General features: G+C 70.7%; 47 protein-coding genes and 1 tRNA gene (2 of these 48 only partly in view). 24 read left to right on the forward strand and 24 right to left on the reverse strand.

Features of this window, described 5'->3' with window-relative positions:
* The 5 genes from K8640_RS00895 to K8640_RS00915 all read right to left on the reverse strand — a co-directional run.
* Nucleotides 1-644, reverse strand: the beginning of a protein-coding gene (locus tag K8640_RS00895; protein WP_223745350.1) for an MFS transporter. It extends 673 nt beyond the left edge of the window; 644 of the gene's 1,317 nt are visible here — the first part of the coding sequence; it begins with the start codon at nucleotides 642-644; the stop codon falls past the left edge of the window.
* Between the two features lie 166 nt (nucleotides 645-810).
* Nucleotides 811-1,407: a TetR/AcrR family transcriptional regulator gene (locus K8640_RS00900; RefSeq protein WP_223745351.1), complete on the reverse strand. Its 597-nt coding sequence runs from the start codon at nucleotides 1,405-1,407 to the stop codon at nucleotides 811-813.
* Between the two features lie 82 nt (nucleotides 1,408-1,489).
* The gene (locus K8640_RS00905; protein WP_223745352.1) at nucleotides 1,490-2,326 is read right to left on the reverse strand and encodes an alpha/beta fold hydrolase; all 837 of its coding nucleotides are present in this window, start codon (nucleotides 2,324-2,326) and stop codon (nucleotides 1,490-1,492) included.
* A gap of 105 nt (nucleotides 2,327-2,431) precedes the next feature.
* Entirely contained in the window at nucleotides 2,432-2,986 is a 555-nt protein-coding gene (locus K8640_RS00910) for an adenine phosphoribosyltransferase (protein ID WP_223745353.1), read from the reverse strand.
* A complete protein-coding gene (locus K8640_RS00915; RefSeq protein ID WP_223745354.1) occupies nucleotides 2,983-3,969 on the reverse strand; it encodes a D-glycerate dehydrogenase in 987 nt (328 codons plus the stop codon). Before K8640_RS00915 ends, K8640_RS00910 begins: the two co-directional genes overlap by 4 nt.
* 134 nt (nucleotides 3,970-4,103) lie before the next feature.
* Between K8640_RS00915 and K8640_RS00920 the strand changes: the two genes are divergently transcribed.
* The 4 genes from K8640_RS00920 to K8640_RS00935 all read left to right on the forward strand — a co-directional run bounded on the left by K8640_RS00920 (nucleotide 4,104) and on the right by K8640_RS00935 (nucleotide 11,250).
* Nucleotides 4,104-7,376: an SNF2-related protein gene (locus K8640_RS00920; RefSeq protein ID WP_223745355.1), complete on the forward strand. Its 3,273-nt coding sequence runs from the start codon at nucleotides 4,104-4,106 to the stop codon at nucleotides 7,374-7,376.
* Between the two features lie 145 nt (nucleotides 7,377-7,521).
* Nucleotides 7,522-9,261, forward strand: a complete 1,740-nt coding sequence (recN, locus tag K8640_RS00925) for a DNA repair protein RecN (protein WP_223745356.1) — start codon at nucleotides 7,522-7,524, stop codon at nucleotides 9,259-9,261.
* Nucleotides 9,262-9,321: 60 nt separating this feature from the next.
* The gene (locus K8640_RS00930) at nucleotides 9,322-10,119 is read left to right on the forward strand and encodes a Stp1/IreP family PP2C-type Ser/Thr phosphatase (protein ID WP_046715334.1); all 798 of its coding nucleotides are present in this window, start codon (nucleotides 9,322-9,324) and stop codon (nucleotides 10,117-10,119) included.
* Between the two features lie 219 nt (nucleotides 10,120-10,338).
* Entirely contained in the window at nucleotides 10,339-11,250 is a 912-nt protein-coding gene (locus K8640_RS00935) for a M23 family metallopeptidase (RefSeq protein ID WP_223745357.1), read from the forward strand.
* Nucleotides 11,251-11,615: 365 nt separating this feature from the next.
* On the opposite strand, the gene K8640_RS00940 is transcribed toward K8640_RS00935, so the two are convergent.
* Nucleotides 11,616-12,323, reverse strand: a complete 708-nt coding sequence (locus K8640_RS00940; protein ID WP_223745358.1) for a GGDEF domain-containing protein — start codon at nucleotides 12,321-12,323, stop codon at nucleotides 11,616-11,618.
* A gap of 57 nt (nucleotides 12,324-12,380) precedes the next feature.
* Nucleotides 12,381-13,403 (reverse strand): SAM-dependent methyltransferase, encoded by a 1,023-nt coding sequence (locus K8640_RS00945; RefSeq protein WP_223745359.1) that lies wholly within the window; start codon nucleotides 13,401-13,403, stop codon nucleotides 12,381-12,383.
* 343 nt (nucleotides 13,404-13,746) lie between these two features.
* Here K8640_RS00945 and secA point away from each other — a divergent pair, with 343 nt between their 5' ends.
* The 6 genes from secA (at nucleotide 13,747) to K8640_RS00975 (ending at nucleotide 21,290) form a co-directional block, all read left to right on the forward strand.
* Complete coding sequence (gene secA, locus K8640_RS00950) at nucleotides 13,747-16,596, forward strand: preprotein translocase subunit SecA (protein ID WP_223745360.1); 2,850 nt, start codon at nucleotides 13,747-13,749, stop codon at nucleotides 16,594-16,596.
* Nucleotides 16,597-16,962: 366 nt separating this feature from the next.
* Nucleotides 16,963-17,940: a 30S ribosomal protein S2 gene (rpsB, locus tag K8640_RS00955; RefSeq protein WP_370640295.1), complete on the forward strand. Its 978-nt coding sequence runs from the start codon at nucleotides 16,963-16,965 to the stop codon at nucleotides 17,938-17,940.
* A gap of 159 nt (nucleotides 17,941-18,099) precedes the next feature.
* Nucleotides 18,100-18,753, forward strand: coding sequence for a translation elongation factor Ts (tsf, locus tag K8640_RS00960; RefSeq protein ID WP_223745361.1), 654 nt, complete (start codon nucleotides 18,100-18,102; stop codon nucleotides 18,751-18,753).
* Between the two features lie 214 nt (nucleotides 18,754-18,967).
* Nucleotides 18,968-19,720: a UMP kinase gene (gene pyrH, locus K8640_RS00965; RefSeq protein WP_223745362.1), complete on the forward strand. Its 753-nt coding sequence runs from the start codon at nucleotides 18,968-18,970 to the stop codon at nucleotides 19,718-19,720.
* A 44-nt stretch (nucleotides 19,721-19,764) separates the two neighbouring features.
* Nucleotides 19,765-20,322: a ribosome recycling factor gene (gene frr / locus K8640_RS00970; protein ID WP_141328206.1), complete on the forward strand. Its 558-nt coding sequence runs from the start codon at nucleotides 19,765-19,767 to the stop codon at nucleotides 20,320-20,322.
* Nucleotides 20,322-21,290, forward strand: a complete 969-nt coding sequence (locus K8640_RS00975) for a diguanylate cyclase (RefSeq protein ID WP_223745363.1) — start codon at nucleotides 20,322-20,324, stop codon at nucleotides 21,288-21,290. The genes frr and K8640_RS00975 overlap by 1 nt, the downstream gene beginning before the upstream one ends.
* On the opposite strand, the gene cyaY is transcribed toward K8640_RS00975, so the two are convergent.
* A complete protein-coding gene (cyaY, locus tag K8640_RS00980; protein ID WP_223745364.1) occupies nucleotides 21,278-21,610 on the reverse strand; it encodes an iron donor protein CyaY in 333 nt (110 codons plus the stop codon). The genes K8640_RS00975 and cyaY overlap by 13 nt on opposite strands.
* Nucleotides 21,611-21,626: 16 nt before the next feature.
* Nucleotides 21,627-22,121 carry a histidine phosphatase family protein gene (locus tag K8640_RS00985; RefSeq protein WP_141328200.1) on the reverse strand — a complete coding sequence of 165 codons (495 nt, stop codon included), beginning with the start codon at nucleotides 22,119-22,121 and terminating at the stop codon, nucleotides 21,627-21,629.
* Nucleotides 22,122-22,316: 195 nt separating this feature from the next.
* On the opposite strand from K8640_RS00985, the gene K8640_RS00990 reads away from it, so the two are divergent.
* A complete protein-coding gene (locus tag K8640_RS00990; protein ID WP_223745365.1) occupies nucleotides 22,317-22,988 on the forward strand; it encodes a hypothetical protein in 672 nt (223 codons plus the stop codon).
* 16 nt (nucleotides 22,989-23,004) lie between these two features.
* On the opposite strand, the gene K8640_RS00995 is transcribed toward K8640_RS00990, so the two are convergent.
* The 4 genes from K8640_RS00995 to K8640_RS01010 form a co-directional block, all read right to left on the reverse strand.
* The gene (locus K8640_RS00995) at nucleotides 23,005-26,784 is read right to left on the reverse strand and encodes an FAD-dependent oxidoreductase (RefSeq protein ID WP_223745366.1); all 3,780 of its coding nucleotides are present in this window, start codon (nucleotides 26,782-26,784) and stop codon (nucleotides 23,005-23,007) included.
* Nucleotides 26,785-27,190: 406 nt separating this feature from the next.
* On the reverse strand, nucleotides 27,191-28,021 hold the full coding sequence (locus tag K8640_RS01000; protein ID WP_223745367.1) for a glycosyltransferase: 831 nt from the start codon (nucleotides 28,019-28,021) through the stop codon (nucleotides 27,191-27,193).
* A gap of 409 nt (nucleotides 28,022-28,430) precedes the next feature.
* Entirely contained in the window at nucleotides 28,431-29,267 is an 837-nt protein-coding gene (locus tag K8640_RS01005) for a hypothetical protein (protein ID WP_223745368.1), read from the reverse strand.
* A complete protein-coding gene (locus K8640_RS01010) occupies nucleotides 29,264-31,498 on the reverse strand; it encodes a glycosyltransferase family 4 protein (protein WP_223745369.1) in 2,235 nt (744 codons plus the stop codon). The genes K8640_RS01005 and K8640_RS01010 overlap by 4 nt, the downstream gene beginning before the upstream one ends.
* Before the next feature lie 29 nt (nucleotides 31,499-31,527).
* Between K8640_RS01010 and K8640_RS01015 the strand changes: the two genes are divergently transcribed.
* The 3 genes from K8640_RS01015 to K8640_RS01025 all read left to right on the forward strand — a co-directional run bounded on the left by K8640_RS01015 (nucleotide 31,528) and on the right by K8640_RS01025 (nucleotide 33,988).
* Nucleotides 31,528-32,631, forward strand: coding sequence for a glycosyltransferase family 1 protein (locus K8640_RS01015; RefSeq protein ID WP_223745370.1), 1,104 nt, complete (start codon nucleotides 31,528-31,530; stop codon nucleotides 32,629-32,631).
* 69 nt (nucleotides 32,632-32,700) lie between these two features.
* Nucleotides 32,701-33,228, forward strand: a complete 528-nt coding sequence (locus K8640_RS01020) for a hypothetical protein (protein ID WP_223745371.1) — start codon at nucleotides 32,701-32,703, stop codon at nucleotides 33,226-33,228.
* Nucleotides 33,229-33,262: 34 nt separating this feature from the next.
* On the forward strand, nucleotides 33,263-33,988 hold the full coding sequence (locus tag K8640_RS01025) for a hypothetical protein (protein WP_223745372.1): 726 nt from the start codon (nucleotides 33,263-33,265) through the stop codon (nucleotides 33,986-33,988).
* Here the strand turns inward: K8640_RS01025 and K8640_RS01030 are convergent.
* From K8640_RS01030 to gmd, 3 genes are all read right to left on the reverse strand, one after another.
* Entirely contained in the window at nucleotides 33,985-34,494 is a 510-nt protein-coding gene (locus K8640_RS01030) for an NADAR family protein (RefSeq protein ID WP_223745373.1), read from the reverse strand. The genes K8640_RS01025 and K8640_RS01030 overlap by 4 nt on opposite strands.
* Nucleotides 34,495-34,571: 77 nt before the next feature.
* Complete coding sequence (locus K8640_RS01035; RefSeq protein WP_223745374.1) at nucleotides 34,572-35,504, reverse strand: GDP-mannose 4,6-dehydratase; 933 nt, start codon at nucleotides 35,502-35,504, stop codon at nucleotides 34,572-34,574.
* Entirely contained in the window at nucleotides 35,505-36,479 is a 975-nt protein-coding gene (gmd, locus tag K8640_RS01040; protein ID WP_223745375.1) for a GDP-mannose 4,6-dehydratase, read from the reverse strand.
* Between the two features lie 139 nt (nucleotides 36,480-36,618).
* Here gmd and K8640_RS01045 point away from each other — a divergent pair, with 139 nt between their 5' ends.
* The 3 genes from K8640_RS01045 (at nucleotide 36,619) to K8640_RS01055 (ending at nucleotide 40,365) form a co-directional block, all read left to right on the forward strand.
* Nucleotides 36,619-37,908, forward strand: a complete 1,290-nt coding sequence (locus K8640_RS01045; RefSeq protein ID WP_223745376.1) for a myxosortase-dependent phytase-like phosphatase — start codon at nucleotides 36,619-36,621, stop codon at nucleotides 37,906-37,908.
* 46 nt (nucleotides 37,909-37,954) lie between these two features.
* A complete protein-coding gene (locus K8640_RS01050) occupies nucleotides 37,955-39,748 on the forward strand; it encodes a bifunctional UDP-sugar hydrolase/5'-nucleotidase (protein WP_223745377.1) in 1,794 nt (597 codons plus the stop codon).
* Nucleotides 39,749-39,972: 224 nt separating this feature from the next.
* Nucleotides 39,973-40,365 (forward strand): hypothetical protein, encoded by a 393-nt coding sequence (locus K8640_RS01055; RefSeq protein ID WP_141332656.1) that lies wholly within the window; start codon nucleotides 39,973-39,975, stop codon nucleotides 40,363-40,365.
* A gap of 115 nt (nucleotides 40,366-40,480) precedes the next feature.
* Here the strand turns inward: K8640_RS01055 and K8640_RS01060 are convergent, their stop codons facing one another.
* The 4 genes from K8640_RS01060 to K8640_RS01075 all read right to left on the reverse strand — a co-directional run bounded on the left by K8640_RS01060 (nucleotide 40,481) and on the right by K8640_RS01075 (nucleotide 45,998).
* The gene (locus K8640_RS01060) at nucleotides 40,481-43,258 is read right to left on the reverse strand and encodes an Hsp70 family protein (RefSeq protein ID WP_223745378.1); all 2,778 of its coding nucleotides are present in this window, start codon (nucleotides 43,256-43,258) and stop codon (nucleotides 40,481-40,483) included.
* A gap of 25 nt (nucleotides 43,259-43,283) precedes the next feature.
* Nucleotides 43,284-45,146: an Hsp70 family protein gene (locus K8640_RS01065; protein WP_223745379.1), complete on the reverse strand. Its 1,863-nt coding sequence runs from the start codon at nucleotides 45,144-45,146 to the stop codon at nucleotides 43,284-43,286.
* Between the two features lie 61 nt (nucleotides 45,147-45,207).
* A complete protein-coding gene (locus K8640_RS01070; RefSeq protein ID WP_223745380.1) occupies nucleotides 45,208-45,816 on the reverse strand; it encodes a DUF2760 domain-containing protein in 609 nt (202 codons plus the stop codon).
* 106 nt (nucleotides 45,817-45,922) lie between these two features.
* Nucleotides 45,923-45,998 (reverse strand) — tRNA-Ala (locus K8640_RS01075).
* Nucleotides 45,999-46,191: 193 nt separating this feature from the next.
* Between K8640_RS01075 and K8640_RS01080 the strand changes: the two genes are divergently transcribed.
* The 5 genes from K8640_RS01080 to K8640_RS01100 all read left to right on the forward strand — a co-directional run bounded on the left by K8640_RS01080 (nucleotide 46,192) and on the right by K8640_RS01100 (nucleotide 52,526).
* On the forward strand, nucleotides 46,192-48,555 hold the full coding sequence (locus tag K8640_RS01080; protein WP_223745381.1) for a tetratricopeptide repeat protein: 2,364 nt from the start codon (nucleotides 46,192-46,194) through the stop codon (nucleotides 48,553-48,555).
* A 288-nt stretch (nucleotides 48,556-48,843) separates the two neighbouring features.
* Complete coding sequence (gene cyoE, locus K8640_RS01085; protein WP_223745382.1) at nucleotides 48,844-49,728, forward strand: heme o synthase; 885 nt, start codon at nucleotides 48,844-48,846, stop codon at nucleotides 49,726-49,728.
* A gap of 31 nt (nucleotides 49,729-49,759) precedes the next feature.
* Nucleotides 49,760-50,749: an ABC transporter ATP-binding protein gene (locus K8640_RS01090; RefSeq protein WP_223745383.1), complete on the forward strand. Its 990-nt coding sequence runs from the start codon at nucleotides 49,760-49,762 to the stop codon at nucleotides 50,747-50,749.
* The gene (locus K8640_RS01095) at nucleotides 50,746-51,603 is read left to right on the forward strand and encodes an ABC transporter permease (RefSeq protein ID WP_223745384.1); all 858 of its coding nucleotides are present in this window, start codon (nucleotides 50,746-50,748) and stop codon (nucleotides 51,601-51,603) included. The genes K8640_RS01090 and K8640_RS01095 overlap by 4 nt, the downstream gene beginning before the upstream one ends.
* Before the next feature lie 83 nt (nucleotides 51,604-51,686).
* Entirely contained in the window at nucleotides 51,687-52,526 is an 840-nt protein-coding gene (locus K8640_RS01100; protein ID WP_223745385.1) for a carboxypeptidase regulatory-like domain-containing protein, read from the forward strand.
* 117 nt (nucleotides 52,527-52,643) lie between these two features.
* On the opposite strand, the gene K8640_RS01105 is transcribed toward K8640_RS01100, so the two are convergent.
* From K8640_RS01105 to K8640_RS01120, 4 genes are read right to left on the reverse strand one after another with little or no spacing between them, the layout of a single operon-like run.
* Nucleotides 52,644-54,239, reverse strand: coding sequence for an ATP-binding protein (locus K8640_RS01105; protein WP_305070632.1), 1,596 nt, complete (start codon nucleotides 54,237-54,239; stop codon nucleotides 52,644-52,646).
* The gene (locus K8640_RS01110) at nucleotides 54,239-54,919 is read right to left on the reverse strand and encodes a response regulator transcription factor (RefSeq protein ID WP_046715302.1); all 681 of its coding nucleotides are present in this window, start codon (nucleotides 54,917-54,919) and stop codon (nucleotides 54,239-54,241) included. Before K8640_RS01110 ends, K8640_RS01105 begins: the two co-directional genes overlap by 1 nt.
* Nucleotides 54,920-54,933: 14 nt before the next feature.
* Nucleotides 54,934-55,176 (reverse strand): hypothetical protein, encoded by a 243-nt coding sequence (locus K8640_RS01115; RefSeq protein WP_141328574.1) that lies wholly within the window; start codon nucleotides 55,174-55,176, stop codon nucleotides 54,934-54,936.
* Between the two features lie 36 nt (nucleotides 55,177-55,212).
* Nucleotides 55,213-55,728, reverse strand: a complete 516-nt coding sequence (locus K8640_RS01120; RefSeq protein ID WP_223745386.1) for a periplasmic heavy metal sensor — start codon at nucleotides 55,726-55,728, stop codon at nucleotides 55,213-55,215.
* Between the two features lie 351 nt (nucleotides 55,729-56,079).
* Between K8640_RS01120 and K8640_RS01125 the strand changes: the two genes are divergently transcribed.
* The gene (locus tag K8640_RS01125) at nucleotides 56,080-56,283 is read left to right on the forward strand and encodes a cold-shock protein (RefSeq protein WP_046715299.1); all 204 of its coding nucleotides are present in this window, start codon (nucleotides 56,080-56,082) and stop codon (nucleotides 56,281-56,283) included.
* A 203-nt stretch (nucleotides 56,284-56,486) separates the two neighbouring features.
* A protein-coding gene (locus tag K8640_RS01130; protein ID WP_223745387.1) for a cupin domain-containing protein crosses the window boundary here: on the forward strand, nucleotides 56,487-56,761 show its 5' portion. 94 nt of this gene lie beyond the right edge of the window; the window shows 275 of its 369 coding nt (coding positions 1-275); it begins with the start codon at nucleotides 56,487-56,489; its stop codon lies beyond the right edge, outside the window.

Here is a 56,761-nt window from a genome sequence, read left to right on the forward strand (position 1 = left end):
ATGGTGGCGACGAGCAGCATGAGGCCGAGGGCCACGAGGGTGGGGCGCCAGCCCGCGGCATCGAAGACCGCGAGCATCACGCCGCCGCCCAGGATCATGCCCACGCGGTAGGCGGCCACCTGCACGCCGTTGCCCCAGCCGCGCTCGGAAGGGGAGAGCAGCGTCACCGCGAGTCCATCGGTCGCCACGTCCTGCGTGGCCGCGAGCAGGTTGACGCCGAGCACCGCGGCGAACAGGACCTGCGTGCTCACGGTGGTGTCGGGCAGCGCGAGCGAGAGCAGCAGGCCCGCGCTCAGGCACTGGAGCGGGAGGATGTAGCCGCGCCTGAGGCCCCAGTGCGCCGAGCCGTGCCGGTCCATGTACGGCGCCCACAGGAACTTCAGCGCCCATGGGAGCGCGAGCAGGTGCGACAGGCCGATGGCGGGCAGCGACAGGCCCTGGTGGCGCAGCAGCACCGGGAGCGCCTGGGTGAAGAAGCCGAAGGGCAGGCCCTGCGAGAGGTAGAGGCTCGACAGGAGCCCGAGCTTCGTCACCGTGCCCAGGTCGGGGCTCGCGACGAGGCTCGCTCCAGGGAGCATCGTCGAAGGGGTGAGCGTGTCTTCGCGTTGTCCGCGCCCGCTGGGCGGGGTTGGGAGGGCGCTCATGCGGGCCTCCGCGCGGACATGGCATCGCGCGACGTCGTGTCGCGGCAGCCTGTCGCCGCGATGCGCCGAGCGAGGGCCGCGACGGGCGTGGGCCCCGTGGCATGGGTGTCGTCGCATCGCGCAACGCCGGGTTCCCGGCCACCGGTCCAGTGTGGGAGGAGCGGGCTCATGCCTCCTCCCCATCCAGCACACCCGCGGCCATGCGCTTCACGGTGTTCGCGGCCGTACCCGCGGGCACCAGGCCCGGCGCGCTCGCCGAGAGCACGAAGTAGCCCTGCACCGCCGCGAAGAGCCCCGCCGCCAGGGCCCGCGCCTTGCGCTTGCCCACGCTCGCCGCGACCAGCGACTCCAACTGCTCCAGGTCCGCGCGCACCACCTGCTCATAGGCCGCGCGGACCTCGGGCTGACGGATGGCCTCCGCGCTGATGGTGACCCAGCCCGCGACCGCGCTCGTGTCCGCGTCGGGCCCCAGCGAGAGGAACGCGTCCACGAACGCGTCCACGCGGCCCCGGGTGTCCTCGGGCGCGAGCTTCGCGAGCTTCGCGGCCACCCGCGCACGGCCCCGCGCCGCGAGCTGCTCCACCAGGACGAGCAGAATCTCCTGCTTGTCGCTGAAGTGGTAGTGCACCAGCCCCGGGCTCAGCCCCGCCGCCTTCGCGATTTCGTTGACCGAGGCCCGCTCGTAGCCCCGCTCGGACATCACGCGCAAAAGGCCGGCGACGATTTGCTGGCGGCGCTCCTCGGTGTTGGACGGACGGGGCATGGTGGCCTTGTTTATTGGTTGTGTGACCAACTTATAAACAGGCGAGCGGAAGTCGTCAACCCGTCCTCGGGATGGAGTGGGCTCACCGTGGGGTGGAGAGGTCCCCCGTCTGGACCGCGGTGTGTCGCCCCGAGACGAGGGCCTGGATTCCCGTCGCCACCAGCGCCGGCACCTCCAGCGAGGGCAGGTGGCTGACGGCGGGGAGCTTCATGACGTGGAACCAGGGGTGCCGCACTGCGAAGGCCACCTGCGTCTCCAGGTAGTCGTGCGCGTCCGGTTGCGCGTACAGGTGCAACGTGGGCGTGGGCGGATTCAGTCCCGCGAGCGCGCGCAGGGGCGAGCCCTCCCGGGCATAGGCCGCCGCGATTTCGCGCGCCGCGCGGGCCCACATCTCCTCGGAGAACTCGAGCATGTCCTCGTGGATGACGCGCAGCACGTCCTCGTGCTCCACGCCGCGCGTCCACTCCTTGAACAGCGCGTCGCGCGTGCGTCCCCAGCGCTCCGACATGAGGCCGCGCAGCGTCGCGAGGAAGGGCGGTGGCGGCTCGGTGACAATCCAGTCCAGCAGGACGAGCTGGGGAACCCGCTCCGCGCCCAGCTCCCGGCGCAGCTCCAGTCCGAAGAAGCCCGCGTGGGACACCGTCACCGGCACCACCTGCTTCGCGCCGCTGGCCTCCACCACGGCCTTCAGGTCCTCGATCACCGTGCCGCTGTCGAAGTCGCCCTCGCCTTGCTCGGAGTCGCCGTGGCCCCGCAGGTCGACACAGAGGATGCGGTGTCGCGCGGAGCAAAGGGGGACCAGGGGCGCGAAGAGCTCCCGGCGCGTGCACCAGCCGGGGATGAAGAGCAGCGTGGGCTCGCCCTCGCCGACGTCGTCGAAGCGGATGCGGGCATCGCCGGTGGAGCGCACCTCGGGCATGTCTCCCCCCTGTGGAACGAGGCTTCTCGTCAGAGGGTGGACACCTGAACGGAGCGTCGCAGCAGGCGAGCGGGGAAGGGGCGGGGGCCCGGGTCGGCCCTTGCCTCAGAACGTCAGCAGGCTCGTCACGGGCGTCGGCGCCAGGCGTTTGCCACCGTCGAGGAAGCCCAGGTGGATGAGGAAGCTGAAGCCGACCAGCTCTCCACCCAGCCGCTTCACGAGCCGCCCCGTGGCCTCCGCCGTGCCGCCCGTGGCGAGGACGTCATCCACCACCAGCACGCGCTCACCCGGGGCCAGGGCGTCCTCGTGTATCTCCAGGCCGTCCGCGCCGTACTCCAGCGAGTAGCGCTCGACGACGGAGCGATAGGGCAGCTTGCCCGGCTTGCGCGCGGGGACGAAGCCCGCGCCCAGCGCGAGGGCCATGGGCGCGCCCAGCAGGAAGCCCCGCGCCTCGACGCCCACCACCTTGGAGATGTGCTGTCCCCGGAAGGGCGCGGACATGGCGTTGATGACGCGGCTGAACAGCCTCGGGTCGGCCAGCACGGGGGTGATGTCCTTGAAGACGATGCCGGGCTTGGGGAAGTCCGGTACGTCGCGCAGACGGGCCTTCAGGTCATCGACGAGGGTGGTGTCGGCGAGGCTCGCGGCGGGCAGGGTCATGGGAAGAGCTCGGGGTTGACGCAGTGAGGAGGCCGCTGTCCGTCCAGCGCGGCCAACAGGTTGTCCACCGCCATGGAGGCCATGCGCCCCCGGGTGGCGTGTGTGGCGCTGGCGATGTGGGGCGCCAGCAGGACGTTGGGCAGGCCCAGCAGCGGACTGTCCTGGGGCAGCGGCTCGGGGTCCGTCACGTCCAGGGCCGCGCCGCCCAGGCGGCCCTCGCGCAGGGCCTCGACGAGCGCGTCCGGGTCCACCACGCCGCCACGCGCGGTGTTGACGAGCAGCGCCCCGGGCTTCATCGCCGCCAGCTCCGCGCGCCCCACCCAGTGCCGCGTCTGGGGCGTCAGCGGCACGTGCAGGGTGAGGATGTCCGCTTCGGAGAGCAGCGTGGCCTTGTCCACCCGCCGGGCCCCCGTCTCCCGCTCCAGCGCGGGCCTGGGGTCGCGGCCCACATAGAGGATGCGCATCCCGAAGCCCCTCGCGCGCCGGGCCACCGCCGAGCCGATGGCGCCGGGCCCGACGATGCCCAGCGTGGCGCCGTACACGTCCGTCCCCAGCAGGAGGGTGGGGCTCCAGGTGCGCCAGTGGCCCGCCCGGACATGGGCGTCCGCCTCCGCCACGCGCCGGGCGAGGCCCAGAATCAGCGCGAAGGCGAAGTCCGCGGACGTCTCCGTGAGGGCGCCGGGGGTGTTACCCACCACCACCCGCCGTTGCGTACAGGCCGGTACATCGATGTTGTCGTGGCCGACCGCCACGTTGCTGACCGCCCGCAGGCCCGGGGCCTGGGCAAGCAGGCGAGCGTCCACCTGGTCCGTCAGCAGGGTGACGAGCCCCTCGGAGCGTGCCGCCTCGGCGAGCAGGGTGTCACGGGAGGGTGGCAGCTCCTCGGGCCAGACGTGGAGGTCCACGAGCCTGCCCAGTCGCCCGAGGGCCTCCCCGGGGAGCTGGCGGGTCACGAAGACACGGGGGCGGACGGTCCGGGCCATGGCGAACGTTGATGCTCTCATAGCCTGATGCCGGTGGCTGCTTCCGCTGGCGGACTCATCCACATTTCCCGCGAGCGGGAGCCCCCTTGCTGTGCTAGTGGCAGGGGTTCCCCGGCGCTAGGAGCCTGGGGCCTGTGCCAGCCGTGCAATCCACCGCCGACATCCGAGACGCCCTCCCTCCTCAGGACACCCAGTGGCTCAGGGCCCTGAAGGCCGAAGTCCAACCCACCATCTTCAAGAAGGGCCGGGAGGTGGCGGAGTCACGCCGCGTCTTCGGGCTCCAGCGCGAAGGGGACCACATCCGCGCGCAGGTCGCCGGTTCCACCGGCGAGCGCTATGAAGTCGTGATTGCGCTGGGGGACGGCAAGGCCACGTCCACCTGCACCTGTCAGTCGTGGAACGCGGATGGCCCCCACTGCAAGCACGTCGTCGCCGCGGCGCTCATCTATGCCGCGCGCTTCCGTCCTCCGCCTCGCCCGCAGCCGGTGGCGCCCCAGCCCGTGGAGCAGCAGCCACAGGCCACCGCGTCCGGCGCCAGCAACGAGGTGGTGGACAACGAGGTCCCCATCGAGCCGGACTCGCCTCCGGTGGACGCCGCGAACCTGCCGGCGCTCGCCAAGGTGGAGAGCTGGCTGGGCCTGTCCTCGCAGCCGGACTACGAGTTCTTCTACCGGCTGACGGCGGCGAACACGAACGCCGGTACCCGTCAGTGGGTGGTGGACGTGCGTCGTCAGGACGCGCAGACCAAGGGCCCCATCCACGTCAAGCGCACGCTGCAGACGGGCGGGCGGCTGTCCCCGGCCGACGAGCGCGTCTTCATGGCGCTCTCCCGCCACGAGCACCGCTACGACTCGCGCCTGGTGCTCTCCGACGAGGACCTGAGCGAGGTGATGGACATCCTGCGCCAGCGCCGGGTCATCTACCGGGGCACCGCGCTCATCAACACGGAGACACCCGTGCGCCCGCAGATCCGGCTGGAGTCCCGGCCGGACGGCGCCACGGCGCGCATCGAGCTGCTGTTCCCGGACGGGGGCAGCTTCTCGCTCAAGGACGTCATCATCCTGTCGGGGCGGCGCACCTGGGTCATCCAGGCGCAGAACCTCCACCCGGTGGAGCCGGACTTCCCGCCGCGCCTTTTGCGCAAGTGGCTGCTCGAGCCCAACATGTCCTTCCCCTCGGGACAGCTGGACCGGGTGCTGACCTTCTTCGCCGCGCACCTGCCGCGCTTCCGCATGTCGCTGAAGGCGGACGACATCGAGGTCGACGAGGCGGTCGAGCCGCACTTCGTGCTGACGCTCGAGGGCAACCCGGAGAAGGTGAAGGTGCAGCTGGCCGCGCGCTACGGGCAGACCACGGCGCCGGTGTCCCCCACGGCCACGCACCTGGGCTACGCCAGCGGCGTGGGCGGGGACAGCCGCAAGCTGTACCGCCGCCGCGAGGACCTGGAGCGCGCCGCGGGCAAGCAGTTGCTCGATTTGGGCCTGCGCTTCGAGCAGCAGTCGCAGGCGTTCGACGCGACGGGTGACGTGGCGCTGGAGTTCTGGGCGCGGGGCCTGGCGTCCTTGCCGGCGGAGTGGGAGCGCTTCGGCGTGCAGGCGCCCAAGGTGCGGCTGCGTCCCAAGCTCAAGCCGCGCATCCGCGTGGGCATGAGCGGCGTGCAGTGGTTCGACCTGGACGCGGAGTTCGTCACCGACGACCAGGCGGTGGACCTGGGCGCGGTGCGCATGTGGCTGGACTCGGGGCGGCGCTTCGTGCCGCTCAAGGACGGCACCTTCGCGGAGGCGGACGCCGTCGAGCTCAAGCGCGTGGCGGACCTCCTGGAGGAGGCGGGCGCCATGCCGGGCCGCTCGCGCACGCGGCTGCCGCTGCACCAGGCGGTGGCGTTGGACCTGCTCGCGGACCTGGGGGAGTTCACCGAGGTGGAGGCGAAGGCGCGCCAGGCGATGCTGGAACTGCGCGAGACGGCGGGCGTGCCGAAGGTGGCGGTGCCCGACGGGCTGCAGGCGACGCTGCGTCACTACCAGGAGGCGGGCCTGTCCTGGCTCTGGTTCCTGCGCCGCCACGGCCTGTCCGGCATCCTCGCGGACGACATGGGTCTGGGAAAGACGGTCCAGTCGCTCAGCCTCTTGCAGAAGATGGCCAACGAGGAGGGCCGCAAGCCGTCGCTCGTGGTGGCCCCCACCAGCGTGCTCGCCAACTGGGAGCGCGAGGCGGAGCGCTTCACGCCGGGCCTCAAGGCCATGGTGTGGCACGGGCAGGACCGCAAGGAGCGCGCCGAGGACCTCAAGGGCATGGACCTGGTGCTCACGTCCTACGCGCTGGTGCGACGCGACTTGGACCAGCTGTCCCAGGTGGGCTTCCGCTTCGTCATCCTGGACGAGGCGCAGAACATCAAGAACGCGGACAGCGCCACGGCGCAGGCGTGCAAGTCGCTGCCGAGCGACACGCGCCTGGCGCTCACCGGTACGCCGCTGGAGAACCGGCTGTCGGAGCTGTGGAGCATCTTCGACTTCCTGATGCCGGGCTTCTTGGGCAGCGCGGACAGCTTCGGAGACCGCTACGAGCAGCCCATCCAGGTGGCCAACGACGCGTCGGCCCGGGACAGGCTGCGCCGCCGCATCCAGCCCTTCATCCTGCGCCGCTTGAAGACGGAGGTGGCCAAGGACCTGCCGCCGAAGACGGAGAGCGTCGCGTGGTGCGAGATGGAGCCCGGCCAGGCCGCGCTCTACCGGGAGGTGATGGAGGAGAGCAAACGCAAGGTCAGCGAGAGCATCGAGAAGGTCGGCTTCAAGCGCAGCCGCGTGTCGATTCTGGCCGCGCTGATGCGCCTGCGGCAGGTGTGTTGTGATCCACGCCTGCTCAAGCTGCCTCCCGGGACGCTCTTGCCGCCCAGCGCGAAGGTGGAGCGCTTCCTGGAGCTGGTGGAGGACCTGGTGGCGGAAGGTCACCGCGCCCTGGTGTTCAGCCAGTTCACGGAGATGCTGGAGCTGCTCAAGCAGGAGGCGGACAAGAAGGGTCTGCGCTACCTCTACCTGGACGGTCGCACCAAGGACCGCATGGGCAAGGTGGACGAGTACAACCGCCCGGACGGACCGCCCCTGTTCTTCATCTCGCTGAAGGCGGGCGGCACCGGCCTCAACCTCACGGCGGCCGACTACGTCATCCACTTCGACCCGTGGTGGAACCCCGCCGTCGAGGACCAGGCCACGGACCGTACGCACCGCATCGGCCAGACGCGCGCGGTCATCAGCTACAAGCTGATTACCCGCGGCACGGTGGAGGAGAAGATCCTCTCCCTGCAGCGTCGCAAGCGCGACCTCGCCGCGGGCGTCCTCGGTGGGGAGGGCGACGAGATGGCCCGCACGCTCACCGAGCAGGACATCCAGGAGCTCTTCACCGAGACCTGAGTCGGAACAAAGGGTTGGGGCTCCAACGGGCCCCGCCCTCACCCGCCCGCCGTCCGTCCGGTTGGGCTGAATGCCTGTGCAGTGTCAGGGGGACCTGTTAGGGTGTTCAGTGCCAGAGCCGTCGTACGGACATTGGAGGGCGCGCGTGCTGCTGGGTCTGCGGATTTCGAACGTGGCGGTGATCGAGGAGGTGGAGGTGGCGTTCGGAGCCGGCCTCACCGTCCTCACGGGTGAGACAGGTGCGGGCAAGTCCATCCTCGTGGATTCATTGGGCTTGCTGCTGGGAGGGCGGGCGGACGCGGATGTCATCCGCGCCGGCTGCGAGGAGGCGTCCGTGGAGGGCGTCTTCGCGCGGACGCCAGTCCTGGGCACACGCCTGGAGGAGCTGGGCCTGCCGGACCTCGGGGACGAGGTGCTGGTGCGCCGGGTGCTGGGGCGCACCGGAAGGGGCAAGGTCTACGTCAACGGCGCGCTGGTGACGGTGGGCGTGCTCGGGAAGCTGACGCGGGGGGCGGTGGACCTCGCCGGACAGCACGAGCACGTGAGCCTCTTCGACTCCGGCCTGCACCGGGTGCTCCTGGACAGGTACGGGGAGATGGAGGCGCCGCTGGCGACCTACTTCGGGGAGTACCAGGCGCTGCGGGAGGTGGACGCGCGCATGGAGGCCCTGGGCGGGGACGAGGCGAAGGTGCGCGAGCGCGCGGAGTTCCTGCGCTTCCAGCTCGATGAAATCTCGCGTCTGGACCCGGAGGCGGGCGAGGACACGCGGCTGGACGCCGAGCGCAAGCGCCTGTCGAGCGCGGAGAAGCTCAAGCGCCACGGGGCGGAGGCGGAGCTGCTGGTGGCCGGCGACGAGTCCTCGGCGCTGGAGACGGTGGGCCGCGCGCTGGGGCTGGTGCACGACGCGGTGAAGTGCGACGCGACGCTTGCGCCCGTGGCGCAGTCGTTGAGCACGGCGCTGTCGGAGCTGGAGGAGGCGCAGCGGCGGCTCAACCGGTACGTGGAGGGCCTGGAGTCGGACCCGTCGCGCCTGCGGGACGTGGAGGAGCGGCTGGATGGCCTGAAGCGGCTGTGCCGCAAGCACGGCGCCACGCTGGACGGCGTGCTCAAGAAGCGCGGCGAAATCGAGGCCGAGCTGGGCACGCTGGAGAACCGCCAGGAGGTGCTGGAGGAGCTGGCCTCGGAGCGCCGCAAGGTGGAGGAGCGCGCGCGCAAGGCGGCCCTGGCGCTGTCGCGGGCCCGCACGAAGAGCGCGGTGGAGTTCTCCGCGCAGGTGCGCGAGGGCCTGGGGCACCTGGCCATGGGCAAGGCGGCCTTCGAGGTGCGCGTGACGCCTGGCGAGGTGCTGCGTCCGGACGGCCTGGACGACGTGGAGTTCTTCTTCAGCGCCAACCCCGGTGAGCCCGCCCGGCCCCTGGCGAAGGTGGCCTCGGGCGGCGAGGCGAGCCGGCTGCTCCTGGCCCTGAAGCGGGCCCTGGCGGACAGCGACGCGTGCGGCTCGTACGTGCTGGACGAGGCGGACGCGGGCGTCAGCGGCGCGATTGCGGACGTGGTGGGGCGGATGATCAAGGAGGTGAGCGGCCACCGTCAGGTGCTCTGCATCACCCACCTGCCGCAGGTGGCGGCCTACGCGGACGCGCACCTGCTCATCCGCAAGGCGGTGAAGGGCGAGCGGACCGTCTCCCAGGTGACGGTCCTGGCGGCGGGCAGCGAACGGACGCGGGAGCTGGCCCGGATGATGTCCGGCGTGGAGGTGACGCGCGAGGCGCTGGGGGCGGCGGAGGCCCTGGTGCGCTCGGCCCACCGTTCCCTGGGGGCGCCCAGGACCCGCCGGGAGTCCGGACCCGAGGGAGGACCCCGGGGACGCCTCAGGCGGACGGCTTGACGCGCTGCAAGGTCATCCGTGTCCTTGCCCCATCCTTGGGTCTCACATAGCATCCTTGGTGTGTCCAACACCGCAGGGCAGACCGCGGCCTCCCGCCTCAAAGTCGTTTCCGCTGGCCTGACGGACGTCGGGCGGAAGCGTAACCACAACGAGGACAGCTTCCTCATCGACGATGAGCTCCAGCTCTACGTCGTGGCGGACGGCATGGGCGGTCACGCGGGAGGTGGTACCGCGTCGCGCATCGCCGTCGAGACCATCGACAAGGAGCTGCGCCGGGCACGGGAAGGAAAGGACAACCCCTTCCTCTCCGTGCCTCACCTCCAGGACTCACCGATTCCGGAGGCGCTGCGCACGGCCGTGGAGAAGGCGTGTCTGGCCATCTACACGGCGGCGCAGGAGGACCCACGCCTGTCCGGCATGGGCACCACCGTCATCTCCCTGGTGGTCCGCGAGGAGCACGCCTTCTTCGCGCACGTGGGAGACAGCCGCGCCTACCTCATCCGGGGCGACCTCATCCAGCAGATCTCCGAGGACCACTCGCTGGTCAACGAGCAGATCAAGGCCGGGATGATCACGCCGGAGGAGGCCAAGCACTCCCGCTACAAGAACATCATCACCCGCTCCGTCGGCTTCGAGGAGGAGGTGCAGGTGGACGTCATGGGGCTCGTCTCCGAGCCCAACGACGTGTTCCTGCTGTGTTCGGACGGGTTGGCCAACATGCTCGAGGACAAGGAGATCCACGAGGTGGTGGCCCAGGCGAAGTCCTTCGAGGACATCCCCAAGCGCCTCATCGACTTCGCCAACGAGCGCGGCGGCGACGACAACATCACCGTCATCCTGGTGCGGGTCGCCGCCTGACGGCGACTCACGAAGTGGTGGCCGGCAAACACCTCGTCAGGTCACTGTTGACCTTGACACTCTTGGAAGCTGAATGGTAGCTGCCCAAACGTTTCCAATCCTGACAGACGCCGTCAGGTGACGGAGCTGGAGGGGTGTGGCGGTGGGGGGAGGTGTTGAGCGCCGGGGAGCGACTTAGCTTCTGGCGCCGGATGTCCCACGCAAGCAGGGAGCTGTCCCGTGGCGAAAAAGTCCTTCACGTTGATGGTGATCCCGGACCACGACGCGCCGGTGAAGCGGTACACCATCCAGCGCTCGTTCCTCATGCAGGTGGGGATGGGGCTGATGTTGGTCGTGGGACTGGGCGCGGGCGCGGGCATCCACTACTTCCAGGTCGCCGCGGACGCCTCGGAGAACCGCATCCTCCGGGATGAGAACCTGACGTTGCGCTCGCAGCTCAAGTCGGTGCGTGAGCGCATCGAGCACATCGGTTCGACGCTGGACCGGGTGGAGCGCTTCGACCAGAAGCTGCGCGCGATGACGCTGCTGTCGGACCCGCAGCGCAACCTGGCGATGGGCCCCACGGAGCCCGAAGCGCGGGTGCCGACGACGGACACCCAGTTCACCCAGCTGACGACGACGGAGACGCCCAAGCTGCTGATGGGCCGGCTGGACAAGCTGAGCGCGGAGGCCACCCGGCAGGAGCAGAGCCTCCAGGAGCTGCAGGCGTACTTCCAGGACCAGAAGTCGCTGCTTGCCTCCACGCCGTCGGTGTGGCCGGCGCGCGGTTGGGTGACGAGCGACTTCGGTCAGCGCGTGGACCCGTACACGGCGGACCGGGTGATGCACTCGGGCCTCGACATCGCGGCCCCGCACGGCAAGGAAGTGTACGCGCCGTCGGACGGCACGGTGGTGTTCGCGGGCCTGGAGGGTGGCTACGGCAACGTCATCGTCGTGGACCACGGCTACGGCATCAAGACGCGCTACGGCCACCTGGCGAAGATGCTGGTGAAGGCCGGTGACCGGGTGAAGCGCGGCGCGCTCATCGCCGCGGTCGGCAACACGGGCCGCTCCACCGGACCGCACCTGCACTACGAGGTCCGTGTCAATGGCATCCCGCAGAACCCGCGCAAGTTCATCCTCGAGGAGTAGCCCGAGGCGCGCAGGGCCCCGGGCGGCTTGTTCGGGGCAGGTGGTTGGCGGAGCACATGACACCCAGGGACGCCGGACCCTGGCAGGTCCGCCCCGGTGACAGGTGCTCCTGAAGCGCGGTCCTCGGAAGGCGGGCTCACGAGAGTCCCCTTGAGACCGCGAAGCCCGGTGGAGGCACCGGGCCGCTCCATCCTCCAGATTCGACTCGGAGCCCGTATGCCGGATGGGAATGCGGCGCCAGAAGCGACGCGTCCGTCCCGTGAGCGGCAGGTGGCCTCTCTGGGGATGGACGCGTCCAGACGAGTTCGACTCCGAGGCCGTGCTCCCGATGTGCGGCGTGGCGCCGCAGCGACGCGTCCCTCCCGTCAGAGGAACGTCGCCTGCCCGGGGATGGAGGCGTCCAGGCGCAGCCGGCGACGCTGGAGCCCCTCGGCCCGACCGCTGCGCTGCATGACGTGCGCGCGCTCCAGCTCGGCCCAGATGAGGGGCCCGAGCACCTGCCAGTGCGAGGGCGCGTCCACCGTCACCTCCAGCAGGCTCACCGTCCACTCCGGCACCTCGGCGTCGGGCGTGCCCTCGGGCAGCACGCGGCGGACATCTCGCACGAGACGCTCGTGGGTGGGGCCCGCGAGGTCCTCCTTCACGGTGAGCTGCGAGGTGGGGACGAGGAGCGCCGCGAAGGCATCCGGGTGCAGGCGAATCACCTTGGCGCCCGGGTACTGCGCACCGAGCGACTCCACGGTGGTGCGCAGAATCGCGTCACCGACGCCGAAGCCGAAGCGCGCGTTGTGCGAAATCATGCCTTTCACGTCGGCGATGACGGCCCCCACGCGCCAGCCGTCGTGGTGGGCGTGGGTGGACAAGTCATACTCTTCCTTCAGGAGACTGCCCTGGGTGAGGGCGGGCACCTGGAGCGCGCCCGTCTTCGCGTCGGGGTGGCCGCGCCGGGCCTGCTCGGCCTGGAGCAGCGCCTCGACGGCGGCCTGCACGGGGGCCTGGGGCGAGCGGGTCAGCACCCAGGGGTACAGGGCGATGAGGGCGGTGGCGGTGGCGTCGTCGAGCGGATAGGGCATCTCAGGCGCTTCTCTAGCGCGTCGCGCGCCCTCGCGCAGGCGCTTCCCGCTCGACTGTCAGCGAAGGCGGTGGGCTGTCACCGTGACCTCGTCCCGGTCATGGTAGAGCTGGCGGACGGTGAGGCCCTCCCAGCCGCCCTCCTCGACGAGCGTGTGCCGCACGCGCACGAGGACCGGGTTCTTGTCCTTCATGGGCAGCTTGATGTTGGCCACCAGATGGCTCGCCCAGCCCCGGCGCCCCCACTTGGCGAGCAGCTGCGCCACCTCCAGCGGGCGCCAGGCCATGTCGCAGAAGAGCCAGTCGGCGGGCTCCTCGGGCGCGTAGGCGAAGGCGCTCTCCTGCACGTGCTTCACCCGGCCATGGGACGCCAGCTCCGGCATCAGCTTCGCCGGGTCCACCGCCACCACCCGAGCGCCACGGGCCAGCAGTCGCTGCGTCCACCCACCCGGCGCCGCGCCCAGGTCCACGCAGACGTCGCCGCGCCCGGGCTCGAAGGCCAGCCCATCCAGCGCCTCCTCCAGCTTCATGGCCGCCCGGGAGGGGGACTCGACCTCGCGGCGCATGCGCCGGCGTCCACCCGGGGCCAGCGACAAGGCCTCCCGCGCGAAGACGCTGCCCACCACCGTCACACCATCCGGGGCGACGCAGAGCGAGACGAGCCGCGCGCCCGCCTCCTTCGCCCGGGCCCCATCCTCGAGCAGCCGCTCCGAGGGGAGCCGCGCCTTCACCGCCGCCTCCAGCGCCTCCGCCGTCGTCGCCAGGGGATTGCCCCGAGGGCTGTCGGGCGTGAAGGACTGGAGAAGCCACGGCCCCGTCCCAGGCAGGGCGCCGATGGACCGGGCCGCCGCCTCCGCCAGGACCTCGGGCGCGCCAGGGGGCAGGGAGGCGACCACCTGGTAGCCCGCCCGCGCGAAGGCCGGAGGAGGGCTCGGGCTCCGCTCGCTCTCCACCAGGGCATCTCCGAGCAGCCGGGGCGCCGCTCCCGCCCAGGCGAGCTCCTCGAAGAGGTGCGACTCGAAGCCCGCCCGGCACGTCCACAGCCAGCGCCCGGCCACCGGCGGCTGCGTCTGTGCGGGCATGGAGGGAATCCGCGCCCTCGGTGGGGCGGGGGGCGGCGTGGGGCGCGCTGGGGCGGCCTGGGCCTTCGAGGGGGAGGGCTTCCTGGAGGGCGGAGGGCCGGGGCGGCGCGCGGGGGGCTTGGAGGAAGCGCCCCGGACAGGCCGGCGGCGGGGATTTCGTGAAGGGGACATTGCGTGGGCTCGGTTCCGCTTTACTCTGAACCGATGCGCGCTGGGCAACCGGCCGAGAGGAAGTTTACGGAGGCGCGCGTGGTTTCCCACCAGCCCTCCCTTACATCTCCAGGGATTTCCCTTCACTCGCCGCCGTCCTTCGAGGATTCTCCGGCCGCGAGAGAGTCAACGAATGATCGAATGGACGCTGAAGAAGCTCATCGGGACCAAGAATGAGCGCGAGCTCAAGAAGGCCCGCGAGAAGGTCATCCGCATCAACGAGCTGGAAAGCCGGATGCGGGCCCTCAAGGACGAGGACTTTCCTGCCGAGACGGCTCGGCTGAAGCAGGAGATCCAGAACGGACGGCCGCTCGACAGCATGCTGTTCGAGGCCTTCGCGCTCATCCGCGAGGGCTCGCGCCGGGTCATCGGCCAGCGCCACTACGACGTGCAGCTCATCGGCGGCATGTTCCTCCACGAGGGGTGCATCGCGGAGATGCGCACCGGTGAAGGCAAGACGCTGACGGCCACGCTGCCCAGCTACCTCAACGCCCTGTCCGGGCGCGGGGTGCACGTGGTGACGGTGAACGACTACCTCGCCCGCCGCGACGCGGAGTGGATGGGGCGGGTCTACAAGTTCATGGGCATGACGACCGGCTGCGTGCTCCACGAGCTGTCCGACAAGCAGCGCCAGGAGGCGTACCGCTCGGACATCACGTACGGGCAGAACAACGAGTTCGGCTTCGACTACCTGCGCGACAACATGAAGTTCCGCTTGCAGGACTACGTCCAGCGCGAGCTGAACTACGCCATCGTCGACGAGGTGGACTCCATCCTCATCGACGAGGCCCGCACGCCGCTCATCATCTCCGGTCCCACCGAGGACAGCACGGACAAGTACTACCGGGTGGACCAGGTCATCCCCGGCCTCGTCCCGGACCAGGACTTCACCCTGGACGAGAAGCACCGCTCCGTGTCGCTGACGGACGACGGCATCGACAAGCTCCAGAAGCGCCTGGGCGTCTCCAACCTGTACGACCCGGGGGAGATTGAGACGCTCCACCACGTCGAGCAGGGCCTGCGCGCGCACACGCTCTACAAGCGCGACAAGGACTACGTGGTGAAGGACGGCGAGGTCGTCATCGTCGACGAGTTCACCGGCCGCCAGATGCCGGGCCGCCGCTGGTCCGACGGCCTCCACCAGGCGATCGAGGCCAAGGAGGGCGTGAAGATCGAGAACGAGAACCAGACGCTGGCGACCGTCTCGTTCCAGAACTACTTCCGCATGTACTCCAAGCTGTCCGGCATGACGGGCACCGCGGACACGGAGGCGGAGGAGTTCGCGAAGATCTACAGCCTGGACGTGCGCGTCATCCCCACCAACCGCGCCAACATCCGCAAGGACCAGCAGGACGTGGTCTACAAGACGGAGCGCGAGAAGTTCGAGGCGGTGGCCGCGCAGATTGAAGAGCTGCACAAGGTGGGGCAGCCGGTGCTGGTGGGCACGGTCTCCATCGCGAAGAGCGAGGTGGTGTCCAACTTCCTGAAGAAGCGGGGCGTCCCCCACAACGTGCTCAACGCCAAGCAGCACCAGCGCGAGGCGGACATCGTTGCGCAGGCGGGTCGCAAGGGCGCGGTCACCATCTCCACCAACATGGCCGGCCGCGGCACGGACATCCTCCTGGGCGGCAACGCGGAGGTGCTGGCGAAGGCGGCCGTGGGCCCCCCGCCGGAGGCCCCTCCGCCCGTGGCCCCGCAGGCCCCCGTCGAGGGCGCGGTCGCCCAGCCGGACCCGCAGGCCGCGTATCAGCAGGCCCTGGCCGAGTGGGAGCAGAAGCTCGCCGACACCCAGGCGAAGCTGGAGGCGGAGACCAAGAAGGAGCGCGAGGAGGTGATGGCGGCCGGCGGCCTGTTCATCATCGGCACCGAGCGTCACGAGTCGCGCCGCGTGGACAACCAGCTGCGTGGCCGCGCCGGTCGTCAGGGTGACCCGGGTGGCAGCCGGTTCTTCCTCTCCCTCGAGGATGACCTGATGCGCATCTTCGGCTCCGAGCGCATCCAGGGGCTGATGGAGCGGCTGGGCATGGAGGAGGGCGAGGTCATCGAGCACATCTGGCTCACCCGCGCCATCGAGGGGGCCCAGAAGCGCGTCGAGGGACACAACTTCGACATCCGCAAGAACCTGCTCGAGTACGACGACGTGATGAACCAGCAGCGGCGCACCATCTACAAGCTGCGTCGTCAGGTGCTGGCCGCGGGCGCGGGCCTGCCGCTCGTCGAGTTCACCGAGGACCCCAAGACGCGGGTGAAGAGCCGCTCCGAGCGGATGGTGAGCTGGGCGGACTTCAAGGAGATGGTGCTGGACGCGGTGGAGGACGTCATCGTCTCCACGGTGGACACGTACGCGCCGACGAAGAGCTCGGACGGGTGGGACCTGGACTCCCTCACCAGGACGGTGAAGGAGACGTTCGACCTGGACATGAACTTCGACAACGTCGGCAACCGCGACGAGCTCCAGGACCACATCTACCGGGCGGCGGAGAAGGTCTTCCGCCAGCGCGACGAGGAGTTCGGCGAGAACTTCCTGCGCTTCCTCCAGTACAACTACCTGGCGACCATCGACCGGCTCTGGAAGGAGCACCTGCTGGGCATGGACCACCTGCGCCAGGGCATCGGCCTGCGTGGCTACGGCCAGAAGGACCCGAAGCAGGAGTACAAGCGCGAGGGCTACCAGGGCTTCATCCAGACCCTGGCCTCCATCAAGGCGCAGTTCGTCTCCCAGCTCATGCGCGTGCAGCCGCGCTCGGCCACCAGCGCCGAGGAAGAGGCCGTCCGCATCCAGCGGCAGCTGGCCCAGCAGCAGCGCAAGGCGGTGGAGGGGCGCGGCACGGCGGAGGGCAAGCTGGACGAGGCCTCCGTCGCCCAGGCGGCCCGTCCTCCGGCGGCCCAGCAGGGCCCCCGCGTGGGCCGCAATGATCCCTGCCCCTGCGGCAGCGGCCGCAAGTACAAGAAGTGCCACGGCGCGGCGGAGGCCAACGTCTAGGCCGCCTGTCGCTCCCACGGTGTCCCACGCGCCGGCGCGGCGCCGCCCCGAGGTCCGGGCGGTGGTCCGCGCCGGTGGTGTTTCAGGGACACGGAGGGCGCCTGGAGGGCAGGGGAGGGGGCTTTCCGCCTGCTTCCCGGCACGGACGGTGAGGCGAAGCTTGCGCCGCCCGGAAGGGTTCTGTTAAGGACGCCCCGCCTCGTAGTCTGGGGTGGGGGTATCTACCCCGAGTCGTACCCACTTCACACACGCCCGTGCCGGTCGCCGGTGCAACCGTGGGTGAGCCCCTCCGAAAAGGAGCGGCCCCTCCCGGATGTCACGGCCGGAGCTTCGCATCGGGTGTGGCGGATGAACCGGAGAAACAACATGTCGATCGACACGCAGGAAACGCAGAACCAGCAGCAGGCCATGGCCGCCGCCGGCGGCATCACGATGCGGCAGCTCCTGGAGGCCGGCGTCCACTTCGGCCACCAGACCAAGCGCTGGAACCCGAAGATGAAGCCGTACATCTTCGGTGCCCGCAACGGCATCTACATCATCGACCTCCAGAAGACCGTCACCATGGCCCGCTCGGCCTTCCGCTTCGTGGCGGACGTGACGGCCCGCGGTGGCTCGGTGCTCTTCGTCGGCACCAAGAAGCAGGCGCAGGACGTCATCCGCGAGGAGGCCTCGCGCGCCGGTCAGTTCTTCGTCACCAGCCGCTGGCTGGGTGGCACGCTGACCAACTTCAAGACCATCAAGCAGGGCATCGACCGGCTCAAGACGCTGGAGAAGATGGCCGAGGACGGCACCTTCGAGCGCCTGCCCAAGAAGGAAGTCGCGTCGCTGGAGCGCGAGCGCGAGAAGCTCGAGAAGAACCTGGGCGGCGTGAAGGAGATGTCCAAGCTGCCCCGCTGCGTCTTCATCATCGACCCGAAGAAGGAGCACATCGCCATCCACGAGGCGACCCGCCTGGGCATCCCCGTGATTGGCCTGGTCGACACGAACTGCGATCCGGACGGCATCGACTTCGTGATTCCCGGCAACGACGACGCCATCCGCTCCATCAAGCTCTTCACGTCGAAGATCGCCGAGGCCTGCATCGAGGGCGCGGCCCGCTACCGTGCCTCGGGCGCGGCGGAGCGCGACGAGCAGGAGGAGCGCGAGGGCCGTGACGACCGCCGTGAGCGTGATGACCGCCGTGGCCCGCGCCGCAATGACCGCGGCGGCGACCGCCGTGGTGGCGACCGTGACCGTGGCGGCGAGCGCCGTGGCCCCCTCGTCGAGATGAAGGGCGCGCCGGCCGTCGCCGAGCAGCCCGCGACCGAGGGCGGCGAGGCCGCGGGCGAGACGGCGGCGGAGTAATCCCCCCGTTTCACTCCAGTGTCTTCGTGGCGGCCGGGTGGCGGAGCAGAACGCCTGTCACCCGGCCGTCCGTGTTTCCCGTCGTACGCCGTACCCCTTGAACATCAATGCTCCGCCCGGCGCATGGCGCCCACGTGGTGGCGGAGGCAGGAGAAGAACATGGCCGAAGTGACCGCCCAGATGGTGAAGGACCTCCGCGAGCGGACCGGCGCGGGCCTGATGGACTGCAAGAAGGCGCTGGCCGAGTCCGGCGGCGACTTCACGAAGGCCGAGGAGTGGCTGCGCAAGAAGGGCATCTCCCGCGCCGCCGGCAAGGAAGGCCGCGTCGCCGCCGAAGGTCTGGTGGGCACCTACGTGCACGGCGGTCGCATCGGCGTGCTGGTGGAGGTCAACTGTGAGACCGACTTCGTCGCGCGCAACCCGGACTTCCAGGACCTGGTGAAGGAGGTGGCCATGCAGATCGCCGCCGCCAACCCCAAGTTCGTCCGCCGCGAGGAAGTGCCCTCCGAGAACCTCGAGAAGGAGCGCGAGATCGAGCGCGAGCTGCTCAAGCAGCAGGGCAAGCCCGAGGCGATGCTCGAGAAGATCCTCGTCGGGAAGATGGAGAAGTACTACACGCAGGTCTGCCTCGTGGACCAGCTGTGGGTGAAGGACGACAAGAAGAAGGTCGGCGAGATGATCACCGAGCGCGCCGCGAAGATTGGCGAGAAGGTCTCCGTGCGCCGCTTCGTCCGCTTCGAGGTGGGTGAGGGCATCGAGAAGAAGAAGGACGACCTCGCCGCCGAAGTGGCCAAGACGCTGGGCCAGGGCTGATTCCCCAGGGCCTCGCTCGGAGGTCCTCCTGGTTGGCCCCGAGGGCCGCGACCCTTCCGACTCCCTGCTGGGGAGCCGGGGGACGCGGCCCTCCTCTTTTCGGGCCCCGGGAGGGCTTCCCAGGGCCCTTGGGGCGTTGGCCGTGGACGGTGTGGCCGCCTTGTCCGACTCGGGCGTTGATATGCCGCAATCCGGGGGATAGAAGCGGACGCGCATGTCCTCCGACACGACCCAACCGCTCCGATACAAGCGCATTCTCCTCAAGCTCTCGGGCGAGGCCCTGATGGGAGAGGGGAAGTACGGCATCCACCCACCCACACTCAGCGCCATCGCCGATGAGGTCATCGAGCTGGCGCAAGCGGGCGTGGAGGTGGCCCTGGTGATTGGCGGAGGCAACATCTTCCGCGGCGTCGCCGGGGCGACGGAGGGCATGGACCGGGCCAGCGCGGACTACATGGGCATGCTGGCCACGTGCATCAACTCCATGGCCATGCAGGACGCGCTGGAGAAGAAGGGTCTGCACACGCGCGTGCTGTCCGCCATCAAGATGGAGCAGATCGCCGAGCCCTACATCCGCCGGCGCGCGGTGCGCCACCTGGAGAAGGGCCGCGTGGTGATTTTCGCCGCGGGCACGGGCAACCCGTACTTCACCACGGACACGGCCGCGTCGCTGCGCGCCATGGAAATCAACGCCCAGGTCATCCTCAAGGCGACCAAGGTGGACGGCATCTACAGCGCGGACCCGAAGAAGGACCCCACCGCGCGCCGCTACCGCTCGCTGACGTACATGGATGTGTTGAAGCAGAACCTCAATGTGATGGACTCCACGGCCATCTCGCTGTGCATGGACAACAAGCTGCCCATCATCGTCTTCGACCTCACCGTGCCGGGGAACATCCGCCGCGCGGTGCTGGGCGGCGGTGAGATTGGTACCGTCGTGGGCGGCAGCGAGACGGTCTGGGCCTGACGTCACGCACTCATCCCGATTCCGAGTTCAAGGAGAACACGCAAATGAGCGACGACCTCGTCAAAGAGCTGAAGGAGCGCATCAACAAGACGCTCGAGGACCTCAAGCGCGAGCTGACCAAGGTGCGCACCGGGCGCGCCAACATCGCCATCCTCGACAACGTCCGCGTGGACTACTACGGCACGCCCACGCCCCTGTCCGGCGTGGCCAGCGTCAACGCCCCGGAGCCCCGGCTCATCACCATCAAGCCGTGGGAGAAGAGCGTCCTGAAGGACATCGAGAAGGCCCTGCGCGAGGCCAACCTCGGCATCAACCCCATGAACGACGGGGAGATGATCCGCCTGCCCTTCCCGCCGCTCACCGAGGAGCGCCGCAAGGAGATCGCCAAGCAGGTGAAGACCAAGGGTGAGGACCACAAGGTCGCCATCCGCAACATCCGCCGCGACACGAACGAAGTCCTCAAGACGCAGCTGAAGGACAAGAAGATCACCGAGGACGACCAGAAGCGAATCACGGAGAAGGTCCAGAAGGAGACCGACGACGGCGTCAAGCAGGTCGACTCCATCGTCCAGGCGAAGGAGAAGGAGGTCATGTCGGTCTGATGGCCTTCGTGCTCCTGGCCGAGCCCGCCGCTCCGGTGGCGGGTGTGTTGCGCCGGTACCTCGAGGGCGCCGGCCACGAGGTGGCGTGGGTGGCCAGCGTCGACGAGGCGCTGCGCGCCGCCCGGGAGCGTCCGCCCTCCGTGCTCCTGGCCTCCGGCACGGGAGCGCTGGACGGCGAGGCGCTGTGCCGGGGCGTGCGCGCCCAGGGCCTCACGGCGCCCGTGCTGCTCATGTACCCGCCGGACGAGGAGCACGCCGACGAGCGCGCCCTGCAGTCGGGCGCGGACGGCAGCCTGGTGGGCCCCCTCAAGCGCGCCACGGTGCTGACGTGCGTGTCGCTGCTGGTGCAGCGCGAGGAGGCCCGGCGCGCGCCCCAGGCCGCTCCGGCGCCCGTGACTCCGGCGCCGGTGGAGCCTCCAGCGCCGCGCACGCCGCAGGCCCCCGTGGGGGCGACGTCAGCGGACTTCGAGTTCCTCAAGCGGCTGATGTTCATGGAGGTGAAGCGCAGCCGCCGCTACCGCTACCCCATCGCCCTGCTGATGGTGGAGCTGGACCGCTTCCAGGAGCGGGCCTCATCGCTGGCGCCGGCCGCGCGCAAGGGCGCCCTGGCGGAGACGCTGGGCCTGCTGGTGGCGGGGGTGCGCGACATCGACGTGGCGGTGCCCTTCGCGGACAGCCGCTTCGTCGTCTTCCTGCCGCACACGCCCCGTTCGGGAGCCCGGGTGGTGGCCGAGCGCCTGCGCGAGAAGCTCAAGGGCGTCACCTCGCTGCCCGCGGGCACGGCCTCGGTCGGTGTCTCCGTGTCGGAGCCTCCGGCGGGGAAGGGCGCGGGGCCGGGCGCTCCCGTCCAGCAGATCAGCTTCGGCGGGATGCTGAAGGACGCGGGAGACGCGCTGCGACGCGCGCAGGCGGCGGGAGGCGACTGGGTGGAGGTGGCCAGCGACGCCAGCCGGAATCAGGACGGGTAGACGAAGTCCACGTCGCTGATGTGGTGCACCACGTCGGCGACGAACCGGAACAGCTCCAGGCCCCGGCCCTTGTCGTCCAGCCAGGTGCCGGTGGCCTCGTCGTGGCTGAAGTGGATGCCCTGGCCCTGACCCGCCACCCAGATCTGCTTCACGGCGCGCTGGGTGTTGACGATGCACTTCTCCCGGGAGCGGGCCGTCAGGGTGAGCATGTCACCCGTGCTCTCGGCTTCCAGCACGTCCGGGTCGATGGCGTCCGCCGCGGCGAGCATCCGCTTGAACACGGCGGCGACGAGCTGGTTGTAGCGTGCTTCGTCCATCATGGCCGACCGGGGGCCCTCACTGGATGACGTCGAGGACCGGGTGGCCGGGGGCCGCGTAGAACAGGAGCTTGTACTGCGCGTTCTCACCCTCGGCACGCTCCAGGGCGATGACAGTGCCCGGGTTGACGGGCTTGGGGAACGACTGCATCCCCAGCAGGTGGGCGGCCAGCGCGCCCATGGTCGGCTGGTGGCCGACGAGGACCAGGTTCTCGCCCTCGTGCTCCTTGATGAGCGAGTCCACCGTGCCCACGGGCATGTCCGGCAGCAGGCTCTTGTGCACCTGCAGCAGCCCCTCGTACTTCATCGCCATGGAGAGGATCTGCGCCGTCTGCACCGTGCGAACCAGCGAGCTGGTCAGGATGAGGCTGATGGGCCCCATGCGCTCGGACAACGATGCGAAGTGTGCCGCCGTGTTCGCTCGCGCCTTCGCCGTGAGCCAGCGTGCTTCATCGCCGAGACCCTCGGGGATCTCCGCGTCCGCATCGCCGTGCCTAACCAGGAAAATCCTCAAAGTCCCTCCACCGGAGCAACCGGACCGCGGTTCGTACACGACCGCCGCCGGGTTGGTCAAAGGTAATGCGGCGATTGTTCAGTGGCCTGAACAACCTTCAACGTGACAGACAGGAGGGGGCCGCCCTCCTCCGCACGCGTCCGCGCAGCATACACGCGGGGGCTGACGAGCCGTCTCTTCAGGGAAGGAGTCCGGATGCGCAAGGCGCTGTGGGTCCTGGCGGGGGCGCTGGCCCTCTCGGGATGTAAGAAGGATGGGGCCGCGGGTAGTGAGGCACCCGGGGTGGAGGATGCGGGCGCCGCCGGGCTGGACGCCCTGGAGGCGGCCGAGGTCGGCGCGGCCTATGTCGTGACGCCCGAGAAGCTGACGGCCTACGTGGCCTACCAGCGGCGGATGCTGGAGGTGTACGGCTCGCAGGTGAAGGGGCTGCAGGGGCTGGGGGTGCTGGTGGACGCGGGCACGCCGGAGGCGATGGCGGAGGTGCGCGCGGGCCTCAAGGTGGTGGAGGCCAAGGCCAAGGCGGAGGCGGAGGCCCGGGCGTCCGCGGGGCTGAGCGTGGCGGACATCAACGGGCTGGCCCAGGTGGTGACGGCCGTCATCGGTCAGCGGCAACTGGGGCGCACGCTCCAGTACGAGGACGAGCTGCGCAAGCTGGAGGAGCTCCAGCAGAAGCTGCCGCCGGAGCAGCGCGAGGAGCTGGCCGCGCAGGTGTCCTCCATGCGCCGCCAGGTGGAGTCCTTCCAGAAGCTCACCGACGTGCGCCGCGAGTACGGCGACGCCAACGTGGACGTGGTGCTCACGCGCGAGGACGAGCTGATGAAGAACTACCAGGAGATGCTGCGCGTCTTCACCGGCACACGACGGTGAAGACGCGCGAGGCCCCTCACACCCGCTTGAGGTGCGGGGCCTTCTTGAGCAGCTGCGCCAGGTACAGGTCGGCGACCTTCTCCATCACCGTGTTGCCGCGCAGCCGCTGGTTCAGGTTGACGAAGTCGACCTGGTCCAGGCGCTGGTCCTGGTTGTAGCAGGAGAAGACCCACGTCTCCTTGCCGGTGCGCGGGTCCACGTGCCGCTGGAGGCACTGGGCGCAGATCTCCTTCATCATGCACTGCATCGGCGAGTTGATGGAGCCGATGGCCTCGTGGTCCGGCTTCAGGTACGGCTGGAGCACGCCGTGGCGGGCCTCGGCGACCGCGCGCATCATCCGGTCCGAGCCGATGGCGATGATGCGGTCCACCTCCGAGAGCGGGATGAGCGAGGGCGCGGCGAGCTTGCCCTCGGCGTAGGCCAGCATGGCCTGCACCACGTTGCCTCGGAAGGCCGAGTCCTGCGGGCGCCGGGGTTCGATCGTCTCCCCGGTGTCCACCGACCACACAATCTGGTCCGTGCCCGCCTCGATTTCGTCCTGCTTGAAGGAGTCCGACTTGAGCCGGTAGCCGGCGAAGTAGACGACGCGGCAGCCCGCGGCCTTGAGCGAGCGGGCGATGGAGAAGAGCACCGCGTTGCCCAGGCCGCCGCCCACGAGCACCACCGTCTCGTTGTGGCCAATCTCCGTGGGCGCGCCCGTGGGGCCCATCAGCACCACGCTCTCGCCCGGGGTGAGCGCGGAGCACAGGCGCGAGGACGAGCCCATCTCCAGCACGATGGTGCCCATCAGCCCCTTCTCCTTGTCCACCCACGCGCCGGTGAGGGCCAGGCCCTCCATGGTGAGGCGCATGCCGTCCACCACGGGCGCGTTCCGTTCGAAGTTCTGGAGCCGGTAGAACTGGCCGGGCTGGAAGTGGCTGGCCGCGTAGGGCGCCTTCACCACCACCTCCACGATCGTCGGGGTGAGGCGCTTGACGGCGACGATGGTGGCGTTGAACGCGGCGTCCAGCTTCGCGAAGTGCGCGGCGCGCTGCTCGTCACGGCGGGCCTGGGCCACCTCGTCGTCGAAGTCGAGCGCGGCCACCTCCTTCGCGTACAGGCGGGCCACCTCACCGTAGCCGTCCTTCGCGCTGGCCATGGCCTTCACCACGTTGCCCGCGTAGGTGGGGTGGTTGTCGCCGTAGAAGGAGATGAAGTGGCCGTCCTTCGCGTATGACGTGAAGAAGCCCACCCTGGCGTCCAGGTCCTCGCTGGCCTCCACGCGCTCGAGCGTGAAGCCGTCCGCCGTCTCCACCAGGGAGTGGCCCTGGAAGTAGTCGCCGCCCTCGTCGAGCTGGAAGGTGCCCGGGTACTCGCGCTCGTAGGTGACGTTGGGCGAGGTGCCGGCGGCCACGCACACCGTGCGCGCGGGCAGCTCGAAGAACTGGCCGCTGCCCTTGAGCTTGCCGTCGACGGTCACCATGCGCTCGAAGCGCAGCGCGCGCACCGCGCCCGTCGTGTCCGCAATGGCCTCCACGGGGCTCATCCGCTCGATGAAGCGGATGCCCTCCTCCAGCGCCTTCGTCACCTCCTCGTGGTTGAGGCGGTAGGCGGGGGACTCGGTGAGGCTGCGGCGGTAGGCCAGGCTGACGCCGCCCCAGGCGCGCACCAGCTTGATGAAGTCGGGCGTGCCGCCCTCGGCCTTCGCGCGCTCACGCTCGGCGCGCACCGCGCGGCCGTGCTCCAGGAAGGTCTGGTAGGTGGCGCGCTCCTCGGCGTCCAGTCGCGCGAAGACGGCCTCCTCGCCCAGCTCGGCGGCGAGCTTCTCGTGGCGCGCGAGCGCCTTCTCCACCTGCACCGGGTAGTACGCCATCAGCTCCGTGGCGGTGTCGACGCCGGTGAGGCCGCCGCCGATGACGATGGCGGGCAGCTGCACCTGGAGGTTGGCCAGCGAGTCCTTCTTGAAGGCGCCGGTGAGCTGCAGCGCCATGAGGAAGTCGCTCGCCTTGCGGATGCCCCGGATGAGGTTGTTCTTCATCCCGATGATGGTGGGGCGCCCGGCGCCGGCGGCGATGGCGACGTGGTCGAAGCCCAGCTCCCACGCGTCCTCGATGGTGAGCGTGCCACCGAAGCGCACGCCGCCGTGGATGCGGAAGCCCTCGCGCCGGGCCAGCGTCAGGTGGATGAGCGTGAGGAAGTTCTTGTCCCAGCGCACGGTGATTCCGTACTCGGACACGCCGCCGAAGCCCTCGAGCACGCGCTCGTCCAGCTCGCGCGTCAGCGAACGCCAGTCGCGGATGGGCGTGAGCGCGTGGCCGTTGCGGCCCACCAGCTCGTCGGAGAACGGTTCAATCTTGAGGCCGTCCACGCCCGTGACGCCGAAGCCCTCGTTGAGCAGGTAGTGCGACAGCGTGTAGCCGGCGGGGCCCAGGCCCACGACCATGACGTTGCGGCCCACGTAGGGCAGCGCGTACGGCCGGCGCACGTTGAGCGGGTTCCAGCGCGTGAGCAGGCCGTAGATTTCGAAGCCCCAGGGCAGGTCCAGCACGTCCGTCAGCGCGGCCGTCTCCGCCAGGGGGATGTTCACCGGCTCCTGCTTCTGGAAGATGCAGGCCTTCATGCAGTCGTTGCAGATGCGGTGGCCGGTGCCCGGGCACATCGGGTTGTCCAGCGTCACCATGGCCAGCGCCGCCAGCGAGTTGCCCTCGCGCTTGAGCAGGTGGGCCTCGGAGATGCGCTCGTCCAGGGGGCAGCCCGTGAGGGGGATGCCCAGGGGGTTCTTCTTGTAGCTGTGACCCTCGGCGACCTTGTCCTTGGCGGGGAAGCCCGTGGAGCAGGAGTCCTTCTGGCGCTCGTGGCAGAGCACGCAGTAGTCCACCTCGTTCATCACGTCGCGCTGGGTGCCCCGGCGGTCGGTGAGCTTGAAGCCGTCGCGGTGGCGCAGGTGGTGCTCCAGGCCCTCGGTGGCCTCGGGCAGCTCGGCGTCCGGACGCTGCAGATGCACCAGCTGGTCGAACACCAGCGGCTTGGGCACGCGGTGGGTGGGCCACGCGTGGAACTGGTCCTTGGTCTCCGGGTGCAGCGCGCGCGCGTACGTCCAGCGGTCCGCCAGCGACAGCAGGGCGCGCACGGCCTGCAGCTCCGCGGCGTCATCGCCCTGGGTGACCAGGCTGGAGCCGAACGCCTCGCGGCCCTCCGGGGTCGCCACGAGCGCTGCGCGCAGGGCCGTCCAGCGCTCGCGCAGGGCAGGGGCCTTCTCCTGCTGCTCGGCGGGGAGGTTGCCGGAGAACAGGCGCTCGAGCTCCATCAGGCTGAGGACGGACTCGGCGAGCCCGCGCTCGAAGTCGCCGGTGGAGAGCGCCTCCGGGAAGCCCAGCTGGAGCATCCGCCGCATGCGGCCGTCCAGCGAGGGGAACTCGGCCAGCGTCGGGCGGTCCGGGGCGCCCTTCTTGAAGACGCGGCGGGTGATGAACTCGCGCTTGAAGTCGAAGAGGGGCAGCTCCCCCTTGAGGTGGCCCATCAGCCTGTCGAGCTCGGACTCGACGCGGAAGAGCCGGGCGACGAAGCGCGACATGTGGCGGGCCACGCGCACCAGCAGGTCGGACTCGGCGGGGCCGGTGAGGCTCTTGCCCTGGGACTTGCGATAGGCGTCGAACGCCTGGAACAGCTCCGGCTCGTCCTCGGCGAGCCGTGCGTCGAAGCTCTGGGCCAGCCGGCGCAGGCCGCGCGGGCGGTAGAGGTCCTCGAAGGTGAAGCCCGGCAGGCCCAGTTGGAGGGAGGGGCCAGGGTCATTGGGCAGGTCGGTCAGGGCGCGCATATCACTGAAGGTGTAGGAGGAACCCGGAGCAACGGCTCGCGTGCGGGGCCTATTTCGCGGTGAGCCGCCCGGAAAGCAAGCGGCCTCGCGACGCCGCGTGAAACCGGGCGATGGGAGCAAGTGGCTTCCCTGGGGTTGTAACGCGAAGGGCGGACATCAGCCGCCCTCCATCTGCTGGCCTCCGGGACAGGTCGGGGCCGTCGGCAGGATGCGCCAGGGCCCGCGCGGCCCGCACCGGGACGCTCGTGGGTTGGAATGAGGCCAATGGGTTGGCCCGACGAGGGGCGGGTGGCTCGGACGGCCCGCCGGCCGCTCGCCCTTCGGGAGAGGGTGCTCCGTACCCCTCCGACATGTCGCCCTGGGGAGGGCGTATCGCACCCGGGGCCCGGCCATTCCGCTGCGGCTGTCACCGGGTATCAGTGGGGGGCAGGTTCGCGGGGAGTGGTTCGCGCGAGCCCGGAGCGGGGAGGGTGAGGTGGTCCAGTCGGCGGCGGAGCTTGAACAGCCCCCAGAACATGCGGGCCGCGTCGAGCCCGGGGATGACCTTGGAGCCGCCGAAGTCCTCCCAGTCGATGGGGACCTCCAGGCAGCGGGCGCCCTGGCGCTTGAGGAGGGCGAGCAGCTCCACGTCGAGCAGCCAGCGCTCCTCGCGCAGCACGTCGAGGAGCGGGTGCAGCACGCGGGCGCGGATGAGCTTCACGCCACATTGCGTGTCGTAGAAGTGCAGGCCGAAGTTCATGTCCGTCAGCGTGGCGAAGATGCGGCCCTGCAGGTGCCGGCCCAGGTTTCGCACCACGCGGCGGCCGGCCATGAGGATGCGTGAGCCGGCGAGGACATCCACGGCCTGGGCTTCGGGGGCGTCGGAAAGGCGGACCAGTCGGAAGAGCTCGTCCGCGCTGATGGCGCCGTCCGCGTCCAGGAACGCGAGCCAGGTGGAGTCAGTGGAGGCATGGCGCCAGCCGAGCCGGATGGCGGAGCCCTTGCCGCCATTGCGAGGCGCGGCGACGTAGGTGAAGCGGTGGTGCGAGCCCTCGGCGGAGAGCCGGGCCTGGGCCTGCTCGACGCTGGCTCGCTGAAGGGTGGCGTGCTCGGGCGCGCTGCCGTCGTCGACGACGAGGAACTCCACCCGTGGCGTCGGCTGCCCGAGGGCGACGTGGGTGAGTGACGCCACGAAGCGAGGCAGGCGCTGCCCCTCGTTGTACGCGGGGATGACGACGCTGATGGACGGAGCTCCCACGCGCCGGTTTGAGCACGGTGGGGCAGGGGCGTCAACGCGAGGGGGCGGGCGTGTGGGCCGGTACTTCAGGAGGCCCTCCGGACTCCGTGCTTGGGCGAAGCGGGAATCGCAACGGGGTTGCTGTATCGGTCATGGCCTCCGGACGGGCCGTCGCGCGACGCCGATGGAGGCTCCTCGCCCGGTGAGCGAGGTGCACCGGGTTGGCGCGGATGAGGCTTCGAGTCACCCGAGGCGCGCCGTGGCTCCACCGCACCGCGGGGAGTGGCGGGGCCTGGCGCCGCGCTGTGTCCTGGCGGCGCCGCTTGGACCGGAGGGCTCGGCGCGCTCTGGGAGCCGCCAGGAGCGCGGTGACATCGCATGGGGCGGCGAGGCTTCGCGCTGCCCCAGGAATCCCATGGAGCGAGGTGCTCTATCGGCGTCGCTTGGGGCGACGGGACTTCGCGCCATCCTTGGGGCGGGCCGACTTGTCGGTCGGTGGCGTCTGCTCCTTCGCCGACGTCACGGTCTCCGTCCTGGTGGTGCGAGGCTTGGGCAGTACCTCCGCGGCATCGCGCGGCGTGCTCCGTGCGCCATGCCCGTCCTGCGACGACGTCGCCTCACGACCCTGTTTCGCTTCGTGACTCCGCGAGGTCGAAGTCCCCTTCTGCTGCATGACCTTGTCCGCGCCTGGCCCCTCGTCGGTGTGCGCCGTTCCGGCGGCGCGCGGAGGCCGTGGAGCAGGCGGCTCGACGCTCGTCGGCGCGTGTGACCCCTGTCTCTCCGTTCTGGACGTGCTCCTCGTCAGCGAGGGGCGTGGCGCCGTTTCCGGAGTACCCGACGTCACTGGGCCTCGCGACTCCTCGACCGGGGTGCTCGCCTGTCGCGCGCGCAGTTGCTCCACCTCGCGGCGCAGTCGGAGGACCTCCGCGGAGAGCTGGGCGTACGAGTCACGCACGTGCCCGTTGAACACGCGCTGCCGTCCCAGGGCCTCGTTGATGAACACCTGGCACGACTTGCGGAACGCCCACTTCGCCACCACGACGAGCTGCCCCACGCCGCCCCGGTGCGTCTGCAGCGGCAGCGCGCGCGTCGCGTCGGCGTTCTCCTCGAGCGCGTGCAGGTTGAACGTCAGCGGCTCCAGCCGGGGCTCCACGCCCTCGGCGGGCACCTCCACCGGCTCGGAGGTGGGCAGCCCGCGCGTTCGCAGGCGCTCCTCGATGCGGGCCAGCAGCTCCCGCGCGGGAATGTCGCGTCCCAGCAGCTTCATCGGTGCTTCTCCTCGAGGATGCGTTGCAGCTCGTCCCGGTAGGTGGCCACCACCTGCGGCCATCCCTGCTTCTTCACGTACGCCAGCCCCTTCGCCCCCAACGCCTTGCGCGCCTCGCCCACCTCGCGCAGCCCCTGGATGAACGACGCCAGGTCCGTATAGGCGCGCCCCGCGCCGCTGCGCTCCACCTGTCCCACCAGCACGTCCGAGCGCCCGTTCACCAACACCGGCGTGCCTTGCGCGAACGCCTCCAGCGTCAGGAGTGACAGGCTCTCGTAGCGCGACGGCACCACCACCGCCAGCGCTCCGGCCAGCGCGTCGTGCTTGTCCTGCTCGGGGATGCGCCCCAGATAGCGCACGCCATCGCCCTCCAGGGACATGTGCGCGTCCCCCGCGAGCACCAGGTCCGGCGCGTCCGCGTACCGGTGCTTCAAGGCCTGATGGAACTCGAGCAGCTCGGGGACACCCTTGCCCGGCTCCTGACGGCCCACGTACAGGAGGTAGTCGCGGTGCACGCCGTGCTTCTGTCGGAAGCGCGCTCCGTCCGCCGAGGGCCGCTCCACGCCCACGCCCACCACGCGTGTCCTCGCGTGGTTCGGGAAGTACTTCTCGATGATGGTCAGCTCCTCCGGCGTCAGGCACAGCAGCGCGCGAGGAAGCTCGAAGACGTCGCGGTACGCATCGAAGCGGATGGGCGCCTCGTCATGCGTGGTGGGCACGAGCAGCGAGCGGTCCGCCACCAGCGGCATGCCCCACACCGTGGGCGCATACAGGTACGTGAAGAACAGGTAGCCGTCATACGCGTCGCGCGTGGAGGCCAGGTGGTGGAGCAGCCCCGGTGCCAGGGGGCCCTGCTCGGCCACCCACTGCTCCTCGCGCAGCCGCTCGTTGCTCTTGTCGAAGAGCTTGCGCGACAGCCCGTTGAAGCCCCGGATGTTGCGCACGCGCGTGACGGGGAAGCGCAGCACGTCCACGCCGCGCACCCGGTCCGGTCCCGCGGGGAAGTGATTCTCCCAGGACAGGTGGTTCTTCGCGCACGTGGTCAGCACCGTGAGGTCCCAGTGCGGCGTGAGCCGCTCGGCCACCTGCGCGGCCAGCATCTCCGCGCCGCCCGTCACCTCGCCGTACCGCTGCACCACCACCGCCACCCGGGGCCGCTTCGGCGCCGCCCGACGGACTCGCGGCGCCGGCAGGTAGGGCTCCAGCGCTCGGGACAGCGCGCGCTGCACCGAGGGCGCGGAGAAGTGCTCCAGCCTTCGACGCTGGCCCGCGATGACGGGCTCACGCAGGGAGAGGTCCTCGCTCAGGTCCACCGCCAGCTCCGCGAGGAAGGCGAAGCGCTTCTGGTCGAACGCGATGCCCGCGCCGCCCAGCGTCTCCGGCACCGCGGCGGCGCCGTACGCCAGCACGGGCACGTCCGACGCCATGGCCTCGATGAGCGGAACCCCGAAGCCCTCGTGCTCGCTCATCGACACGAACACGGACGCGGAGCGGTACGCGGCCACCAGCTCCGCGTGGCTCAGCCGCCCCAGGAAGCTCACCCCGCTCAGCCCCTTGGCCTGCTTCTCGAGCGAGCGGAAGTAGCGGCTGCCCGGCTCATAGCCGCCGACCATCAACAGCCGCGCCTGGGGCCGCAGCCGCAATACCTCGCGGTGCAGGGCGATGAGGTCCTCGAAGCGCTTGTGCGGCATCACCCGGCTGACACCGAGCAGCACCGGCCCCGGGCCCGCCAGCCTGCTCAGGAGCTTCGCGTCGGCGCGGTCGGGCCCGAAGCGCTCCGGCTCGATGAGCAGCGGCACCGTGTGGACGTTGCGATAGCCCGCGACGCGCAGCTCCGCGGCGTTGTAGTCCGACACGCCGATGGCCACGTCCACGAAGGGCGCCATGGCGGCCAGCTGCGCGCGTCCGGCGAGCAGCGCGTTCTCCAGCGACAGGCCCGTGTAGAAGCGCGCGGGGCTGATGTTGTGGAAGACGAGCCCCTTGCGACAGGGCAGGTGCATCAGGCGACTGCTCAGCGGCGAGGCGATGCCGTGGTGGTACAGCACCAGGTCATCCGGCGCCGGCTTCAGCTCGGAGGCGGGGCTCGCCAGCCCTTCCAGACCCGCGCCCACCTCGTCGGCGTACAGGCCGCCCCATACGCCCAGTCGGCGCAGGAGGAGCTGGAGGTGCAGCGCGGCCTGCCCGGTGGCGTCGCCGGGCACGAAGCTCGCTATCAACTGGTGGATCGCCATGCGCGCCCTGCCTATCACACGGCCGTGCTATGAGGCGCCCCGTGTCCATCGGCTCCATCGCTTTCGACGCCACGCTCTGGGATGAGCCCACCACCGGCATCGGCCTGTACACCCGCTGTCTCGCTGGCGCGCTCGAGGCCCGAGGCGTCTCGCTGGAGAAGCTGGGCGCGCGCGACTCCGGCGACCATCCGAGGGGCAACGGCGGCCGCACCGCCTGGACGCTCGCCCGGCTGCCCAAGCTGCTCGAGCGCTCGCGGCCCGCGCTCTACCACGCGCTGGGCAACTTCAACCTGCCCCTGACGCGCGTGCCCGGCACCGCCTACGTGCTCACGGTGCTGGACCTGATTCCGCTCATCATGCCGGACACCGTGTCCGCGAAGTTCCGGTGGCAGTTCCGGCTGTGGTTGTCGCGCAGCCTGCTGCTGGCGGACCAGGTGCTGTGCATCAGCGCGCGCACGCGCGATGACCTGCTGGAGCGCTTCCCCGAGGTCGCCTCGCGCGCGGTGGTGGTCCCCATCGGCGTGGACCACGTGAACGCGCCCGTGCTGGACGCGACCAGCGCGGACTACCTGCGCTCGCTCGCGCTGCCCAGGGACTACGTGCTCTACGCGGGCTCGCTCGATGTCCGCAAGAACGTGGACCTGGTGCTGGATGCGATGGAGCGGCTGCGCGCGCAGGGGCGGCCCGCGTCGCTCGTGCTCGCGGGGCAGAGCTGGTTCGGCTCCGGCCGCGTGGAGTCCCGCATCGCGCGGCTGCGCGCGGAAGGGCACGACATCCGTCCGCTCGGCTATCAGGCCGAGCCCGTGTTCTACGAGCTGATGCGGCGCGCGGCGCTGTTCGTCTTCCCCTCGCGCTACGAGGGCTTCGGCCTGCCTCCGTTGGAGGCGATGCGGTTGGGCACCCCCGCCATCGTCTCGACGGCGGGCTCGCTGCCGGAGGTCTGCGGCGACGCGGCGCTGGCGGTGCGCCCGGACGACGCGGAGGGGCTCGCCGAGTCCATCCACCGGCTCCTGCGCTCCCCCGAGGAGCGGCGGGCCTTCGCGGAGCGGGGCCGCGCGCGGGCCGCGGAGTTCACCTGGAAACGGACGGCCGAGGGGACGCTGGCGGCCTACGAGGCCGCGCTCCGACGCTGAGGCTCGCAAGCGTGTGTCGGGTCGGCGGGCAATCGGGCTCCGCCGAGGAGTCGTGACGGGAGGATGCGGATGCGGAAGCTCATGTGGAGTGGCCTCGTGTTGAGCGGTCTTCTCATCGGCTGTGCGAGCAAGTCCACGCGGCAGGAGCCCGCGGAGCCGGCGGTGCCCCAGGACGCGGTGGCCATTCCGGAGACGGAGACGCCCGCGGAAGAGGGGGCGTCCCCGGCGAATCGGACCGACGCCACGCCGCTCGTGGTGAAGGCGGACCCTCAGCCCCAGGACCCCATCAACATCGAGAACGCGAAGCTCGAAGGCAACGTGCTGACGCTCAACGTCGCGCACGGGGGCGGCTGCGCCGAGCACACGTACGAGCTGGCCTGGGACGGGCAGCTCCAGTCGAAGGCCGGGGCCACGCCGGTGGCGAACCTGGTCCTGATTCACGATGGCCATGGGGACCGCTGCAAGGCCATGAAGTTCGCCGAGCTCCGCTTCGACGTGAGCCCCATCGCCCAGGCGCAGTCCGGCCAGAGCAACACGCGCGGCACGGTGGACCTGTCGCTGCTCGGCGTGTCCGCGCCCGTGCCGTACTCGTTCTGAGCGGGAGCGCCGGCCTGATGCGCGTGGACGCGACATGAAGCTCACCGAGGCCCTGGCGCTGTTGGAGCGCTGCTTCGGCGGCGTGGCGGAAGGCGCGCCCCGGCTCGTCGAGGCCGAGGACGCGCGCTTCGTCGAGCGTCCGAGCGCGGTGTGGCTGGAGTATCGCTGGTACGTGTCCCAGCGCGGCCTCGCCGAGGTGTTCCTCAAGTCGGAGCGGGTGCCCGTCGAGGTCCGCGCCGACGCGGAGGCCACGGTGATTCGGGTGCACCTGCTCGGCGTCGCGGACGGGCTGGCGGAGCGCGCGGCGGGGCTGCTCGTGGGCGGGCGGCCCGCGCCCGAGCGCCTCATGGGTCTGTTCGACGACGACGGCCTGCGCCGCGAGTGTGTCGCGTTCGCGCGCACGAGCGTCACGGTGGAGCACTGGGACACGCCGGGCCCGCGCAAGCTGCTGGACGAGGCCCGCTTCCACGCGCTCGCGGAGCGACTGAGGGACACCGCTTCGACACCGGAGGAGCGACACGAGTCGGTGCAGCGTCTCGCCGACGAGCGCAGCCCTCGCGTGGTGGAGGAACTGCTCGGACTGCTCTCGCGTCAGCCCTCGTTGATGGCGCTGCGCGTGTTGTCCGAGTGGGGCGAGGCGCGCGCCAGGGCTCCGTTGAGAGCGGCCCTGGACGCGGTGCGCTCCGACAATCCCGCGGACCTGTGGACCCTCACCGCCCTGGACAGGCGGCTGGAGGCCTGGGCCCATGTGGAGCGCTAGCGAGCCACCACACCCTGCGCGATGAGGTCATCCCTCAGGCGCGTCAGCACCTTGCCCAGCAGGTTCAGCCCACGCCACTGGGACGGGTCCATGATGCGCGCGTCATCCATGCCGAGCCCCACGCCCCAGATGCGGTCCATGGGACTGGCCTCCACCAGCTCCGTGCCCTGGCTCGCGAGCAGCACCTCCAGCAGCGCGGCATTCTGCGTGAACTTCGCGCGGTTGCCCTCGTAGATGATGCGCTCGCGCTCCTTCACCCACGTCTCCTCCACGAAGCCGCGCACCTTGCGGCCCAGCGCCTTCTGCGACTTGGGAGACGCGGACGCCATGATGCGCGCGAGCATCTCTTCATCCGCGAAGAGGCGCGCCTTGCCCGCCATCATGTACTGCTCCATGCAGTTGTAGCGGGCCCCCTCCACCAGGAACTCACAGGGATGCCACTGCGAGAACGGGGACTCCTGGGTCCAGAAGAAGGTGAACCTGTCCTGCCGCCGCGTGCCTGCCATGCCGAGCCTCCTGGTTCGTGTTGGTTTTACACCAACGACCAGGGGCCCGGCATCCTGACAGGCGTCTCGGGGAGGACTCAGGCGCGCTGGGCGCCGGGCACCTTGGGACCGAGCACGTCGCGCAGCGCGTCCGTCACGGTCAGCTTGGGCGCCCAACCCAGCGCGCGCAGCTTGTCGGGCGAGCCGACGAGGCTGGGGATGTCGGAGGGGCGCAGGCGCGCCGGATCCAACTCGATGCGCGCGTCCACGCCGGCCAGCAGGAGCATCTCCTCCAGCAGGCTGCGGATGGTGCGGCCCTCGCCGGAGCAGATGTTGTACGCCTGCCCGGGCTCGCCCTTGTCGAGCAGCAGCCGGTAGGCCTCCACCACGTCACGCACGTGCGAGAAGTCCCGCACCGCGTCCAGGTTGCCCGTGCGCAGCACCGGGTCCACCGTGCCCAGGCCGATGGCGCGAATCTGCGAGGCGAACGAGGGCACGACGAAGGTCGGGTCCTGCCCCGCGCCCAGGTGATTGAAGGGCCGGGCCATCATCACCTCCAGCCCGTAGCTGCGGTGGAACTGCACGCCGGCCAGCTCCGCCGCGGACTTGGAGGCCGCGTAGGGGCTCAGCGGCACGGCGGGCGTGCTCTCGGGGGCGCGCGTGCCCTCCGGCACCGGGCCGTACACCTCGCCCGAGCCCACGAGCACCACGCGCGTCTTCGGCGCGTTCTCGCGCAGCGCCGTCAGGAGGTTCACCACCCCCATCGTGTTCACCGCGAACACGCGCGAGGGGTTGTGGTGGCTCTTGGCCACCGAGCTGAAGCCGGCCAGGTGGATGACGCCTTCGGGCCGGGCCTCGGCGACGGCCGCCTTCACGGCGGCCTCGTTGGCCACGTCGAAATGCAGGGCGCTGCTGCTCACACCCTCGCCGCGGGGCCCGTGGGCCTCCACCACCTCATCGCCGCAGGCGCGCAACAGCGCGCACAGATGCCTGCCGACGAACCCATCCGCTCCCGTGACGAGAATGCGCATCTACCGCTGCCCCGCCTTCACGCGCTCCAGGTCCGCGTCCACCATCATCTCCACCAGCTGCTTGAAGCGCACCTTGGGCTCCCAGCCCAGCTCCTTCTTGGCCTTGGCCGGGTCACCGATGAGCAGGTCCACCTCGGCCGGGCGCACGAAGGCCGGGTCGATGAAGACGTGCTTCTGCCAGTCCAGGCCCACGCGCGCGAAGGCGATCTCCACCAGCTCCCGCACCGTGTGCGTCTCGTTGGTGGCCACCACGTAGTCGGCCGGCTTCTCCTGCTGGAGCATCAGCCACATGGCCTCCACGTAGTCACCCGCGAAGCCCCAGTCGCGCTTGGCGTCCAGGTTGCCCATGGGCAGCTTCTCCTGGAGGCCGTGCTTGATGCGCGCCACGTTGTACGTGACCTTGCGCGTGACGAACTCCAGGCCCCGGCGCGGCGACTCGTGGTTGAAGAGGATGCCGCTCACCGCGAACAGGCCGAACGACTCGCGGTAGTTCACCGTGATGTGGTGGCCGTACGCCTTGGCCACGCCGTACGGGCTGCGCGGGTAGAAGGGCGTGTCCTCCGTCTGCGGCACCTCCAGCACCTTGCCGAACATCTCGCTCGAGGACGCCTGGTAGAAGCGCACCTGCGGGCGCGTGTGGCGGATGGCCTCCAGCATCTTCGTCACGCCCAGCGCGGTGAACTCACCGGTGAGCACCGGCTGGTTCCAACTGGTGGGTACGAACGACTGCGCCGCCAGGTTGTAGACCTCGTCCGGCTTGACCAGGTTCAGCAGCGCCGCGAGCGAGAACTGGTCCAGCAGGTCACCCTGGTGGAGCTGGATCTTCCCGTGCAGGTGCTGGATGCGCTCGAACTTCTCCTCGGAGGAGCGGCGCACCATGCCGTGCACCTCGTAGCCCTTCGAAAGGAGCAGCTCCGCCAGATAGCTGCCGTCCTGCCCCGTGATGCCCGTAATGAGTGCGCGCTTGGTCGCCATGGTCTTTTCGCTGTTGGCTGGAAGACGCACTTTGTACTCGACACGGTTGGCTGGAGCCAACCGTTCCCGAAGCCTTCGCACTTGAAAGGCATCCTCCGCGTGCGAAGTTACGGCGGACCCACCTGCCTGGAGCCCGGTCATGCGCCACCCTCTCATCCTCGCCCTGGCGGCGTTCCTCAGTGCAGCGGCCGCCTTCGCCCAGCCCGTGCGGGTGTCCCCTGTCCGTCAGACGACCCCGGACCCCGGGGCCAGCGGGGCGAACCTGCGCGACGTCGCCATCTGGGTGGGCAGCGCGGACGGGGGCGCCGACAGCCTGCTCTTGACGGCGTATGACAATGCCAACTCCGGACTCTTCACCTTCGGGTTGAATGGTCAACAGGTGGAGTCGGACTTCGATGGGCCCACGCTGGGCATCTCCCTGCGTGACGGCTTCCGTCTGGGCAACGACACCCTGTCGCTCGCGGTGACGGCGAACAGCGTCAACGGGTTGTCGGCCTACCGGGTGGATGGGCGGCGGGCGACGAACAAGGTGGAGCGCATCAACGTGGCGCCGCTCGTCAACAACAGCACGCAGTTCAACAGCGTGGCGCTCTATCGCAGCCCCTCCTCCGGTCGGTTCTATGTGTTCGCGGGCAACCCGTCCGGTTCGCTCCTGCAGTTCGAGTTGTCCGGTGAGGACGGTGGGATGTCGGCCACGCTGGCGCGCGACGCGCTGGATGTGGGCGGCGCCATCACCGGGCTCGTGGCGGACGAGGAGCTGGGCTACGTGTACGTGGTCCAGTCCGGCGTGGCCATCTGGCGCTACAACGCGGAGCCCAACGGGGGGACCAGCCGCACCGAGGTGGCCTCGCTGACGGGCACGGGCCGCAACCTGTCGGGCTCCGTCAGCCGGCTCGCGCTCTACCGTGGCGCCAACGCGCAGGGCTACCTGCTGGCGGCGGACACGACTTCCAACTCGTTCGGCGTGCTGGACCGCCGCACGTACGCGTTCCTGGGCTCGTTCCAGATGGTGGCGGGGGATGGCGGCATCGGCGCGGTGGAGTCGCCGTTCGCGCTGGCCGTGTCCGCGCAGCCGGTGGGTCCCGAGTTCCTCGATGGCCTGTTCGTCGCGCAGGACTCCGACAACAGCAACCAGCAGAACCTGAAGCTGGTGGGTTGGGACAAGGTGGCGCAGGCCTTCACGCCGCCCTTGCGCATCGACACGCGTCCCTCGCAGGGGGACGGCGGCACGGATGGCGGCTCCGACGCGGGCTCGGACGGCGGTGGAGGTGGGGGCGGTGGGCCCGGGCCGGGCATCCCGGGAGGGGGGGGCTTCCCCGAGGCGGACGACGGGTCGGGTTGCTCGTGCGCCACCGCGTCGGTGCCTGGCAGCGTGGTGCTCGGGCTGCTGGCCCTGGGCCTGTCGGTGCGACGTCGCCGCGAGCGCTGAAGCGCGGTTGAATCACGGCGCGCGGCGGGGTGAAGTGCGGACGCTCATGCGTTCACCGCGTCCCTTCCTCGTCGCGCTCGCGACCTGTGCCGCCGCCTGCGCCGGCACGCCCGCCACCCCGACGCCCGCCGCGTCCCCGGCCGAGCCCGTGCGGCTCACCCTGGTGGGCCTCAACGACTTCCATGGCAACGTGGAGCCGCACCGCACGCGGCTCTCCGACGGGCGCGTGGTGGAGGAGGGCGGCGCGGCCACCCTCGCCGCGTACGTCGCCCGACTGCGCGCGGACAATCCGGGCGGCGTGCTGCTGCTGGATGGTGGCGACCTCTTCCAGGGGACGCTGGCCTCCAACCTCACCGAGGGCGCCGTGGTGGTGGACGTCTACAACCACCTGGGCTTCACGGCGGCGGCCATCGGCAACCACGAGTTCGACTACGGCCCGGTGGGCGCCTCGCCCATGGCGTTGACTCCGGGGGAGGATCCGCTCGGCGCGCTGAAGGCCCGGGTGAAGCAGGCGCGCTTCCCCATGCTGTCCGCCAATCTCCGTGACGCGGCCACGGGCAGGACGCCCGCGTGGCTCGGCAACGACGGCACGCACCTGCTCACCGTGAAGGGCGTGCGCGTGGGCGTGCTGGGGCTCACCACGGAGTCCACGCCGAGTGTCACCAACCCCGCCAACGTCGGCTCGCTGCGCTTCCTGCCCCTGGCGTCCTCGGCGCTGGAGGCGTCGCGCTCCCTGCGCGCGCGCGGCGCGGACGTGGTGGTGGCGGTGGCGCACGCGGGCGGGCACTGCCCGGACCTGTCGAACCCGCGCGACACCGCGAGCTGCGAGCGCGGCGACGCGGAGATTGTCGACATGCTGGCCGCGCTGCCACCGGGCACGCTGGACGCGGTGGTCGCGGGGCACACGCACCAGGTGATGGGCCACTTCATCCAGGGCGTGCCCGTCATCGAGACGACGGGGCTGGCGCGCTCGGTGGGCGTGGTGGAGCTGTTCGTCGACCCCGTCCGCCGACGCGTGGAGCCGTCGCTCACCCGCATCCAGGCGGCGATTCCCCTGTGCTCGCAGGTGGACGCGGTCCATGGGGACTGTGATGGCCGGCGGCTGCGCGAGCGCGCCGAGGTGACGCTGGTGCCGTCGAGGTTCCTGGGCGCCGAGGTGCGCCCGGATTCGGACGTGGAGGCGCTGCTCGCGCCCACGCTGGCGCAGGTGGACGCGGCGCAGCGGCGGCAAGCGGGTGTGTCCTGTGCGTCGCCGCTGGTCCGGGGCTTCACGGAGGAGGGGGCACTGGGCAACGTCGTCGCGGACGCGCTGCGCGAGGCGGTGGGCGCGGACGCCGCGGTGATGAACCCCGGTGGCATCCGCGCGGACCTGCCGGGTGGGGTGCTGTCCTTCGGCCACGTCTACCAAGCGCTGCCCTTCGACAACACGGTGGCGGTGCTGACGCTCACCGGTACGGAGCTGGAGCTCCTGTTGAAGCTGGCGCACGGCGTGGACCGGGGCGCGGTGTTCGCGGTGTCCGGGCTGGAGCTGACGCTGGCGCGCTGCCCGGGGCCGGGGCGGCTCTTGTCCGTCACGCTGGAGGGCGGAAAGCCCCTGGTCGCCGAGAAGCGCTACCGGGTGGCGGTGCCGGACTTCCTCGCGCGGGGTGGGGACGGGGTGGAGGGCGTGACGCGGCCGCTGCCTCCCGAGCGCGCGGAGCTGGCCCCGTTCCAGGGAATGGACCTGCGCGAGGCGTTGATCGCCTACGGCCGCTCCCATGGGGGTGTCCTGCCCACGCCCACTCTGGGGCGGGTGCGCTACAGCGGTGTCGCGGAGGCGTGTCCCACCGCCTCGCGTTGAGGGAGCCAGGGCTGAAAATTCGCCCGGGGGTTGATCCGCTGGGAGTGAACGGGGCCGTCCAACCCTTGGAAACTTCGATGAAAACGCTCCCGGGCCGAATTTTCGGCCTGGGATCAGTTTTCAACGGAGGGAAGGCACCTTACTCTATGGCTCGCGAGTGCCCGTGCCGAGGTGGCCCCATCAGGGACTGCGTGCGAGGGCCCCCGAGAGCGGGAGGGACTGACATGCTCTACAAAGTGACCCCGATGATGACGCCTCCGCCGGAGAAGGCGAAGCCGCGTGAACCGGGGCAGCCGCAGCCGCGAAAGCGGCGCAAGTCCGCCGTCTACGACGCGGATGGTCACGAGGTCCTCATCTCGTTGATGTGCATCAAGTGCCGTACGCTCAAGCCGCTGGCCCAGTTCGGGCTGCGGAAGATGGCGGACGGTGCCATCCGGAACCAGCCCTGGTGCCGCACGTGCCGCTCGGGCGCGGGGACCAAGAAGCCCAAGGCGGGCAAGGGCGAGGCCGCCGCGCCTTCGGAGCCGACGCCGGTGCTCCAGGTCGTCGAGCGCGCCGCGCCCAAGGCCGTCGCCGAGCCCGCCTCGTCCGACGTGCTCCCGGACATCCGGGGCTGATCGCCCCGTCGAGGCTCCAGCGAGGACTCCCACGAGGTCGCGTGCCCCGCACCGACCCGTGAGGGAGTCCTTTCGGCTCGCACGGGGCTCGGTGCCCGTGGAGCCACCTCGCCGCTCAGGACAGTCGGAGTCCCGCGGGCAGCGTGTCGCCGAGCGCGCGCGCCTCGTCCGCCGCCTCCAGCGCGACGACTTCACGCACCATGCGCACCCACGTCTCGGAAGCCTTGGCCGCGACGAGCGCCTGGGCCGCGCGCTCGCGCAAGCCCGGGTCCACGTCCCGCGTCCTGTCTCCGGTGAGCCGCGCGAGCTGCGCCGCCGCGAACGGCGCACCGTCGATCTTGCGCAGGTCCAGCTCCAGCAGGAGCGTCAGCCACGCCTCGGCCGTCTCCACGTCCACGACCTTGTGGCTGCTGCCGTAGAGCGGCACCCGCGCGCCCAGCCGTCCCAGGGACCACGCCCACGGGCCACCGGACTTCGCCTCGGCCTTCAGCCGCTCGGCGATCCACCGGCCCACCTCCGCCTTGTCCCCGGGCGACAGGTGCTCCAGCGAGGCGGCCGTGCGCACCATCTCCTCCAACCCCTCGGGCTGGATGCCCTTGAGCTTCCCGGCGGCGGGCGCGTTCGGGGGCACCTTCCGCGACAGGTGCGGCTGCAGGTACGCGTAGAGCTTCTGCTGCTGCGCCTCCGTCAGCCCACCGGCGATGCGCCGCCACATCACCCAGAACTCCGTCCACACCGCCTTGTCCGTGTGGTGCTGCACCAGCGCGTCGAACAGGCTGAAGGTCTGCTCCGCGCGCCAGCCGTCCAGCGGATACCCGAAGCCCGGGCGCAGCGTGAAGCCCGTGAGGCTGTAGAAGACGCGCTCGTGGTCCTCGGTGCGTCGTCGCTTGCTCGCGCCCGCGTACAGCGTGCTCCACATCTCGCGCAGCACCGGCACCCGCCACGTCTCGCGCGGCCCCAGCGCCTTCTCCAACGTCCGCCCCAGCTGCTTCACGTCCTTGGGCCCCAACGGCAGTGGCTTGTTCCCGTAGACGCGCTCGATGTTGTCCTTGGCCTCCACGAAGCGCGCGGGCATGGACTCGGTGACGGTCAGCTCGTGCGAGCCCCCCGTGCCGCGCAGCTCGAACTCCAACCTCCACCGCTCGTCCGCGACGTCGGAGACGCAGTACAGCTCCAGCGTGCCAATCTCCGTCAGCGCCGCCTGCAGGTGTACCGGCACCTCCGCCACCTTGCCCGCCGCCCCCTTGAGCAGTGTGTGGATGGGCGGCAGCGGCTTCAGGTCCTCCGCCAGGGGCACCAAATCCCCGGGCTTGTCGATGCGGTCGCTCGTCGTCGAGTAGAGCTGGAACTGCACGGGCCTGCCGAGGGTGAGCGTGAAGGGGCGCTCGCCCAGGTCCACCTTCTGTCCCTCCTCGAAGCCGCGAGGGATGAGGCACAAGGCGGGCTGCTCCGCGCTGTCCGCGGGACGCTGCAACCCCACGTAGTACGCGCGCGCCGCGCCACCGCCGATGCGCAGGCCATGCCCACGCCGCACCAGCCCGTAGTACGCCGCGCCCCGCGCCACCGCGAGCTCCAGCGACTCGTGGCGCAACAGCGAGATGCGCGGCGCGTCCGGCCACCACCCCGAGACGGCCTCCACCAGCCGCTCCGAAATCCAGGGCGAGTTGAAGACGCCGCCGTTGAGCAGGATGGCGTCGGGGCGGGGGAGGGCGCCTTCGAAAGCAGGCGTCTCGCCCAGCGCCGCGAAGCCCGCCGCCGCGTGCTGCGCGAGGAACGCCGCCAGGTGCCGCGTCACCGCCGCGTCCTGCACGTACGGCAGGCCCAGCTCCTGGAGCGCCATGCGCGCGGCCCGGCGAGGCCGCTCCGTGGGCGGCGTGCGCGGGAAGAACCCATCCAGCACCAGCGCGTGGGCCTCCTCGCGAGACAGCTCCGAGGACAGCGTTCCACCCAACAGCCGGCTGCCCTCTCCCACCAGCGACACGCCGTACTTTTCCGGAGGCGCCTTGCCGAGCAGCGCCTCCTTCGCGGTGCGCGCGGCCTGGATGGCCTGCGTCCACTGCGTGGCGGACAGCCGCCGCCCGTCCGAAAAGAGCTTCTCCTCCACGCGCCGGGCCAGCGCCGCGTCCATGTTGTCGCCACCCAGCATCAGGTGGTCGCCCACGGCGAGTCGCCGCAGCATGGGGCCCTCGGGCGACACGCCCGCGTGCACCAGCGTGAAGTCCGTGGTGCCGCCGCCCACGTCCACCACCAGCACCAGCCGGACGTGGGAGAGCGTCTGCTCCAGGTCCGAGCGGTGGCGCGCGGTGTAGTCGTAGAAGGCCGCCTGGGGCTCCTCCAACAGCGTGAACTTCTCCAGCCCCGCCTTGCGAGCGGCGCTCACCGTGAGAGCGCGCGCGGCCTCGTCGAACGAGGCGGGGACCGTAATCACCACCTCCTGCCGCGACAGCGGCGCTTCCGGGTGCGCGAAGTCCCACGCGCGCGCCAGGTGCGTGAGCAGGAGCGCGCTGGCGTCCACCGGGGACAGCTTCGCCACGTCGGCGGGCGCGCCCCACGGGAGGATGGGCGCGGAGCGGTCCACGCCCGGGTGGCACAGCCAGCTCTTCGCGCTGGCAATCAGCCGGCCCGGCACGCGCGAGCCCTGCCAGCGCGCCAGCTCTCCCACCACCCACGGCCCGCCGTCGTCACCCCAGGGCAGGCGCAGCGACTCGGCGCTCAGCTCGTGGCCCGCGGGCACGTACACGGTGGAGGGAAGCAGCGCGCGCGGCGCCACCTCCCCCTGTCGGACGAGCTGCGAGACGGGGAAGTCCTCCACGGGCGCGCTCGCGCCCCGGGCGGGGTCCACGGACGCCACCGCGCAGTGGGTGGTGCCCAGGTCGATGCCGACGATTCGCATACACCTCCGGTTGCCGGTCGGCGTTCTACTCCTTCATGCGGACGTTGAGCTCCAGCTTCCAACGCCCGTCGCCACCTTTCTCCAGGCACCGCAGCTCCAACGTCCCCACCTCCGTCACCGCCGCCTGCAGATTGACGGGCGTCAGGTCGCCGAAGGCCGCGGGCTGTCCGGGCATGGTGGTCTCGATGGGGGCCAGCTCCTCCATCTCCCCCTTCGCCAGCTCGTCCGCCACGTCCTCCACCATCGTGCCGACGCGGTCGTCGCGCCGCATCGAGGAGGAGAAGAAGCGGAAGCTCGTGGGCTCCCCCGTGACGAGCCCGAACTCCTGCGGCGGCACGTCCGCCTGCGTGCCCTCCTCCATGCCGAAGGGCGCCACGCACAGCGCCTTCACCGGAGGCTCGAAGCCCGGCACCGCCGGCATCGACGACTCCACGCCCACGTAGTACGCGCGCGCCGTGCCGCCGCGGATGCGCAGGCCGTTCCCCTGCCGCACCCAGCCGTAGTACGCCGCGCCGCGCGCCACCGACAGGTCCAGGTCCGCGCCCTCCAGCTCCTTCGCCGGCTCGCCGCCGTCCGCCCTCAACCACAGGTTGAGCACCTCCATGACGCGCGCCTTGAGCGGCCCGGCCTTGAAGACGCCACCGTTGAAGAGCACCGCCGTCGGGTGCAGGAAGGACTTGTCGCCGACGTCCACCGGCGCGTCGTGGCTGGACTTCAGCGCCTGCGCCTGCCGGGTGAGGAACGCCGCCAGGTGCCGCGACACGCCCGCGTCCTGCGCGTAGGGCAGCGCCATCTGCGCCAGGCCCGTGCGCCGCGCCGTGCGAGGCAGCTCCGACAGCGGCGTCACCGGGAAGAAGCCGTCGGTGAGGACCCGGTCCAGCTCCTCGCGCGTCAGCTCCGTGCGCAGCGTGCCGCCGATGAGCGACGAGCCCCGGCTGGGGATGGAGATGGGCACCTTGTCCAGCGAGGTGTCCGCGTACAGCGTCTCCTTCGCCTGCCGGCATCCATGGGTGAGGGCGTTGAACTGCCACGGGTCCAGCTTCTTGCCCTCGGCCGCCAGGCGCTGGTTGAGCGTGTGCGCCAGCGCCAGGTCCATGTTGTCGCCGCCGAGCAGGATGTGGTCGCCCACCGCCACGCGCAAAAGCTCCACCTCGCCGTCCCGGTCCTTCACGGTGATGACGGAGAAGTCGGACGTGCCGCCGCCCACGTCCACCACCAGGATGACCTCGCCGGGCTTCACCTGCTGGCGGAACGTCTCGCCCATCGCCTCCAGCCACGCGTACAGCGCGGCCTGCGGCTCCTCCAACAAGGTGAGGTGCTCGATTCCCGCCGCCTTGGCCGCCTCCAGCGTCAGCTCGCGCGCCGCCGCGTCGAACGAGGCGGGGACGGTGACGATGACGTCCTGACGGGCCAGCTGGTTGTCGGCCTCCTCGCGCCCCGCGGCGAAGGTGGAGTCCCACGCCTCCTTGAGGTGGCGCAGGAACCGGGCGGACGCATCCAGCGGGGACACGCGCTGCACGTCCTCCGGCGCCTGCCAGGGCAACAGCGGCGAGCGCCGGTCCACGCCCGGGTGCGACAGCCAGCTCTTGGGCGAGGACACCAGCCGCGTGGGCACCTTGGCCCCGTGCGAGCGCGCCAGCTCTCCAATGACCGAGGACGCGTCCGGGTTCCACGGCAGCGCGAGGCTCCCTGGCGGGAACTCCTGCGCCGCGGGCAGGTACAAGAAGGAGGGCAGCAGCGGACGGGCCTCGAGGGTGCCGGGCGCCGTCAGTTGCGGGATGGGCAGCATGGACTGCGAGCGGCCCCGAGGCTTGCCGTCCTCGAGGTTGAAGTACGACACCGCCGAGTGGGTGGTGCCAAGGTCGATGCCGATGGAATAGCGGGCCATATCGGGCTTGAACTCCTGGGGGGCTCCCTTTTGTCCGGTCTGCCTGTCCGCCGGGTGACGCTCAGGCGAGCTCGACTTCCGCCGGAGCAAGCACTCGCGGGTCCATGGCGGTGCTCACCGCCGGGAACTTCACTTCCGTCGTCACCCAACCATGGTGGCGCAGCGTCCCGTGGTGGGGCGGGGTGCCCGTCACGTTCCCGGTGAGGCGGATGCGCTGGGCGTCGAAGCCCGCGGGCACCGTCACCGACGCGCCCTCCGACTCGGGCAGCACCGGCTTCACCGTGAAGTACTGGCCGAGCACCTTGCGGCACCCCTCATGGACGGTGCGGCACGCGGCCCCCACCTCGGCGTCCGAGTAGGCGGCCACGTTCTCCTGGAGGAAGTCCACCAGCCGACCCTCCCGCTGCAGCATCGCCAGCAGCGTCAGGGCGCTGGCGTGCTCGCGCTCGGGCGGCAGGGCAGGGGGCGGCTCGGGGGGCTTCACCGCTGGGGGCGGGGTGGCGGGCGTGGCCTCACCGGAGGGGAGCAGGTTCAGCTGTCCGGCGTCGTAGGCCCGGCTGGCCGGCAGAACCGCGCGGGCGAAGTCTCCGGAGACGAGGCAGCGCCAGAAGCAGAGCCAGGCGAGCCAGAACCGCGCGAAGAACGACAGGGAGGCGGACGGGTCAGTCATCGGCTCCGGATAACAAAGCCCGCCTGCTTTGCAATTCGGCAGTTGCTCGAAAAGCCCCAAATGCAAAGGGCCTCACGGTTTCCCGTGAGGCCCTTCGTTTGCTGCATGGTGGAGGTGGACGGGATCGAACCGACGACCTTCGCATTGCGAACGCGACGCTCTCCCAACTGAGCTACACCCCCACAAATGGCCCTGCGTGCTGCGCCCCGGCGTTTTGGGCCGCCGAAGGTGAACGGGCTAGTACCGGACCCCTTCCCTGCTGTCAAGCGCAAGCCTTCAGGTCTCATCCGTGCGATTGACGTGCCGCGCAGCGGATGCCATAAAAACCCCTCTTCTCAGGCGTACCCTTTCCGCCCGGTGTCCCTCCCCCCGGTAATGTCTACCTCCCCTTCGAAGACGTTGAGCCCGGCCGAGCTCGCGAAGCTCGAACACGCGTTCGCTTCCGACCCCTCGTCCGCCGCCTACAAGCCTCTAGCCGAAGCGTACCTGAGCATGGGTCGCTTCATGGAGGCGATGGTCGTCTGCAAGAAGGGCGTCAAGGCGCATCCGAACGCCGCCGACCCTCGCTTGTTGCTCGCCCGTGTGTACGCGGAGCAGGGCAAGGACAAGAAGGCCCTGGAGGAGGCGCTCGGCGCGCTCCAGGTCCAGCCCGAGGACAAGGGCGCGTTGCGCATGGCCGGCGCCCTGCAGCTGAAGACGGGCGAAGCCGAGCCCGGCAAGGCGAACCTCCTCAAGGCGTACAGCGTGGACCCGGGAGACCCGGACACCGTCACGCTGCTGCAGCAGCACAAGATCGACCCGCCGCGGCCGGCCGCGCCCCAGGCGCCCGTCGCCGCGCCGCCGGTGCTCGCGCCCAGCGCCACGCAGCAGTCCGCCGCGTCGCTGGCCAGCGGTGTCGCCGCCACGGCCGAGCCTGTCTCCGCGCCCAAGCCCGCGGCCACGCCGCGCGCGCCCTCGGGCTCCTCGGCCCCGGTGCGTGCCGAGTCGCCCGCGCAGCGTCCGGCCCCCGCCCAGCCCCGCCGCCCCCAGCCGGTGGTGGTGGATGAGGTGGAGGACGACGACGAGGACGACTCGCCCCGCGGCCGTCGCAATTCGTCTCAGGGTGGGGGACGCGGCAAGTGGGTGACGGTGGCGCTGCTGGGCGCCCTGGTCCTCTTCATCCCCGGCTACATGATGTACACGCGGCACACGCGCAACGTGGCCCGGGAGCTGAAGAAGCACCTGGAGGCGTCCGCGGAGCTGCTCAAGCGCGACTCCTTCGACAGCTACAAGAAGGCGTGTGAGGCGGCCGACAAGGCGCTGGAGGTGAACTCCGACTCCGGCCTGGCCCACGGCTACCTGGCGTACGCCTACGCCATCCGTTGGGGTGAGCACGGCGGCGGTGACGACGCGCGCCGCCGCGCCGAGGAGCACCTGGCCGCGGGCATGAAGGCGGGCGACGTCAGCTCGCACCTCATCGCCGCGGAGGCGCTGGTGCAGACCTACGGCGGCAAGGGCAAGGAGGCCCTGGGCAAGCTGGAGGAGACGGTGAAGGGCCTGGACGCCCAGGGGCGCTCCAGCTCGCTGCTCTACCTGACGCTCGGCCTCATCCAGATGAACGCGGGTGACCTGGACCGCGGCCGCGACTCGCTGGAGCGCGCCCAGGTGCTCGCGCCCGACGACCCGCGCATCTACTCGGGCCTGGGCGCGGTGTACCGCCGGCTGGGCCAGGACAACACGGCCTGGAAGAACTACGACCTGGCCCTGCGCTACGAGAAGGACCACCCGGAGTCGCTCCTGGGCCGCTCCCTCCTGATGCTCGACCAGGACTCGCCCAACTACCCCCTGGTCCAGTCCATGCTGAAGAAGCTGCTGGACGCCGAGCCCCCGCCGTCGCCCCGTCAGCTGGCCGCCGCGCACCTGGCGCGCTCGCTCCTGGTCAGCCGCGTCTCCGCGTCGCTGCCCAACGAGAAGCCGGACATGCAGCAGAAGCTGGTGGAGGCCACGGGCGTGCCGCTGGACGCCCAGAAGGCGCGCGCGGAGATGCTCAAGAGCGAGGAGACGGGCTTCACGCTCGACAAGCAGAACCCGGACCTGCACCTCATCAAGGGCCGCCGGCTCTTGACCGAGGGAAGCTTCGACCAGGCCGCCGAGGAGATCCGCAAGGCCATCCGCGTGGACGGCTCGCGCGCGCAGTTCCACGTCGAGCTGGCCAAGGCCCTGATGGGCAAGCAGGGCGGCGAGAAGGAGGCCGCCGAGGCGCTCCAGACGGCCCTCAAGACGATGGGCGACAGCCCCAAGCTGGTCGTCATGCTGGGCAACGCCTACCGCCGCCAGGGCAAGCTGGATGAGGCCCTCAAGCAGTACGAGCGCGCGGTGAAGGACCCCAAGGCGAAGAACCCCGAGGCCCGCCTGGCCATGGGTGCCATCTACCGCGAGCGCTCCGATTGGACGAACGCGCAGACGCAGCTGGAGAAGGCGAGCCAGGAGTTCGTCGGCCAGCCCGAGCGCTCGGCCATCGCGCTCACGGAGCTGGCGCGCGTCTACCAGGGCAAGGGCGACGCGGCGAAGGCGGACGAGACGTACCAGCGCGCCCTCAACGCCGACGAGGCCTTCTCCCCGGCGTACTACTTCTACGCCACGCTGCTCTCCAAGGACGCCAAGCAGGGCCCCAAGGCGAAGATGCTGGCGCAGGAGTACCTCAAGCGCGAGCCGAGCGGCGAGCACGCCACCGCGGCGCGCACCCTCACCGGGGGCTGAGCAGGTCGGACAAGTGGGGCTGATGCGCGCGGCCAGCAGGGCGCGCACGGCCCCGGCCCCCCCGGGTTGATGGCCCCCGCGAGTGGGGCTATGCCCCGGGTGTTTGCCTTCCCGAACCCTTCAAGACACGAGGACGCGAGCCCGAGCCACGGTGTGGCGCCGGGCGGGCGGCCGTTCGTGGCCGGCGCGTCGTGGTGACGTGTCCTTGCCCACCCCCCGGTGGTGCCTGTATGGGAGGGCGGTTCCCGCGTCGGCAGCGTCCCTGTCACGCTCTCCCCTGGAGTCCGCTTGAGCGCGCGTGCCGAGTCCGTGTCGACGACCGCGTCCGACCTGATCTCCCTGATGAAGCCCCGGCTCTCCAGCCTGGTCCTCATCACCACGGCCGGCGGCATGTGGCTGGCCCCAGGTCCCCTGTCCACGGGCCATGCCCTGGTGACGCTGCTGGCCACGGCCGGCACGGTGGGCGCGGCCAACGCGCTCAACTGCTACTGGGAGCGCCACAGCGACAAGTTCATGGCGCGCACGCAGAACCGGCCGCTGCCCTCCGGACGCATGGAGCCGGCGGTGGCGCTGTGGTTCGGCATCTCCCTGGCGGCGGTGTCCCTGCCGGCGCTGGCCCTGGGCGCCAACCTCCTGACGGCGGCGCTGGGCCTGCTCGCGCTGCTCAGCTACGTGCTGGCGTACACGCCGCTCAAGGCGCGCACCTCGGCGGCCATGCTGGTGGGCGCCGTCCCCGGCGCGCTGCCCCCGCTGATGGGGTGGACGGCGGTGACGGACCGCATCGACGCGGGCGGCTTCGCGCTCTTCGCCATCCTCTTCCTGTGGCAGATGCCGCACTTCATCGCCATCGCCCTGTTCCGCAAGGAGGAGTACGCGGCGGCGGGCCTCAAGTCCGTGCCGATTGAGCGCGGCGACGAGTCCAGCCGCGCGCAGATCGTCCTCTACCTGGTGGCGCTGGTGCCCATGACGCTGCTGCCCTTCCAGCTCCACATCGCCGGCTCCTGGTACCTGGCGGCCGCGGTGGGCCTGGGGCTGAGCTTCCTGGGAGTGGGGGCGTGGGGGTTCTTCCGCCGGCTGGGGAAGCCCTGGGCGCGCCAGACGTTCATCTTCTCGTTGATCTACCTCACCGGATTGTTCGCGGCGCTGAGCCTGGACCGCGTTCCCCGCGGCTAGGCGCGCGGGGCAGCCGGCGGAAAGCCCGCCCATGCCTGATACCTCGGTTCACACCCCTCCACCCGCGCTGCTCCACCTCGAGGGGCTGACCCGACGCTTCAAGGACCGCGTGGCCGTGGACGGCCTCACGCTGTCGGTGCGGCCCGGCGAAATCCTGGGCCTGTTGGGCCCGAACGGCGCCGGCAAGTCCACCACCTTCCAGATCCTGGCGGGCCTGCTCGCGCCCGACGCGGGGCAGGTGCGCTTCGCCGGCCGCGAGCTGTCCCTGAGCGACCCGGCGCTGCGCCGGCAGATGGGCATCATCTTCCAGCGCGGCAGCCTGGATGACCTGCTCACCGCGCGGGAGAACCTGATGCTCGGGGCCCGGCTGTACGGGCTGACGGGCGAGCGGGCCCGCGAGCGCGTGGAGTCCATGCTGGGGCTCATCGGCCTGTTGGACCGGGGCGACGAGCGGGTGGGCACGTGGTCCGGGGGCATGCGCCGCCGGCTGGAGCTGGCCCGCGCGCTGGTGCACCAGCCCCGCGTGGTGTTGATGGACGAGCCCACGCAGGGCCTGGACGAGGCCGCCTTCCGCACCTTCTGGGCGCACCTGAAGCGGCTGCGCGACGCGGAGGGGCTGACGGTGCTGCTCACCACGCACCGGGCCGACGAGGCCGAGGTCTGCGACAGGCTGGCGGTGCTCGACGCGGGGAAGCTGGTCGCGTGTGACACGCCGGCCGCGCTGGCCGCGCGCATGGGCGGGGACCTCCTCACGGTGGAGGCGCCCGAGCCGGAGACGCTGGCCCGGGAGGTCCGCGAGAAGCTGGGCGTGGACGCGAAGGTGGTGGAGGGGCGGGTGCAGGTGGAGGCCCGGCAGGGCCACGCGCTGGTGCCCCGGTTGGTGGAGTCCTTCCCGGCGGGGCGGATGACGTCCGTCGCGCTGCGCCGCCCCACGTTGGCGGATGTGTTCCTGCAGCTCACCGGGCGCGCGCTGGGCGCCGACGTGCCGGCCGTGGAGGCCGCGCCGAGGAGACGCCGATGAACGCCGAGGTTTCCACCGCGCAGCCGCCCCCCGTGGCCGAGGACGCGCGGGCACCGGGCGCGCCGGGCACGCTGGCGCTGCAGTGGGCGACGGTGCGGGTGCTGATGGCGCGCGACGTGGTGCGCTTCTTCCGTCAGCCCAGCCGCGTGGTGGGCGCGCTGGCGCAGCCCATCCTGTTCTGGTTCGTCATCGGCTCGGGCTTCGCGGGCTCGTTCCGCGTCGAGGGCGCGCAGGGGCTGGGCTACCAGCAGTTCTTCTTCCCGGGCGTCGTCACCATGGTGCTGTTGTTCAGCGCCATCTTCGCCACGATTACGGTCATCGAGGACCGCCGCGAGGGCTTCCTCCAGGCGGTGCTCGCGGGGCCGGGCTCCCGGCTGGCGGTGGTGCTGGGCAAGGCGCTGGGCTCGTCCGCGATTGCCCTGATGCAGGCGTCCTTGTTCCTGCTGCTGGCGCCGCTCGCCGGCGTGAGCGCGGCCACCCTGGACCTGCCGCTGCTCGTGGCGGTGATGGTGCTGTCGGCGCTGGCGCTGACGGGCATGGGCATGTCGCTGGCGTGGTGGGTTCGCTCGAGCGCGGGCTACCACGCGGTGATGAGCATCGTGATGCTGCCCATGTGGGTGCTGTCCGGGGCCATGTTCCCGCTGAAGGGCGCGGACACCTGGCTGTCGTGGGTGATGGTGCTCAACCCGATGCGCTTCTCCGTGGAGGGCGTGCGGCGCGCGCTGTACGGCGCCGAGGCGTCCGTGGCGGTGGGCTCGCCCCTGTCCGGCGCGGGCTGGGAGGTGCCGGTGCTGCTGGCGTTCGCGGCGGTGTTCCTGGGGCTGGCGGCGGCGAGCGTCAGCCGGCGCGAATAGCGCGGACGGGCCGTTGGACAGGTCCGCGTCCTTTGACTACGAGGGAGCGCGGACGAAGTACCGGTTCACCGAGGAGATTGCACATGACGCTGCGCACGCTCGGCCTGTCGATGCTGGGAGCCGCGGGGCTGTTGGCCCTGCCCGCTTGCAAGAAGGAGGAGGCCCCGGCCACGCCTCCGCCCGCCGCGCCCGCCCAGGCGGCTCGCGCGCCCGAGGAGAAGGCGCCGCACGCCGCCACGCCCATCCAGGCGCCGGGGCAGACGACGAACGTCCCCGTGGGCAAGGGCGAGGTGAAGGGCACGGTGACCTTCACGGGCACGGCGCCCGTCGCGGCGGACCTGCCGCCCAGCGCGGACCCTGCCTGTGAGGGGCGGGCGTCGAAGGACGAGGCGGTGCTGGTGAAGGACGGCAAGCTGCGCAACGTGCTGGTGCGCGTGCGAGGCGCTGTGCCGGGGGCCTCCACGGTGCCGAGCGAGCCGGTGGTGGTGGACCAGTCGAAGTGCACCTACGTGCCGCGGGTGCAGGGCGCGGTGGCGGGGCAGCCCGTCGTCTTCAAGAACAGCGACGGCACGCTGCACAACGTGCGCGGCGTGGTGGGCACCAAGTCGGCCTTCAACGTGGCCCAGCCGCCCTCGGGCGCGCCGGTGCAGAAGTCCGTGCCCGCCGCGGATGACGTGCTGAAGCTCAAGTGTGACGTGCACCCGTGGATGACCGCGTTCGTGGTGAGCAACCCGAACCCGTTCTTCGCCACCACGGGAGAGGACGGCACCTTCGCCATCCAGGGCCTGCCCGCGGGCACGTACACCCTGGAGGCGTGGCACGAGACGTTCGGCACCAAGAGCGCCGAAGTCACGGTGAAGGACGACGCGCCGGCCACCGTCGCCTTCGCGTTCACCGCCGAGGACGCGTCCGCGAAGAAGTAGGGCTGGGAGGGGCGCCTTCCGCGAGACGAAAGGCCCCTCGCGGCGCGGGCCTCGCGCACGACGCAGGGTCCGCTTCGATGGAAAGGGCTCCTCGCCACGTTCGCGAGGAGGCCCCGCCTACGCCGCGGGCTGCTCCAGCGAGCCCGGCGGCCCCGCCTTCTTCACCGTGAAGCCCACGCGGGCGCCACCGCCCTCGCGGTTCTCCGCGAACGTCTCGCCACCGTGGGCCTTCGCGATGCGCTGCACCAGCGCGAGCCCCAGTCCCAGTGAGCCCGCCTCGCGGGCCTCGCCGCCCCGGTCCTTCCGGTAGAAGGGCTGGAAGATGCGCTCCTCCTCACCCTGGAGGAGCCCCGGACCCCGGTCCTCCACGCAGAAGCACATGTCCTCCTCGCGCTCCTCCACCCGCAGCGTGCTCGCGCCGCCGCCGTGCTTGCGCGCGTTGTCCAGCAGGTTGACCAGCGCGCGCCCCAGCAGCGTCGCGTCGCCCACCAGCACCGCCTCCGGCAGCTCCGAGTCGAGCAGCTCGGGCGGCAGCCCCGCGCGCTCCAGCGCCTGACTCGCCAGCGTGCGCCCATCCAGTACCCGGGGCGTGAGCTGTCCGAAGTCCAGCCGCGAGCTCGCCAGCAGCTCGCCCACCAGCGCGTCCAGCTCCACCACCTCGCGGTCCACCTGGTCCAGCGTCTTGGGATTCCCGCCGCCGTCGCGCAACAGCTCCGTCAGCACGCGCATCCGCGCCAGCGGCGTGCGCAGCTCGTGCGACACCGCCGCGAGCAGCTCGCGCTGGTCCGCCACCTGCTTCTCGATGCGCCCCGCCATGTCGTTGAAGGCGACCGCCAGCACGGTGAACTCACCCGTCGCGTGGGGGAGGACCTCGGCGCGAGCGTCGAGCCGTCCGGCGCCCAGCGCCTTGGTGGCCTGCACCAGCGCATCCACGGGCTTGGCCAGCCTGCGCGCCATCTTCCCCGAGGCCATCCACAGCATGAGGCACGCGGCGACCAGCGGGAGGATCAACTTCATCTTGTTCTTGGCGCGCTCGCTCCCGTAGCACAGCCGCACCTGCCCCAGCGTGGTGTCTCCGCGCACCACCGGGAGGGACATCTCGGTGCTGTTGCACAGCCCTCCGGCCAGCACGAGCAGCTTGCCCGACGCGTCCTTCAGCTCCACGTCGATGTCCAGGTCCCGCGCCACCGACTGCGCCAGCGCCTCCCTGCGCGCGGGCTCGTCCCAGACCTCCTCGAAGCGGTGGCTCGCGAAGTTCTTGAGCCGGACCATCTCCTGCTTCCAGGTGGTGCCTCCGACGATGTTGAACACCAGGCCCACGACCAGGCCCGTCAGGGAGATGGTCAACCCGAACCACATGAACAGGCGCCGGTGCAGCCGGGAACGCACGAAGTGGCCCAACCGGCTCATGCGCCAGTGACTCCAGCGCGCCTGATGGTGTCGCCGCCACCGCTCGATGTGCTCGTGCCGGGGATGCTTCCCCCAACCCCCGGGACGTCGTCCCCAGCCCGGACGCTTGTCCGACGCGGAGTCGTCGTTCGCCCACTGTCCACCCTGTCCCTGGGCCCGTGCCTCCTCCACCTCGCGGTGGAGCCAGCGTGAGAACTCCTCGGCCTCCTCGCAGCTCAAGTCCCACGGGCCGCAGTCGTCGCGGCGCCAGGGGGAGGAGCGCCTCGGCTCGCCCTTGCCACCCTTGTCGTCCCGGTGGCCCATCAGAGGCCCTCTTTGGCGAAGACGTAGCCCACGCCGCGCACCGTCTTGATGAGCCGCGTGCCGATGTCGCCCAGCTTCTGCCTCAAGTGGGAGATGTGCACGTCGACCGTGCGCTCGCCCACCACCGTGTCGCTGCGCCCCGCCTCACCCAGCAGCGCGTCCCGGGGGATGACGCGGCCCGCGCGGCGCACCAGCGCCACCAGCAGGTCGAACTCCAGCCCCGTCAGGTCCACCAGCTTGCCCTCCGCTCGCACCTCGCGCCCGGCCACGTCGATGGACAATCCGCCCGCCTCCAACCGGTCCGCCACCGCCGACGGCTGCGAGCGCCGCAGCACCGCCCTCAAGCGCGCCAGCAGCTCCCGGGGACTGAAGGGCTTGGGAAGATAATCGTCCGCGCCCAGCTCCAACCCCACCACGCGGTCCGTCTCGTCACCCTTCGCGGTGAGCATGACGACGGGGATGCGGCTCTTGGCGCGGATGCGCTTGCACACCTCGAGGCCGTCCATGCCCGGCATCATCACGTCCAGCAGCACCGCGTCGTAGGCACTGGCCTCCAGCGCGGCGAGCCCCCGCCCCCCATCCGGGGCATGCGTCACACTGACGCCGTTCTGCCCGAGGTACTGCGCGAGCAGTTCATACATGCGGGTGTCATCGTCGATGAGCAGGACGCGTGTGGACATGGACGGAGTCGATACTAACGCGGCCCGGGCGCTGGAGCCTGGGTCGTGGTGGAGGACGGCGAGCCGGCGGTCGCGGTGGCGTCCGGGGGGCACTCGGGCCCGTTGGCCGCGGGCGCTCGACGTCCCCAGCGCTCCGCGCCCCTGTCGCCGCGACAGGGACCGTGGTGGCGAGAGAGGCTCTGGAAGCCGGAGATGAAGCCTCCGATGACTCCCAGGGTGAGGACGACGATGAGGATGCCGCGGCGGGGTCGCATCATGAACATGGGGTTCCTCGATTCGTGTGTGAGAGGGTTTCAGACCATCGGGTGGTCATCGCCTCGCCAGCCCTGGTGCCCGCCGCAGCGGCGCCCGTGCCACCCGGGGCCCGCGCCGTGGCCATGGCCCCAGCCGTGCTCGAGCACGTCCGCCAGCTCACGGCGCTGGCGCGGGTCCAGTGCCTCGTGCACCTGCGACAGCGCGCCCTGGAGCGTCTTGCGCGCGTTGTCCACCGCGACGTCGTGGCGGGCGAAGAGCTCCCGCAGCGCGGCGCCGTCGAAGTGCTCCCCCCTGAGCGCGGTGCCAATCGCGGCGCGGCTGGGGCGCACCTCGTCACGCAGCTTGTCGAAGGCCTCGGTGAGCTCCTCGGTCGCCTGGATGATGACCTTCTCCTGGCCCGGAGAGGTCTCCAGCCGCTCGAACAGCCAGCGCAGGCGCATCCGCCAGCCGAAGCGACCTCCCCGCCGAGGTCCATGGTGGCGCCAGCCTCGGCCACCCCGCACGGTGTAGATGAGGCCGGCCAGACAGGCCGAGCCGAACAGAAATCCGAACATGAAGGTCCTGCTCCTTCCCAGCGGAGCGGGCCGGGATGGCGCGCCTCCGTCTTGGATGGGCAGGAAGGTAGAGGGCGGGTGTGAAGCCAACGCCCGGGGCCCCGTGAAGAAACGTGAAGGGCTTTCGCACCGTCCCGGGATGAAGGGGCGAATGTGGCCTGTTGACCTCTGGAGCGATTTTCAGCCCCTGGGACTGTCCTCTGGCCGACGACCGCCTGCCCGCTGGGTGGGGGTCGGGTGGACAAAACGGTCCTTGAGGTAGATTCTCGCTTCAGTGTCGGAGCGATGTCCGCCCCGCACTGGCGGTCCGGCTGGTCCCGGGTCGCCGTCTAGCAGAAAGAAGAAGGTCACATGGCATTCGGTACTGTGAAGTGGTTCAACGACGCCAAGGGTTTCGGCTTCATCGCGCAGGACAGCGGTGAGGACGTGTTCTGCCACCACACCGCCATCAACATGGATGGCTTCCGCACCCTGCAGGAGGGGCAGAAGGTGGAGTTCGAGGTGACCCGTGGCCCCAAGGGGCTGCAGGCCCAGAACGTCCGCGCGGCGGGCTAATCGCGTCATCCTGGCCACCCTTGAGTGAGCCCGAGGCCCGGTCTTCCCTAGGGGAGGCTGGGCCTTCGTCTTTGCGGGCTCAGGGCCGCGGGGCAGGCGGGCGTGGGCGCCAGCCGCGTCGGGCCGGGCGTCGGGGCTTACCTTCGACGGGAACGCGCGGCGCATCCGCCGCCAGACGCCCGAGGGCGAAGGGGACGCGAGCCATGGGGGATACCAGCGTGAAGAAGGTGGAGAGCCGGCACTCGCCCCGGGGAGAGATGGGGCAGAAGTACCTGGCCTCCGGCGTGCGGCTGTCCATGCGGCTGTGGGAGGACGAGCCGCCAGGGGAGCCCAAGCCCGCCGCGCCGCGTGACTACGAGACGGTGGGCTTCGTGCTGAAGGGCCGCGCGGAGCTGCATCTGGAGGGGCAGCTCATCCTGCTCAACCCCGGTGACTCGTGGCTCGTGCCGCGCGGCGCCAGCCACACGTACAAGATTCT

It is taken from the genome of Myxococcus sp. XM-1-1-1 (assembly GCF_020037095.1).
Taxonomy (GTDB): Bacteria; Myxococcota; Myxococcia; order Myxococcales; family Myxococcaceae; genus Myxococcus; species Myxococcus fulvus.

Bases quoted from the DNA above. Each gene is read 5' to 3' on its own strand.
- K8640_RS01010 (WP_223745369.1), bottom strand. From the start codon at position 31,498: ATGGCGATCCACCAGTTGATAGCGAGCTTCGTGCCCGGCGACGCCACC.
- gmd (WP_223745375.1), bottom strand. From the start codon at position 36,479: ATGGCGACCAAGCGCGCACTCATTACGGGCATCACGGGGCAGGACGGC.
- K8640_RS00975 (WP_223745363.1), top strand. From the start codon at position 20,322: ATGGCCTTCGTGCTCCTGGCCGAGCCCGCCGCTCCGGTGGCGGGTGTG.
- frr (WP_141328206.1), top strand. From the start codon at position 19,765: ATGAGCGACGACCTCGTCAAAGAGCTGAAGGAGCGCATCAACAAGACG.
- K8640_RS01025 (WP_223745372.1), top strand. From the start codon at position 33,263: ATGAAGCTCACCGAGGCCCTGGCGCTGTTGGAGCGCTGCTTCGGCGGC.
- K8640_RS00940 (WP_223745358.1), bottom strand. From the start codon at position 12,323: ATGCCCTATCCGCTCGACGACGCCACCGCCACCGCCCTCATCGCCCTG.
- secA (WP_223745360.1), top strand. From the start codon at position 13,747: ATGATCGAATGGACGCTGAAGAAGCTCATCGGGACCAAGAATGAGCGC.
- K8640_RS01090 (WP_223745383.1), top strand. From the start codon at position 49,760: ATGCCTGATACCTCGGTTCACACCCCTCCACCCGCGCTGCTCCACCTC.
- K8640_RS01070 (WP_223745380.1), bottom strand. From the start codon at position 45,816: ATGACTGACCCGTCCGCCTCCCTGTCGTTCTTCGCGCGGTTCTGGCTC.
- pyrH (WP_223745362.1), top strand. From the start codon at position 18,968: ATGTCCTCCGACACGACCCAACCGCTCCGATACAAGCGCATTCTCCTC.
- K8640_RS00900 (WP_223745351.1), bottom strand. From the start codon at position 1,407: ATGCCCCGTCCGTCCAACACCGAGGAGCGCCGCCAGCAAATCGTCGCC.
- K8640_RS01110 (WP_046715302.1), bottom strand. From the start codon at position 54,919: ATGTCCACACGCGTCCTGCTCATCGACGATGACACCCGCATGTATGAA.
- K8640_RS01045 (WP_223745376.1), top strand. From the start codon at position 36,619: ATGCGCCACCCTCTCATCCTCGCCCTGGCGGCGTTCCTCAGTGCAGCG.
- K8640_RS01035 (WP_223745374.1), bottom strand. From the start codon at position 35,504: ATGCGCATTCTCGTCACGGGAGCGGATGGGTTCGTCGGCAGGCATCTG.
- K8640_RS00915 (WP_223745354.1), bottom strand. From the start codon at position 3,969: ATGGCCCGGACCGTCCGCCCCCGTGTCTTCGTGACCCGCCAGCTCCCC.
- K8640_RS01125 (WP_046715299.1), top strand. From the start codon at position 56,080: ATGGCATTCGGTACTGTGAAGTGGTTCAACGACGCCAAGGGTTTCGGC.
- K8640_RS00945 (WP_223745359.1), bottom strand. From the start codon at position 13,403: ATGCCCGCACAGACGCAGCCGCCGGTGGCCGGGCGCTGGCTGTGGACG.
- K8640_RS01055 (WP_141332656.1), top strand. From the start codon at position 39,973: ATGCTCTACAAAGTGACCCCGATGATGACGCCTCCGCCGGAGAAGGCG.
- K8640_RS01065 (WP_223745379.1), bottom strand. From the start codon at position 45,146: ATGGCCCGCTATTCCATCGGCATCGACCTTGGCACCACCCACTCGGCG.
- K8640_RS01080 (WP_223745381.1), top strand. From the start codon at position 46,192: ATGTCTACCTCCCCTTCGAAGACGTTGAGCCCGGCCGAGCTCGCGAAG.
- rpsB (WP_370640295.1), top strand. From the start codon at position 16,963: ATGTCGATCGACACGCAGGAAACGCAGAACCAGCAGCAGGCCATGGCC.
- K8640_RS01050 (WP_223745377.1), top strand. From the start codon at position 37,955: ATGCGTTCACCGCGTCCCTTCCTCGTCGCGCTCGCGACCTGTGCCGCC.
- K8640_RS01030 (WP_223745373.1), bottom strand. From the start codon at position 34,494: ATGGCAGGCACGCGGCGGCAGGACAGGTTCACCTTCTTCTGGACCCAG.
- K8640_RS01095 (WP_223745384.1), top strand. From the start codon at position 50,746: ATGAACGCCGAGGTTTCCACCGCGCAGCCGCCCCCCGTGGCCGAGGAC.
- K8640_RS01060 (WP_223745378.1), bottom strand. From the start codon at position 43,258: ATGCGAATCGTCGGCATCGACCTGGGCACCACCCACTGCGCGGTGGCG.
- K8640_RS01100 (WP_223745385.1), top strand. From the start codon at position 51,687: ATGACGCTGCGCACGCTCGGCCTGTCGATGCTGGGAGCCGCGGGGCTG.
- K8640_RS01005 (WP_223745368.1), bottom strand. From the start codon at position 29,267: ATGAAGCTGCTGGGACGCGACATTCCCGCGCGGGAGCTGCTGGCCCGC.
- K8640_RS01015 (WP_223745370.1), top strand. From the start codon at position 31,528: ATGAGGCGCCCCGTGTCCATCGGCTCCATCGCTTTCGACGCCACGCTC.
- K8640_RS01020 (WP_223745371.1), top strand. From the start codon at position 32,701: ATGCGGAAGCTCATGTGGAGTGGCCTCGTGTTGAGCGGTCTTCTCATC.
- K8640_RS00905 (WP_223745352.1), bottom strand. From the start codon at position 2,326: ATGCCCGAGGTGCGCTCCACCGGCGATGCCCGCATCCGCTTCGACGAC.
- K8640_RS00910 (WP_223745353.1), bottom strand. From the start codon at position 2,986: ATGACCCTGCCCGCCGCGAGCCTCGCCGACACCACCCTCGTCGATGAC.
- K8640_RS01120 (WP_223745386.1), bottom strand. From the start codon at position 55,728: ATGTTCGGATTTCTGTTCGGCTCGGCCTGTCTGGCCGGCCTCATCTAC.
- cyaY (WP_223745364.1), bottom strand. From the start codon at position 21,610: ATGATGGACGAAGCACGCTACAACCAGCTCGTCGCCGCCGTGTTCAAG.
- K8640_RS01115 (WP_141328574.1), bottom strand. From the start codon at position 55,176: ATGATGCGACCCCGCCGCGGCATCCTCATCGTCGTCCTCACCCTGGGA.
- tsf (WP_223745361.1), top strand. From the start codon at position 18,100: ATGGCCGAAGTGACCGCCCAGATGGTGAAGGACCTCCGCGAGCGGACC.
- K8640_RS00990 (WP_223745365.1), top strand. From the start codon at position 22,317: ATGCGCAAGGCGCTGTGGGTCCTGGCGGGGGCGCTGGCCCTCTCGGGA.
- K8640_RS00995 (WP_223745366.1), bottom strand. From the start codon at position 26,784: ATGCGCGCCCTGACCGACCTGCCCAATGACCCTGGCCCCTCCCTCCAA.
- K8640_RS01105 (WP_305070632.1), bottom strand. From the start codon at position 54,239: ATGGGCCACCGGGACGACAAGGGTGGCAAGGGCGAGCCGAGGCGCTCC.